This is a genomic window from Candidatus Allofournierella merdavium (assembly GCF_944382735.1).
GTDB classification, from domain to species: domain Bacteria; phylum Bacillota; class Clostridia; order Oscillospirales; family Ruminococcaceae; genus Allofournierella_A; species Allofournierella_A merdavium.
In genome coordinates this window covers 170,995-223,780 of record NZ_CALWND010000004.1, presented here as the reverse complement: position 1 = coordinate 223,780, position 52,786 = coordinate 170,995, and the positions used below count along the sequence as shown (strand labels likewise).

The window sequence follows — 52,786 nt, the reverse complement described above, 5'->3', positions numbered from 1 at the left end:
GGCGCTCGCAGTCCTCGTCCAGAATGAAGTCGTCCGGCACCACGTCGATCACCGTCAGGGCGCTGCCGTCCTTGCCCGCCTCGATGGGCTCGTTCATGCTCACCGTGGCGGGGGCCTTTTTCTGTTTGCGGAAACTCATGCGCACCTCGTTGTCGATGCAGCGGGACGCGTAGGTGGAAAAGCGGGCCTGCTTGGTGTTGTCGAAGCTGTTGACCGCCTTGATCAGCCCGATGGTGCCGATGCTGATGAGGTCGTCGGCGTCGCCGGGCAGGGCGTAGTATTTCTTCACCACATGGGCCACCAGCCGCAGGTTGTGGCGGATGATCCGGTCCCGGGCCGCCATGTCCCCTGCCTTGAAGGCGGCGAAGGCCTCCACCTCCTGCCGCGGCGTCAGCGGACGGGGAAAACTGCCCGTCTCCAGGTGCAGCGCCAGATACAGGATGTGCGACGCGATAAAGCTGAAAAATACCCCAAACATAAAACAACCCTCCCTGCCATAAAGGTATGGCGGGAGGGTTGTCTGCTATACCGGGACAGAACTCATTTCAGCTGCCCGCCGTCGTGAAAGGCGCGGCCCACGGTCTCGCCCAGGGCGCGGTAGACGTTGTGCACCGGGTCGAAGGTGATGGGCCGCAGCCGGGCCGGGTCGATGCGGCCGTCCGCGTCCAGCACCGCCTCGTCGGCGCTCACGTTCACGATCTCGCCCACCAGGCGGCAGCTCTCCGGGTCGTAACTCACCAGGCGGCACTCCACCGCCATGGGCAGTTCGTCGATGAGGGGCGCGTCCACAAAGGAGGAGGGGGTGACGTGCCAGCCCGCCTTTTCCAGCTTGTTTTTCACCTCGTTGCCCGAGACGATGCCCACATAGTCGCAGGCGGCCATCTGGCCGGCGGTGGCCATGCTCACGGTGAAGGCCTTGCGGGCCAGGATGTCGGCGGTGGTCTTGTGCCCCGGGCTGATGCACAGGGAAAGTTCCCTGTCGTCGCTGATGCCGCCCCAGGCGGCGTTCATGGCGTTGGGCACACCATCCTCGCCCCAGGCGGCCAGGATGAACACCGGCTGGGGATAGGTCCAGGGTTTTGCTCCGAAATTTTTGCGCATACTGCTTGCCCTCCTGTTCGTTTTTGGCGTTCAGTGTATCTTCTGTGAGGTGTGGTTCTCCAGGTGTTCGCCGCAGGAGCCCACGATGATCTTGTGCAAAGCGGGGTCGTAGCAGAAGTAGATCCGCAGGAACTTGGGGCTGCCCGGCCGCACCTCGGCGGTCTTGATGTGGGCCTGGATGTCGATGACGCGGCCCTCGTAGGTGTCGCTGTAATTGCGCATCAGGCCGGCGTTTTTGCGGGTCATGGTGCCCTCGCCCCGGGCCAGCCGCAGGTTGGAGCAGCTGTTGAACGCCCGGTCCACCATCACTTCCTCCTCGTCCTCGTACAGCTGGAAAAGGGTGGTGACCATCTGGTACAGGGCGTCCCACAGCACCGCCGGGGCGGTGGTGCACCGGTCCAGCGAGGCCAGGCCCCGGCGGGTGAAGGCCAGCCGGTCGCCGAAATGCAGCAGGAAATAGTCCACGATCTGCCGGGGGCTCTCGGGATACGCGGCGATGCGGCGCACATTGTCCAGCGCGGCCTCGCGCTCGTGGGAGAGCACCGCGGCCTCCCGGTAGCTGTCTGCCAGGGCCTCCGCCCGGTGCACGTCGCTCTCCAGTTCGCCGATGCGCTCCTGCAGTTCCTCCTTGCGCAGCGCCCAGGCGAACCGCTCCGCGTCCATCTGCTCCAGCTGCTGCTGCAGCTGCTGCTCCTTTTCCACCGCGCTCTCCAGCAGTTCGTTTTCCACCTGGGCCCGGTACTCCTGCTGGCGCTGACGCGCCCGCGCCCGCTCGTTCATCTCCCGGCAGTTTTCCATCCGGAACATCCGCTCGTAAAAGTGCACGTCCTGGGCCAGCGCCCGGCGGAGCATGGCGTATATGGCTTCCGGGTCCTCCTTCAGCGCCCGCATGCCGATCAGCCGGTGGCGGCAGGCGTCCTCCGGCTTTTCCATGTGGGGGTGCGCCGCGTACACCCGCACCTGGCCGGTGTAGCAGGCGCAGTCCGGCTGGGGGCACATCAGCTGCATCTCCTGGGAGAACTCCCGGTCGTCGGCGTAAAAGACCAGCGCGTTGGGGCCCAGCAGGTCGGTGAGCCGCTGGGGGTCCAGCAGGTTGACCGGCGCGGCGTCCGGTTGTTCCGGCACACCGGGGCTGATGTACACCACCGGCACCTCCCGCGCCGGGTCGGACACCAGCTTCCAGAAGGCGGGGAAATCCCCCGGCGCCAGGCGGACGGGCCGCAGTTCGAGGGGGTGGCCGTCCACCGTGCAGGCCAGGGCCTCGTCCCGGCAGAACAGGCGGATGAGCCGCGGCAGCGAGGGCTGGGGCGGCGCCTGGCAGGGGCCGATGAAGCCGGGTCGGTCGCTGTAATAGATCACGATGCTGATCTGGGCGCGGCCGTCCTCCCGCTGCTGGAACCCGATCTCGGTGGCCCAGTCCCGGGGAGCGCAGCCGTCCCCCGGCGCCTCGGTCTCGATGATCTGGCAGGCCCAGAATTCCAGGCCGTCCTCCCGGCGGTGGTACACCGATTTGAAGTGGACCAGTTCATTCTCCGAGGAGAAGTGCCGGCCCTGCTTCCAGGCGGACCACAGGGGCAGCCGGTCGGGGATCGTCTCTCCCCGCCGCCGCCACTTGGGCACCATCCAGGCGCGGACCTTCAGCACCAGCGCCCAGAGCAGGTCGCTGGCCTCCCGGCGGGCGCCCACCTCGAAGGAACCCTTGAAAAACAGTGTTGAGTTGAGATCGATCATCCCTCCGGGACCTCCCTTTTCCGCCCGCGCCGCCCGGTTCGACCGGTTCGGCGCTTTTTCTTCTATTATAGCAAAGGGGGCGGCCCCCTTCAAGAAACCCCGCAGACAAACGAAACGAGCGCCCAAAGGGGCGCTCGTTTCGTTCAAGGGCGCGGGGCGGTTCACACGCCCGCTTCCAGCTTTTTTAGGGCGGCGGCAAAGACGGGGTGCTCCCACAGTTCCGGCTCGCCCGTCTCCCGGCGCAAGTCCTCCCGCATCTCCCGGCGGATGCCGTCCAGCAGCAGGCGGCGCATCCCGGCGGGGAAGGCGTCGCCGGGCTTCTGTTCGCAGTCCAGCGCCGGGGCGAAGAGGTCCGCATCGGGCCGGGGCAGGGGGGAGAGAAGCTGGTCCACATAGAGGGAAAAGTGCCGCGCGGCCTCGTCCCACTCGCCGGCTTTGCGGGGCTGCTCCATCAGCAGCCCCTCGCTCATGTCCGGAAAACCGAAGGTGCCGGCCACCGCCCGGTAGGCTTCCAGCAGCTTTTGCCGGCGGCGGGGCTCCACATCGCTGCCCAGCAGCATGGCCAGGAGGGACATCGCCTTGCTGGCCGCGGTGTAAAGCTGGGTCTGGAGCAGCTTTTGGGCTTCTTCCTCCCGCCCCTGTTTGCGCAGCAGCAGCACCCGCACCGTGGTGGCGTCCCCCGGGTGCTGGGGAAGTTCGTCCAGCAGGGCCTGAGCCCGGTCGGTCTCCTCCTCCACCAGCGCCAGACTGGCCAGCTGGATGGTGGCCGCCTGCCAGTAGGACGCCGCACCCGAGGCGCGCACCCGCTCCAGCAGTTCCCGCTTGAAGGCGCGCCAGCCGGCCTTTTGCTCCGCCGGCGCGTCGGGAAAGAACATTTCAAAACCGTCGCACACCACCGCCGCGTTGAACTGCAGGGCGGTGCAGCCGGGCCAGCGCCGCACCAGCCGGCGCAGTGCCTCTTCGGCGGCATCCGCTCCCTTTTGGGGCACCTCCTCCATCAGGGCGTTGATTTGCCGTGTCGCCTCCGCGTCGGTCAGGGTGGCTTCAAACTGCAAAAGGGCGTCCACCGTGGTGTCCAGCGCCCGGGCCAGGGGGCACAGCAGGGCGATGTCCGGGCAGGAGGCGTCGGTCTCCCACTTGCTCACCGCCGGGCCGCTCACCCCCACCAGCGCCGCCAGCTGCTCCTGGGTCAGCCCCCGGGCTTTGCGCAGCGCGGCGATGGTGGCGCCCATTTTTAATGTGTTGGCCTGTTCCATATGCGTTTCTCCTTTCGCTTCAGCCCGCGCGCGCTGTTTCTGCCTTTATTGTACCCCACGCCCCGCCCCGCGCCAAGAGAGGCAAATTCAAGCGCCGGGCAGATTTTTCTGAACGGCGCTCAAGTTGTGAAAAAGCGCCCGGCGTTCATTTGCCGGGCGCGGCCTGTTCCAGCTTGTCCAGTTCCCGACCGATGAGTTCTCCGGCAAGGCAAAAGGCTTCGATGCGCCGCCGCGCCAGGGTGAGTTGGGATTTGTAGCGGGCCGGGTCGTCCTTGGCCTCCAGCGTGAGCACCGTCTGGCGCAGCTTGTGCACGGTGGAGTCGATCTGGCGGCGGGCTTCGGTCAGCTGTTCTTTGGAATAGTCCATTTGTTCTCCTTTCAAATGCGGCCCTGCTACACCCGGGCCAGAATGTCCTTGAGCACCAGCAAAGCATCGGTCTCGCTGTAGCCGTAGTCCGCCCGCAGGCGGGCCAGCAGCTGCCGCAGCGCCGGGGCATAGTCCTCGGTGCGCACCGTCTGCTGGTAGCTGGCCAGCACCGGGTACTTCTTGCTCCACACCTTGTTCCAGTCCACCCGGGACTGGGCCTTTTCACTCACGCTGTCGATCATCTCCTGGGCCTGCCGCTCGTCAAAGTCGCATTCCACCAGCTCGTCCAGCGTTACATGGTAAAGCATGGCCAGCCCTTTGGACTGGCGGATGTCCGGCAAGGTCTCGCCGGTCTCCCATTTGGAGATGGTCTGGCGGCTGACTCCCAGTTTCTCCGCCACGGCCTCCTGAGAAAGACCGCTTTTTCTGCGCGCCCCGTAAAGGCCGCTGGCAAAACTCATAACGTTCGCCCTCCTTTTGTTTCTCTGCTTGCCAGTATACCATCCCGCCGGGGCAAAGGCCACCATCCAAACCTGCCAGTTTCGCCCGCATTCTTAACAGGCTTTTGCCTTGACGCAGGGCCCTGCCCTGGCGTATAATATGTCTATTCGACTGATTGGAGGCCGCTTTGTGGAATATCTCATCCTGGGGCTGCTGCTCCTCGCGCCCATGACCGGCTACGAACTGCAGCGGTTCATCAAACAGAATCTGGCGCTGATCTGCTCCTCCAGCGCGGGCAGTGTGCAGACAGCCCTGGCCAAACTGGAAAAAGAGGGGCGCATCGCCGCCGCCGAGGCCATGGAGGGTCGCCGGCGCAAAAAGACCTACACCATCACCCCGGCGGGGCGCCAGGCCTTCGCCGGCTGGGTGGCGCAGCCCATGCAGGCGGGGCGGGTCAAGAACATGGAGCTGGCCCGGCTGTTCTTCCTGGGGCTGGCCGCGCCGCAGGAGCGCACCGCCGCCATCCGGGACTACATCCGCCAGATGGAAAAGACGCAGGCGGTGCTCCGCGCCATCCGGGAACAGTTCCGGAGCGCGCAGACCGGGGAGCTGCCCCCGGGGCAGAACTGGGCGGAGGTTTTTCGCTTTCAGGGGTACACCATCGAGTACGGCATCGCCGCTGCGGAATTCGAGCGGCAATGGTATGGCCGGCTGCTGGAGGAAATGGAGGGAGAGGCATGAACATCCTTGTGCTGAACGGCAGCCCCAAAGGCAATGCCTCGGCCACGCTGCACACGGCGCTCTATCTGGAGGCGCTGCACCCGGAACATCACTTTGAATACCTGCCGGTGGGGGTGCGCATCAAAGGCTATGAAAAGGATTTTTCCCCCGCCCGCGCGGCGCTGGAAAGGGCCGACCTGCTGCTCTTCTGCTACCCGGTGTACACCTTTCTGGCGCCGTACCAGCTGCACCGGTTTGTGGAACTGGTGAAGGCCAGCGGGGTGGACCTGACGGGCAAGTTCGCCAGCCAGATCACCACCTCCAAGCATTTTTACGACGTGACCGCCCACCGCTGGGTGGAGGAGAACTGCTTTGACCTGGGGATGAAGGTGGTGCGGGGCCTCTCGGCGGACATGGAGGACCTGCTCAGCGCGGAGGGGCGGCGGCAGGCCCGGGACTTCTTCGACCAGCTGATGTTCACCTGCGGGCACGGCCTGTTCGTCACGCCGCCCCCTGCCGCCCCCGGCACACCGCGGCCGGACTATCGCGCCTGCCTTGCGGATACGCCCAAGAGCGGGGAAAAGGACGTGGTGATCGTCACCGACAGCACGCCCGGCGACGAGGGCCTCGCCGCCATGATCGCCGACTTCCGGGCCGCCCTGCCGTACAAAAGCCGGGTGGTGGACCTGAGGGAGTTTCCCTTTGCCGGCGGGTGTTTGGGGTGCATGAACTGCGCTGTCACGGGCAAATGTGTCTATAAGGACGGCTTTGACGACTTTCTGCGGGGCACCATCCAGACCGCCGACGCTTTTGTCTACGCCTTTGCGGTGCGCGGCCACTCCGCCGGCGCCCGCTTCAAGTGCTTTGACGACCGGCAGTTCTGCAACGGCCACCGCACCGTCACCCGGGGCACGCCGGTGGCCTACCTCATCCGGGGCGACTACCGGTACGAACCCAACCTGCGGATGGTGGTGGAGGCCCGGGCCGAGGTGGGCGGCAACTACCTGGCCGGCGTGGCCACCGACGAGGGGGACACGGCGGCGGACGTGGCCGCCCTGGCGGAAAACCTGGCCTTCGCGCTGGACAAAAAGCTCACCCGCCCCGCCAACTTCTACGGGGTGGGGGGCATGAAGATCTTCCGGGACCTGATCTATGTGATGCAGGGCTTCATGAAGGCGGACCACAAGTTCTACAAGGCACACGGCATCTACGACTTCCCCCAAAAGCAGAAAAAGCGCATTTTGCAGATGAAGCTGGTGGGGGCGCTGCTGGCGGTGCCGGCGGTGCAGAAGAAGGCAAAGGGAAAGATGACCGAGGCGATGGTGGGCCCCTACCGCAAGGTGGTGGAGGCCGCCCGGACGGCACAGCAAAAGGAGGAGAAGGAGAAATGATCTTTTATTTTTCCGGCACCGGCAACTCCCGGTGGGCGGCGAGCCAGATCGCGGCCCTCACCGGCGACGAGGCCGTGGACATCGTGGGGATGGAGCGCGCCCCCGACCTTGCGGGGGAAAAGCAGGTGGGGCTGGTGTTCCCCATCTACGCCTGGGGCCCGGCGGAGCCGATGCTGAACTTCGCCAAAACCCTGCGCCCGGCCGCCGGCGCCTTCACCTTTGCCGTCTGCACCTGCGGCGAGGAGGCGGGCAAGGCCATGAAGGGGCTGGAAAGGGCCTTTCCGCTGGACAGCGCCTACAGCCTGGTAATGCCCAACAATTATATGGTGGGCAGCGCCGACGTGGACGACGAGGCCACCGCCCGCGCCAAGGTGGAGGCCGCCCGCGGCCAGATCGCCCGGCTGGCGGAGGAAGTGAAGGAGCGGAAAACGGTGTACCGGGTGAAGGAGGGCGGCATGGCGGCCCTCAAGTCCGGCATGGTGAACTGGGGCTTCAACCACTTCGCCCGCACCGCCAGGCCCTTCTTTGCCACCGACGCCTGCACCGGCTGCGGCCTCTGCGCGAAGGACTGCCCCGCCGGCGTCATCACCATGAAGGAGGGCCGCCCGGTTTGGGGCGAGGGCTGCTGGCAGTGCCTGCGGTGCATCAACGCCTGTCCCACCCGGGCCATCCAGTACGGCAAAGACACGGCCAACAAGGGCCGCTACACCCTGGACGCCCTTTTAAAGGAAGAAAAATAAAAAACGCCCCCGGCCCCGAAGGGCCGCGGACGATGGGTGCCCGGGGTCATTCCCGGTCCTGCCGGGGCAGCTGGGCAAAGAAGCGGATGAGGAAGGGCACGCTGGTGCAGAAGGTGAGCACGTCCGCCAAGGGCTGAGCCACCTGCACCCCGCGCAGGCCGATCACCAGCGGCAGCACCAGCATGGCCGGCAGGTAATACAGCCCCTGCCGCAGGCTGGACAAAAAGGTGGCGGCGGCGCTCTGGCCGGTGCTTTGGAACAGCATATTCGCGCAGGTGCCCACCGGTACCAGCAGCATGGCGCAGCACTGCAGCCGGCAGGCGAATACGCCGATCTCGATCACCTGGGGGTCGTTGCGGAAGGCCTGGATCAGCCAGGGCGCGGCGATGAAGGTGCCCAGGGCCACCACGCAGATGCAGCCCTCGCCCAGCAGCAGGGTGAAGCGGAAGGCCTGGCGCAGCCGGCCGAATTTTCCGGCGCCGTAGTTGTAGCCCGCCACCGGCTGAAAGCCCTGGCCGATGCCCAGCATCACCGCGAACACGAACATGAAGATGCGGCCCACCACGCTCATGGCGGCCACGGCGGCGTCGCCGCCGCACTGGCCCGCCTGCCAGTTGAGCAGGGCGGTGGCCACGCTGGCCAGCGCCTGCCGGGCAAAGCTGGGCAGCCCGCAGGCCAGGATGTTGCGCAGGCCGGGCAGATCCCGCCCGATCAGCCGCACCGACAGCCGCAGCTGGCTTTTGTGGGTGAGGAACATCGCCAGCAGCAGACAAAAACTCACGCACTGGGAGAGGGCGGTGGCCAGCGCCGCGCCGGCAATGCCCATGTCGAACACAAAGATGAACAGCGGGTCCAGCGCCATGTTCAGGATGCCGCCGGTGGTCAGGCCGATCATGGCGAAGGCGGCCTTGCCCTCGTAGCGCAGCATGTTGTTCATGGTGAAGCTGGAGCACATCAGCGGCGCGGCCAGCAGGATGTATCGCGCATAGTCGCAGGCGTAGGGCAGGATGGTCTCGGTGGCGCCCAGCAGCCGCATCAGCGGCTGGAGAAAAACAAGGCCGCTCACGCCCAGCACCGCGCCGCAGCTCAGCGAGGTGAAAAAGCCCATGGAGGCGATGTGGCTGGCGGCCTGGCCCTCCTGCCGGCCCAGCAGCCGGCTGATGATGCTGCCGGAGCCCATGCCCACCATGAAGCCGAAGGCCTGCAGAATGGCCATCAGGCTGAACACCACCCCCACCGCGCCGGTGGCGCTGTTGGTGTTCAGCTGGCCCACGAAGAAGGTGTCGGCCAGGTTGTAGATGGAACTCACCAGCATGCTGGCCACCGTGGGGGCGGCCAGGGTGGTGATGAGTTTTGGAATGGGCGTCTGGGTCATTCGGATGTACTGGGCGTTTGCCGCCCCGGCGGACTGCTGCATATCGGATACCCCCTTGGAAAAACCGGCGCCGGGGGCGGCGCGCAGCCACTCCCGGCATCGGCGGCGGACGGGCGCGCCCTTTGGGAGCGCGGCGCTCCGCGGTCATTCGATCGTATATTTTCCCTTTCATCATACCACGTTCGTCAACCGGCGGCAAACTTTGCCCGCGGGCGATTGCCTTTTGCGGACAAAGGGGATATACTGTAATTTGTGTGTCGGGGGCGCGGGTCGCGCCCCACAAAAGGAAGAGGGAGCCTTATGTCAAAATACTGCGTCAAAAAGCCGTACACCGTGGTGGTGGCGGTGGTGATGGTGATCGTGCTGGGCGTGATCAGCTTTCTGAACATGGTCACCGACCTGCTGCCCGCCATAGAACTGCCCTATGTGGTGGTGGTGACCACCATGCCCGGCGCCAGCCCCGAACAGGTGGAGAGCCAGGTCACCGCCCCGCTGGAGGCGGGTCTGGGCACTGTGAACGGGGTGACCAGCGTCACCAGTACCTCCGCGGAGAACGTGAGCACGGTGGTGCTGGAGTTTGACGACGGCTCCAATATGGACAGCGCCATGGTCAACCTGTCCACCGCGGTGGATCAGGTGCGCGGCGCCCTGCCCGATACCGCCGGCAACCCCATGCTGCTGCAGATCTCGCCGGATATGCTGCCGGTGATGATCGCCGCGGTGGACATGGAGGGCATGGACGTCTATGAACTCACCGATTTTGCCTCCGAGACCGTCATCCCCGCCTTTGAACGGCAGGCGGGGGTGGCCAGCGTCAGCGGCACCGGCCTGGTGGAAAAGAGCGTGGAGATCCGCCTCAATGAGGATAAGATCGAGGCCATCAACACCAAGGTGCTGGCCAGCGTGGACGAGGAACTGGCCGACGCCAAGGCGGAACTGGACGAGGCACAGCAAAAGGTGACCGACGGCCGCGCTGAACTGGAGAGCGGCAAGGCCGCCCTGGAGACCCAGCAGCAGGACACCGCCGCCGAACTGGCCGACGCCAGCGCCCAGCTGGACTCCGCCATTGCCCAGGCGCAGGCCCTTGCCAGCCAGCAGACCGCGCTGGAGGCCAGCAAGGCCGCGCTGGAGGCGGAAAAGAAGGGGATGGAGCAGGCGGCGGCCATGCAGCCCCAGCTGAACATGATGGCGGGCGCCCTTGCCTCGGCCGCCGTGACCCCCGGCGCGGACGGCACGATACTGGTGACGCGTCCGGCGGAGGTGAGCGAGGCGGATTGGGCGGCGGCCCTGGCCCAGCCCGCGACCTTCATCGAGACCTATATCTCCGACGAGGTGTGGACCGTGCTGTGGAGCGGCGTGGCGGGCAGTCTGCCCGCCGGCACCCTGCCGGAGGGCTTTGCCAACATGACCCGCGCCCAGTTCCTGAGCGCGCTGAACGCCCCCGCCCGGGTGGCCGAACTGGACGCCGCCCTGGCGGACATCGGCACCGAACTCATGGCGGCCAAGGTGATGGCCGAGCAGGCGAACGCCGGGGTGGAAAAGGCGCGGGAGGCCTACAAGCAGCTGGAACAGGGCAAGATCCTGGCCGCGGCGGGTTTTGGCAGCGCCTCGGCCCAGCTGGCCGCCGCCGAGAGCGCCCTCGAGGAGGGCGAGGCCCAGCTGGAGGACGCCCAGAAGCAGTTTGAGGACGCCCGCGCCGCCGCCATCGAGCAGGCGGATGTGAGCAAGCTGCTCACCAAGGACATGGTCTCCAGCCTGGTGATGGCCCAGAACTTCGCCATGCCCGCCGGCTACCTCTACCAGGGCGACGACCAGTACCTGCTCAAGGTGGGCGACGCCTTCTCCAGCGTGGAGGAGGTGGAGAACGCCCTGCTGCTGCACATGGACGCGGGGGATGTGGGCGATGTGCGCCTCTCGGACGTGGCGGACGTTACGGTGATCGACAACTCCGGCGAGAGTTACGCCAGGATGAACGGCAACCCGGCGGTGGCGGTGAGCATCCAGAAGGCCTCCACCGCCTCCACCAGCGAGGTGTCCAAGACGGTGAACGCGGCCATCGAAGAACTGGAGGCCAAGTACCCCGGCCTGCGCGTCACCCCGCTGATGGACCAGGGCGTCTACATCCAGATGACGGTGGACTCGGTGCTCTCCAATCTGGGCTGGGGCGCGGTGCTGGCCATCCTGGTGCTGGCGCTCTTCCTGAAAGACCTGCGCCCCACCCTCGTGGTGGCCTTCAGCATCCCCATCAGCCTGATGTTCGCGGTGGTGCTGATGTACTTCACCGGCGTCACGCTGAATATGATCAGCCTCTCGGGCCTTGCTTTGGGCGTGGGCATGCTGGTGGACAACTCCATCGTGGTGGTGGAAAACATCTACCGCCTGCGGGGGCAGGGAATGCCCGCGGCCAGGGCCGCCGTGCGGGGCGCGGTGCAGGTGAGCGGGGCCATCGCGGCCTCCACCCTCACCACCGTCTGCGTGTTCCTGCCCATCGTCTTCACCCAGGGCCTTACCCGCCAGCTCTTTCAGGACATGGGCCTCACCATCGCCTATTCGCTGATGGCCAGCCTCATCGTGGCCCTCACCCTGGTGCCCACCCTCAGCGCCACCCTGCTGAAAGCCAGCAAGGAAAAGCGCCATCCCTGGTTCGACCGGGTGCTGGAGGTCTACGGCCGCGCGCTGGACTTCTGCCTGCAGGTGAAGATCGCGCCCCTGGCCCTGGCCACGGCGCTGCTGGCGCTGTGCGTCTGGCACACCACCCGGATGGGCATGGAGTTCATCCCCAACATGAGCGCCAACCAGGTCAGCGCCACCCTGGTGATGCCCGAGGACACCAAGCGCGCCGACGCCTACGCCCTCACCGATGAGGCCATGGCCCTGATGCAGGGCGTGGACGGGGTGGAAACGGTGGGCGCCATGGACGGCGGCACCGGCATGAGCCTGATGGGCTTTGGCGGCGGCACGGCCTCCGACACGGTGGAGAGCATGAGTTTCTATCTGGTGCTGGACGAGACCGCCGACAGCAAGGCCGTCTCCGACCGGCTTACCGCCCTCTCGGCGCAGCTGCCCGGCTGCGAGGTGAACGTCACCACCTCCAGCATGGACCTTTCGGTGCTGGGGGGCAGCGGCGTGGAACTGATCGTGCGCGGCCCGGATGTGGACGAGCTCAACCGGATCACCCACGACCTGATGGATATGCTCCGGGGAGTGGAAGGGCTGGAGGAGCCCACCAACGGCCAGGAGGAGGGCACCCCCCAGCTGCGGCTGGTGGTGGACAAGGACGCCGCCATGGGCTGCGGGCTGACGGTGGCCCAGATCTACAGCGAACTGGCCGCGGCCCTCACCACCGAGACCACCTCCACCACCCTCACGGCGGGGGCGGACGATTATGAGGTGGTAGTGGTGGATGAGCGGGGACGCCTTGACCGGGACACCCTGATGAACTACGAGTTCGGGGTGGCCGGCACCGGCCCCGACGCCGAGACCGAGACCCACACCCTCTCGGAGTTCGCCACCCTAAAGGACGATCTGAGCCTGGCGGCGGTGAACCGGGAGAACCAGCAGCGGTACATGACGGTGACCGCGGCGGTGCAGGAGGGCTACAACGCCACCCTCATCAGCCGGGACATCCAGCCCATGCTGGACGGCTACGCCCTGCCCGACGGCTACACCCTGGAGGTGGGCGGCGAGACCCAGACGGTGGCCCAGGCCATGCAGGACCTGGTGCTGATGATCCTGTTGGCGGTGGTGTTCATCTACATGATCATGGTGGCCCAGTTCCAAAGCCTGCTGGGGCCCTTCATCGTGATGCTCACCATGCCGCTGGCCTTCACCGGGGGCCTGGGGGCGCTGTGGATCGCGGGGCTGCCCCTCTCGGTCATCTCCATGCTGGGCTTTTTGATCCTGGCGGGCGTGGTGGTGAACAACGGCATCGTCTTTGTGGACTACGCAAACCAGCTGCGGCTGGAGGGCATGGAGAAGCGGGCGGCGCTGATCGAGACCGGCAAGACCCGCATGCGCCCCATCCTGATGACCGCCCTCACCACCATTCTGGCCATGACCACCATGGCCTTCAGCACCGGCATGGGGGCGGAACTCTCCCGCCCCATGGCGCTGGTCACCATGGGGGGCCTGGGCTACGCCACCCTGCTCACCCTCTTCATCGTGCCGGTGTTCTATGACCTCATGTTCCGCAAACCCCTGAAAAAGATCGACGTGGGCGACGACGACTGACCGCCGCCCGCATAAGAAAGGATGTCTGAACAGGAATGCAGATGCTTATGAACTGCCTTGTGCTGGTGATCGGCTTTGCGCTGCTGGTAAAAGGCGCGGACTTTTTTGTGGACGGTTCCTCCGGCGTGGCCCGGCTGCTGCGGGTGCCCGGGGTGGTGATCGGCCTCACGGTGGTGGCCATGGGCACCAGCCTGCCCGAGGCGTCGGTGTCCATCACTGCCGGCCTCACCGGCAACAACGGCCTGAGCCTGGGCAACGTGATCGGCTCCAACATCTTCAACCTGATGGTGGTGGCCTGCCTGTGCGCCCTGATGATGAGTTTCGTGCCCGACAAGGAGCTGATGGTGCGGGACTTCCCGGTCTGCATCGGCGCCAGCGCCCTGCTGGTGTTCTTCATGTGGGACAATGTGCTCCAGCGCTGGGAGGGCGTTGTGATGCTGGGCCTGATGGCCGCCTACATCGCCCTCACCGTGGTGCAGGCGCTGGCCGCCCGCACGCCGGAAAACGAGGATGAGAAGATCAGCCTGCCCAAATGCATCCTGTTCATCCTGCTGGGCATGGTGGCTATCATCTGGGGCGGCGACCTGGTGGTGAACAGCGCCAGCGCCATTGCCGCGGCCCTGGGCCTCTCCCAGACCCTCATCGGCCTCACCATCGTGGCGGTGGGCACCAGCCTGCCGGAGCTGGCCACCAGCGTGGTGGCCGCCCGCAAGGGGGAGAGCGGCCTCGCTTTGGGCAACGCGGTGGGCTCCTGCATCTTCAACATCCTGTTCATCCTGGGCGCCTCCAGCGCCCTGTCCCCCATCGAGAGCGCCCGGGGCGTGCTGGTGGACGGCATCATCATGACGGTGCTCACCGCGGCGCTCTTCGTCTGGTGCCGCATCAAGGGCCGCATGACCAAGGCCATGGGCGCGGCGGGGCTGCTGGCCTACCTGGCCTACACCGCCTATCTCATCGTTAACGCGTAAAAAATAAGCGCGGACATGTTCAAAGCGTGTCCGCGCTTATTTTTTACAGCACAAGGGCGAGCAGCCAGCACACCGCCATGCACACCGGCTGGTGGACGAGGTACACTGCCAGGCTGTGCCGCCCCGCCCACTCCAGCGGCGGAAAGGCGAGGCGGGGGAGAAACCCTTCCAGCCGCGGCCGGGCGAGCCTGCAGATAAACCACCCCGCCAGAAAGAGGAAGGACCAGGGCGCCAGCGGGAAGTAGTCGCTGCTGGAAAAGGTGGGGCCCGGCAGCCCCAGAAAGGCCAGGGCGTTCCACCGGTAGAGCCCGGCGGGCAGCGGCTGCCGCCACAGCCCGAACAGGCCCAGATACCCCTCGGGCAGGTGGCGGGTGAGGGCAAAGAGGAAAAGGGTGCCCCCAAGGCCCGCCGCGGCGGGCAGCTTTTCCAGCGCCGGGCGCAGCGCCCAGACCAGCAGCGCCCCGCAGCCCAGCAGGTTCAAAACGCCGAAGCGCACCGCCTCGCCGGGCAGCGCCAGCAGGGTGACCGCGCTCACTCCAAAGCCGCACAGGTTCAGAATGAGGCCGTGGCGCAGCGCCCGCCGGCCAAGGCAGGTGGAAAAGCCGGAGGCGAGGATGAAGGTGCAGCAGATGGCCTGCTGCCACAGCCGGCTGGGCCAGAGAAAATACCAGCCCGGCAGCCGGGCGAACACCTCAAACCAGTCGTAGCAAAAGTGGAAGGCCACCATGTTCACCACCGCCGCGCCGCGCAGAAGGTCCAGCCAGCGGTAGCGGGTCTTTTGGGCAACGGCCATGGTTCACACTCCTTCCGGCGGGGTCAGGTCGATGGGCACCGGCGCGTCCAGTTCCATGCTGTCGGGCGTGACCCGGCAGTCCATGGCCAGCAGCCGCACCCCGGCGGCCTGCGCCTCGGCCAGCGCGTGGCCAAAGGCGGGCTGAGTGGCCCAGTTGGGACGGAACAGGCGCACCCCCTTCATCTGGATGACCACCAGCACACAGCACTGCCAGCCCTTTGCCGCAAGGGCGGCCAGTTCCCGCACATGCTTTAAGCCCCGCAGGGTGGGCGCGTCGGGGAAGGCGGCGATGCCATCGGTCTCCAGGGTGCAGCCCTTCACCTCCACCAGCAGCGGCGCGCCGCTGCGCCGGGCGTAAAAATCAAAGCGGGAATCTCCCAGGGTGTACTCCGCCCGCAGTTCTTCCAGCTGTCCCAGGCCCCCGGCGGCCAGCCACTCGCCGGCGGCCTTGTTGGGGGCGGCGGAATCCATGTTGATGAGAAGCCCGCCCTTTACCACGGCTATCAGGTCCCAGGCGGTCTTGCGGGCGGGGTTTTCCGCCGCCGCCAGATACACCGTCGCGCCCTGCACCAGCAACTCGGCGCAGCGGCCGGTGTTCTTCACATGCACCCGCACCGGCGCGCCATCCAGCAGGACGGTGGCGGAAAAGCGGTTCTCCCGGGAGAGGAAAACGGCCGTTCGAATGCGATCGTATCTCATAAAAAGACCCTTTCATGGTGCGATTTACGTCGCAAATCCGCATTTTGAGCCGATTTGCTTGACGGATTTCGCGGTGGTGCTATAATAAATTCCAGGGTTTCCAATGGTGGAATGTGTGAAAAGAATGGAGGACATTCGCTATGAAAAAGACTGCTCAAACCGTGATCAGTGCTGATAAATATTATACCATCGCGGCCGCCAATGGCAAGGTGGTGGAGGTCGCCGACTTCAATACCGAAAACGGCGCCGCCATCCAGCTGTGGGACTATGCCGGCGAGGAGTGGCAGCAGTGGAGTTTTGTGCGCGCGGGCGACGGTGTCTACCGCATCTGCAACCGCTTCACCGGCAAGATGCTGGACCTGATCGCCGGCGGCGTGGTGGACGGCACCTGGGTGCACCAGTGGGAGGGCGCCAGCGGCTCCACCCAGCTGTGGGTGCTGGAGTCCACCGGCGACGGCCGGGTGAAGATTAAGTCCAACCTGTCCGGCAAGTGCCTGGACGTGGTGGGCATGAACCAGGAGAACGGCGCCCGCCTGCAGATCTGGCAGGACGTGGGCGGCGAAAACCAGACTTGGACTGTGGCCGAGGCAAAGCCCGTCAGGAAGGCTGCCAAGACCGCGGCGGTGAAGGAGGAGGCCCCCAAGGCGGAGAAGAAACCCGCCGCCAAAAAGCCGGCCGCCAAAAAAACGGCGGTGAAGAAAGCCGCCACCGCCAAGAAAGCCGCTGCCAAGGCCGAGCCCGCCAAGAAGGCGGAGGCCGCGAAGCCCGCCGTCAAGACTGAGCCCGCCAAGAAGGCGGAGGCTGCGAAGCCCGCCGCCAAGGCTGAGCCCGCCAAGAAGGCGGAGACCGCGAAGCCCGCCGCCAAGGCCGAGCCCGCCAAGAAGGCCAAGGCCGAGCCCGCCAAGAAGGCCGAGGCCGCGAAGCCCGCCGCCAAGGCTGAGCCCGCCAAGAAGGCCGAGACTGCGAAACCCGCCGCTAAAAAAGCCGACAAGTAAACAAGCACATTCCCCGGCGCCCCCGGCAGCTTGCCTGCCGGGGGCGCTTTTGCCTGCACAGCCCTGTCTTTGCCCGCGCAAAAGGTACGGCGGGCGGATCTCCTGTGCCGCGGGCAGCCGGGCCGGCTTTCGGCCGGTGGGGGCTCTCCCGCCGTTTGCGACCGCCGCGGGCCGGCCGTCACCGCCCGGGGGCCCCGCTTCCGACGGGCGGCCTTCTTCGCTCCGCCGTCCGCCCCTTGTGTGACTTTGCTACGGTAGCCGGGCCCCGGTTGTGGTATCATCTGTTCAATACTATACTGCCCGGCCGGGCAGAGCAGAGGAAGGAGTGCTTTTATGGGATTCACCGTGGAGACCGGCGTTTCGGCGCTGGCGGTATTCGCCCAGGGCCTGCTGAGCTTTTTTTCGCCCTGCGTGCTGCCGCTTATCCCGCTGTATCTGGGCTATCTTGCGGGGGGCGCCTCCGCGGAAGAACTCAACGACCGCCAGCGCCGCCTCTTGACGCTGCGCAACACCCTGTTCTTCATTCTGGGCATCAGCTTCGCTTTCTTTGTGCTGGGGCTGGGCTTCACCCAGCTGGGCCGCTTTTTCACCGGCAACCGGGCGCTGGCCGCCCGGATCGGCGGCATCCTGATCGTGCTGCTGGGCCTGGCGCAGCTGGGCTTTCTGGAGAGCCGCTTCATGCAGCGGGAGTGGCGGCTGCCCTTTGACCCGAAAAAATGGGGCACCAGCCCCCTCACCGCCCTGGTGCTGGGCTTTACCTTCAGCTTTGCCTGGACGCCCTGCGTCGGCCCCGCCCTCACCAGTGTGCTGCTGATGGCCGCCAGCGCGGCCACCCGGGGAATGGGCTTTTTGCTCATCGGGGTCTACACCCTGGGCTTTGTGCTGCCCTTTTTGGCGGTGGGCCTGTTTACCAGTCAGGTGCTGGCCTTCTTCAAGCGCCACACCGGCTGGCTCAGGTGGACCGCCCGGGCGGGCGGCGTGCTGCTCATTCTGATGGGCGTGATGATGTTCACCGGCTGGATGAACGGCTTCACCGCCTACCTCAGCGGTCTGGGCAGCGGCGGCAACCAGACCACCGCCAGCCAGAGCGCCCCGGCGCAGGAGGACGGCTCCTCCTCCACGGCCGCTTCGGGCGGCGCGGGCGGGTCCGCCTCCGCGCCCGCAAGCGAGGGGGAGAGCAGCTCCTCCGCCGACGAACTGCCCCCCGCGCCGGACTTCACCCTCGTGGATCAGAACGGCGAGGAACACACCCTGTCGGACTACAAGGGCCAGGTGGTGTTCCTGAATTTCTGGGCCACCTGGTGCGGCCCCTGCCAGCGGGAGATGCCGGAGATCCAGCAGCTCTATGAGGACTGGGGCGAGAACACCGGCGAGGTGGTGGTGCTGGGGGTGGCCAACCCCTCCAACCCCGAGCGGCCCGGCAACGCCGACAGCATGAGCGCCGCCGAGATCGGCGACTGGCTGGCGGAAAAGGGCTACACCTACCCCACCGTGATGGACGAGACGGGGGAGATCTTCTCCCAGTACGGCATCAGCGCCTTCCCCACCACCTTCATGATCGACACCGAGGGCAACGTCTTCGGCTATGTCACCGGCAGCCTCACCCGGGAGATCATGGACAGCATCGTGGAGCAGACCCGCACCGGTGTGCGCACCGGTTAAAAAAGGCAAAGGCCCCGGCGACCGATGGTCGCCGGGGCCTTTGCGCTGCAAGGAAGAAAAAGGATGTATATAGTTTAGAAGATCAGCTCATGTATTGGCCGCCGTTCACATCGATGCCGCAGCCGGTGATGTAGCGGGAGTCCTCGCTGGCCAGAAACGCGATGACGCCGGCAATGTCGTCCGTCTCGCCCAGCCGGCCCATGGGGATGCCGTCGCAGGTGTAGGCGGTGTTGGCGGTCATGGCGGTGCGCACCACGCCGGGGCAGACGGCGTTCACGTTGATGCCGTCCTTCGCCAGCACCTTGGCGTAACTCTTGGTGGCCGCCAGCAGCCCGCCCTTGGAGGCCGCGTAACTCACCGACGACGCGATGCCGCCGATGCGGGCCGCCAACGAGGCGATGTTGATGATGCGGCCCCAATGCTGGGCCTTCATGGGCTTGATGGCCTCCCGCACGCACAGGTGCGCCCCCCGCAGGTTGATGTTCATGCACCAGTCCCACTTGGCGGCGTCCAGTTCCTCCACCGGGGTCACCGGGCAGACGCCGGCGCAGTTCACCAGGATGTGCAGCCCGGGCATGGTGGCGGCGGCAAAGGCGAACAACTCCTCGATGCTCTCGGGGGAAGAGACATCCACATACCTGCCCCAGCACTTGCAGCCGGTGGCCGCCTCCAGTTCCGCCGCGCTCTTCTCCGCGGCCTCGGCGTTCATGTCCGCCAGAATCACACCGGACAGGCCCCGCCGGGCCAGTTCCCGGGCAGCGGCAAAACCGATGCCGCCCGCCCCGCCGGTGACCAGGGCGTACTTGCCTTCAAATTCCTTTTCCATCGCATATGCCTCCCTGTCGTTTATCTGTTCGCCGGACGGGCGCGTCGCCCCTCCGGCAAGTTCAACTTGCCCGGGTGCGGCGCCGGAACAGGCGCGGCGTCGTGAAGGTGAAGTGCCGGTCCAGCCACTGCCCCACCAGGCCGATCACCTTGCCCATGGTCAGCGCCGCCAGCACCGTGCCCATGCCGATGCCCATCACCCGCCCCATAAAGAACAGGGTCATGCCCACCGTCACCACCAGGCAGCCCGCGTCAAAACCGATCTTCACCCGGGGATAGGGCCAGCCGGTGATGGCCGCCAGGTCCCGGGGGAACAGGTCGGTGGGGATGATGGGCAGCCCGCACCGGTTGGACAGGGCGATGCCCACGCAGATCAAAAGATAACTCACCACAAAGTACACCACCCGCAGCGCCAGCGCCGTGGGCAGCAGGCCGATGAACAACTCGAACACATCCAGCAGTTCACCGAAGACAAAACCCACCACAAAGCTGAACAGGTAGGCGGGCACGAACCGCCGGCGCAGCACCATCAGGGTGATGACCAGCGCCGCCTGGAACAGATAGGTCCAGGTGCCCAGGGTGAAAAAGGGCAGCGACACCGAAAAGGCGTAGGGAACGCTGGAGATGGCGGAGATGCCGGAGATGCCGCTGCCGGAATAGAGCATCAGCACCACGCTGAAGGAATCGATGACCACCGTGATGGCCAGTGCCAGCTCGCCCCGGAAAGGCCGCAGCCGGCGGGCAGAAGGTTTTTCTTCCACAACAAAAATCTCCTTTGGCATCAAACACTGTCTTTATTGTAGGCTTGGAAAAACCTGTTGTAAAATGTATAGTTTTGATAAAATAATAGAAATTATCTATCAAATATGCTATGCTGAAAGAGACGAGGAGGGGAGCGCAATGAATCTGGAATATTTGCGCTATTTCGTCAAGCTGGCGGAGGTGAAGCACTATACCCGGGCGGCACAGCAGCTTTGCATCGCCCAGCCAAGCCTGAGCCATGCCATCCGCCTTCTGGAAGAGGAACTGGGGGTGCCGCTGTTTGAAAAGACCGGCCGCAACACCACCCTCACCCGCTTTGGGGAAGAGTTTCTGGAGTGCAGCCGCCGCACCCTCGCCACACTGAACGAGGGGGTGGAATCGCTGCGGCGCAGCGCCCGGGGCGAGGGGCTCATCCGGCTGGGATTTCTGCGCGCGCTGGGCACCGGTTACATCCCCGCGCTGGCGGCAAAGTTCCTGCGGGCAAACGAGGGGAAGAACATCCGCTTTGAATTTCACACCGACCGCACCGGCGCGCTGCTGGAAGGGCTGCTGGCCCGCCGGTACGACATGGCCTTCTGCTCGGCCCCCGCGGCGGGCCAGCCACTCACGGCGGTGCCGGTGACCCGGCAGGAGTTGGTGGTCATCGTGCCCAAGGGGCATCCGCTGGCGGCGCAAACCAGCGTGGACCTGGCCTGGACGCTGCCCTGGCCCCAGGTCTGCTTTTCCTCCGGATCCGCCATGCGCAGGGTGGTGGACGGGCTGTTCGAAGCTGTCGGCGGCAGGCCGGTGGTGGCCTGTGAGAACGAGGAGGATCAGGTGATCGCCGGGCTGGTGGCCCAGGGATTCGGCATTGCCGTGGTGCCGAGGATGGAACTTTTGCAAAAGCTGGAGGTGGCGGTGCTGCCCATCAGCGCCCCGCCCTACAAGCGGGAGTTCTTCCTCGTGACCCCCAGCGACGCGGCCATCTCGCCGGCGGCCGCCGCCTTTCGGGATTTCGCGCTGGAAAAGGCCCGGCAAAAAAGCAACTGAAAAACAAGGGCAGGCGCCCTGCTCCCGCCGGGAACAGGGCGCCTGCCCGTTTGTTTTTGAAATGGTGAGATCACATCGCTTTGCGGAACAGTTCGATGATGTCCTGTTTGGTGCCCTTGCGGGGGTTGGAGAAGGCGTTGCCGTCCTTCAGGGCGTTGGTGGCCATCAGGTCGAAGTCCTCCTCCTTCACGCCCATCTGGGCCAGGCCGCTGGGGATGCCCACATCCTTGGCCAGTTCGCGCATGGCGTCCACCGCCAGGTGCGCGGCCTCGGTCACCGACAGGCCGTCCACGTTCTTGCCCATGAAGATGGCGATGTCGCGGAACTTCTCGGGGTTGGAGATCAGGTTATACTCCTCCACCGTGGGCAGCAGCATGGCGTTGGCCACGCCGTGCGCCATGTCGTACTGGCCGCCCAGCTGGTGGGCCATGGCGTGCACATAGCCCAGATTGCCGTTGTTGAAGGCCAGGCCCGCCAGGTAGGAGGCGTAGGCCATGTTCTCCCGGGCCTCCACGTTGGCGCCGTTGGCCACCGCCTGCCGCAGGTTGTTGGCGATCAGCTTGATGGACTGGATGGCGCAGGCGTCGGTGACGGGGTTGGCGTCCACCGACACATAGGCCTCGATGGCGTGGGTCAGGGCGTCCATGCCGGTGGCGGCGGTCAGGCCGCGGGGCACGGTGAGCATCATCATGGGGTCGTTGAAGGACACCATGGGCACATTGCGCCAGCTCACGATGACGAATTTCAGCTTGGTGGCCCGGTCGGTGAGCACGCAGTGACGGGTCACCTCGCTGGCGGTGCCGGCGGTGGTGTTCACCGCGATGATGGGGGGCAGGGGATGCTCCAGCGTCTCGATGCCGGCGTACTCCCGCAGGTTCTTCTCGTGGGTGGCGGCGATGCCGATGCCTTTGCCGCAGTCGTGAGAGGAACCGCAGCCCACCGTGATGATGGAGTCACAGCCGTTGTCTTTGTACACTTTCAGGCCGTCGTAGCAGTTTTCGATCTTCGGGTTGGGCTCCACGCCGGTGAACATCACGCTCTCGATGCCCGCTTCCTGCAGGGCGGCCAGGGTCTGGGCCACGGGGCCGTTCTCCACCCCGGCCAGGAAATCATCGGTTACGATCAGCGGCTTCTTCATGTTCAGAAGCTCACAGCGATGGCCCAGCTCCTTTACACAGCCGGGGCCCATGAAGTTGACGGACGGATTCAGAAAATCATAGTACCGCATACTTGCTACCTCCATCATTGCAACAATACAATCGATCAAAATGCTCAAAAATGAGCATCCTCACACCCTTGTTTTACCGGCGTTTCTGGGGATTGTCAAGAATTTGTTGATCATTTGTGCTCATTTGCGGCGGAAGCTGGAATTTTACGCCCGCCTGTGCTACAATGAGAATCATCATCGGGCGGGGGAGAGAAGGCAAATGTTCGAGGAAGAACGGCAGATCCGGATCATGAACGAGATGAGCGAGCATCGCTCCATGACGGTAGGGGAGCTGGCGGCGATCCTGCGGGTGTCCGGTTCCACCGTCCGCCGTGACCTGACCCGGATGGAGGGCAAGGGGCTGATCCGGCGCACCCACGGGGGCGCCATGGTGGTGGAGGAGGTGGCCAACAGCCTGAGCCGCAACGCCCGCCGCGCGAAGGACGGTGAGATCAAGGGCCGCATTGCCCGCTGCGCGGCGGAGCTGGTGGCCGACGGGGAGACCATCCTGCTGAATTCCAGTTCCATCACCGAGCGGATGCCCGCGTTCCTCACCGCCAAAAATATCACGGTGATCACCAACTCCCTCTACATCGCCCGGGAGTTGAGCGAGCGGGAGGCCTGCGTGCTGATCCTGCTGGGTGGCGTGTATCTGAAAAAAGCGGGCACCATCGAGGGCCCCACCACCGTGGGCCAGATCACCGGCATGAAATACGACAAGGCGTTCATCGGGGTGAACGGCATCGACCGGCAGTTTGGCCTGAGCACGGCCAGCGAGCTGGAGGCGACCACCAAGATCGCCGCCCTGGCGCAGGCGCGGCAGAGTTATTGCCTTTGTGAGCATACCAAATTTGAAAAGACGGCGCTTTACAAACTCTGCCCGCTGGAAAATATCCACTGTGTGATCACCGACGCCGGCCTGGACCCGGAACTGCTGCGGGCCTATCGTGAGCACACACAGATAAAGATCGCCCGCTGACCGCCGGCGACACAAAACAACGCCCCGCCCCCGAAACACGGGGCGGGGCGTTGTTCTTGCAAAAGCGGCAAAGGGTTCAGGCCAGCACCTTTCCCTCGGGGAAGGCGGCGCGGAACACCCGGCGCACCAGCGGCCCGGCGATCAGGAACTGGAAGGGCAGGGCCATGATGAAGTTGCGGGGGATGTTCACCAGCCAGGCGGCGGGCACCCCGGCCCAGTTCCCGGTGTGGAATGCGCCTTCGCAGGCGCCGTAAAAGGACATGAGCACCACCATCACCACCACCATGCCGCCGGAGATGCACAGGATCTTTTTCAGGGGGCGGTCCTGGGGCTTGACCAGAAAGCGGAAGGCCACGCCCTTGGAAATTTTGGAGGCCACGAACCAATCGCAGCACATGCCGAAGAGATAGGCGATGGGAAACCCCAGCCAGCCGGCGGCCAGGGTCTCGGGGCCAAAGCGGCCCTGCTGCAGCGCCACATTGTAAAAACTCATCCACAGTACCATCACAAAGCACATCATGATGGTAAAAATCAGGCTTTCCCGTTTGTTCTGAGGCATATTTTTAAATTCCTTTCCTGTTTGATGTTACGGGGATCATCATACCATACAAAAACATGGGTTCGTAATTGTGAATAATGCCAAAGTTTTCGCCGGCACGCCGGGCAAAAATAGGGGCTTGGCGCAGGAAAGTGCTCAGACAAAGGGGCAAGGGTTTCTGGATTTGATGATTTTGCGCCGGCGGCACAAGAAACGCCCGGCCGAAGGGACGGGCGCTTTGAATGGAGCACAGGGCGGCGGGGCCCCGCGAAAGTTTGTGCAGCAAAGTTTTGTGGGGAGAAGGAGGAATGACGGAGCGGTATGAGAAAAGCCCAGTCAAACGGCTGGGCTTTTTGAATGGAGCGCAGTGCGTTGCCGCCCGGCAGGGCGGCGGGGTCCCCGGGAAAACCCGCGCAGCGGGATTTTCTGGCGAAGCGACTGCGCCCGCGGGCGCGTTTCGAGGCCAACCGCCGCATATGCGGCGGCTCTTGGGCCGAGATGGAGCAGCAGAATGAGCGCGCGACGATTTTGCAAAAAAAAGCCGCCGCAAGCGATACACAGCTTGCGTTTGCCACCCGGCAGGGCGGCGGGGTCCCCGCAAAAATTTGCGCAGCAAAGTTTTGTGGGGAGAAGGAGGAATGACGGAGCGGTATGAGAAAAGCCCAGCCAAACGGCTGGGCTTTTTGAATGGAGCACAGTCCATTCCGACGTGGTGCCGGCGGTGGGACTTGAACCCACACGGTGTTGCCACCAACGGATTTTGAGTCCGCATCGTCTGCCATTCCGACACGCCGGCACATACGGACAACGGAAGTATTATACTATGGCGCGGAGGAAAAATCAAGAGCATGGGGGCATGTTCGCGGGCAAGACGCAATGTGTGGGAATCACACAAAGAAAATCGCACTTTTTTGCGAGATACTGGGCAAAACGCTATTGACAAACCGTGTGCCATGGGATAAACTAAAGGAAATAAAAAATAACCCCGACTGGCCTCTGCGAAAGTCGCCTTTCGCGGAGGTTTTGTCTATGGTCTCTCTCACGCCACAAACCTTAGCCAGGGCCCGTGCGGGGCAGGAGGCCGCGGTGGCCGCGGTGCTCACCCACATGATGCCGCTGCTGCGGCGCCTCGCCGCCCGGGCGGTCTGCCCGGGGCTGGAATTTGAGGATGCGCTGCAGGAGGGGATCATCGGCCTGTTCGGCGCCATCAAAACCTATCATTCGGCCGGCGGCGCCTCTTTTGAGACCTACGCCGCCGTGTGCATCCGCAATGCGGTGACGGCGGCCCGGCGGGCGGCGGGACGCAAAAAAAACGCGCCCCTCAACCAGAGCCTGCCGCTGGAGGATGCGGTCCCCGCGCCGGGGCCGGAAGAACTGGCCATCCGCCGCGAGCAGCTGCAGACCACCGTGGCGGACATCCGCGCCCGGCTTTCGCCCTTCGAGCGGGCGGTGCTGGCGGCGTATCTGGGCGGCGGCAGCTATCGCCAGATCGCCCGGCAGTTGGGCTGCACACCCAAGGCGGTGGAGAACGCCCTCGTCCGCCTGCGCCGCAAACTGCGCGGCCATTCCCTGTACTGAGCCTTCGGGCTTAGCATATATGCCCCTGTAGCTTAACACTTAGAGCATTGGTCCAACCAAAGGTGACGGTTAAAATCCTTCCGCGGGCAAAAATCAAATCAGAGGAGAAATTCACCATGTACGAAGACAAGACCCTGGTATGCAAAGACTGCGGTAAGGAGTTTGTTTTCTCTGCCGGCGAGCAGGAGTTCTATGCCAGCCGCGGCTTTGAGAACGAGCCTCAGCGCTGCAAGGCCTGCCGTGACGCCCGCAAGAACGCCACCCGCGGTACCCGCGAGATGTTCGAGGCCACCTGCGCCGCCTGCGGCAAGGTTGCCCGCGTGCCCTTCCAGCCCCGCGAAGATCGCCCTGTGTATTGCAGCGAGTGCTTCGCCAAGATGAAAGAGCAGCAGTAATTGCACAAAAAAGGGCGCGGCCGCCGGGCCGCGCCCTTTTTTTGTGCCGTGGCGGCGCGTGTTGTTTTTCCGTCCGCTTTGCGGTACAATAAAATCTGTCAGAATTCCGCCGCGCCGCGGCGATGGAAAGGGGCCGGAGCCGTCATGGAACGACTGGGCGCTTTTGTAAAACAACACCGGCTGTGGCTGGGCGGGCTGTGCGTCGCGCTGGTCACGCTGTTCGCCCTTGCCTGGGCGGGATACACCCTCCACTATGCGGGCATGGACCAGTGTGAATACCAGATCGTCCACGACGGGTATGTGGAAAAACAGGGCCTGTATCCCACCGACCCCGCCGCGGGGCTGGTGCAGCAGCTGCCCGCCGGCACGGGGGAAACCCTCTACGGTGTGCGGCTGATGTTCGTCACCGACGGGATGGTGGCCCAGGGGGCCTTCCGGGTGGCGCTGGAAATCGTCGACGGCCAGACCCTCACCGCCTGTGACGGCGACATGACCACGCTGCTGGACGGCGCCTTTGTGGATGTCATTTTTGCTTCGCCCGTCACGCTGGAAGAGGGGGGCAGCTATCAGCTGCGGATCACCTTCGCCCCCGCCGCGCCGGAGTACAGGGCGGGCCTGGTCTACGGCGGCGGCGAGCAGGCCGACCCGGCCCTGCCCCTCACCGATCCGCTGGAGAGCCCCGCGCAGCCGCGCACCGCGGCGCTGCAATACATCACCAACTACACCGGCACGGGCTACGCCCTCAAGGCCTTCGCGCCGCTGGCGGCGCTGGTGTTCGCCGCCGTGATGGGCGGCTGGTGGCTCATCTTTGTGCGGCGGGCAAAACCCCACGTCGCCTTCGCCTTTTTTGCCGCGGCGCTGGGGCTGGTGTTCGCCCTGGTCACGCCGCCCATGGCCGGGCCGGATGAATACGGCCATCTGGCCAGCGCCTACGCCCTGGCCAACCGCATCACCGGCCAGCCGGGCATCGTCGCGGGGGAGCAGGGGGAGACCCTGCTGGCCATGCGCGCCTGCGACGCGGAATATATGCGGGATTCCTCCGGCCCCATCGGCATCCTGGCCTACAAGACCATGACCGACGAGCTGTTCTCCGCCGGCAACAGCGGCGCCCTCACCGCCACCGCCCGGGTGAGCCCGCCCTACAACGTGCTGGTGCTGCAATACCTGCCTCAAACACTGGGCATCCTGCTGGCCCGGGCGCTGGGCCTCGGGTTCCATGCCATGCTGCTGCTGGGGCGGCTGGCCAGCGTGGCGGTGTACGCGGCACTGGGGGCGCTGGCGGTGCGCCTGGCCCCGGCGGCCAAAAACATCTTCTTCGCGGCGGGGCTGGTGCCCATGGCCCTGAGCCTGGCGGGCAGCTTTTCCGCCGACACGCTGGTGAACGGTCTGGCGCTGGTGTTTACCGCCCTGTGCCTGCGGGGGCTTGTGCGCCCGGGTATGCTGAGCCGCGCCGAGCAGGCGGGGCTGCTGGTGCTGGGCGCGCTGCTGGGCCCCATGAAAGCGGTGTATCTGGTGCTGGTGCTCCTCTGCGTGCCCATCCCCGCCGCCGCTCTGGGCGGCAGCACCCGCAGCCGGCTGTTCAAAGCGCTGGTGTGGGTGGTGGCCGCGGCCAGCTGGCTGTGGTTCAACGGCTCCACCGTGAGCTATATGCTCCGCAGCGTGGATGTGGAGCGCATCCAGCTCGTGCTGCTGCGCCTGGCGCCGGGGGCCGCGCTGGCCATTGCCGCCTGGCTCCGCTGGGGCAAGCGGGCCTGGTTCAAAAAGGCGGCGCTGGCCGTGGGCGCGCTGGCGGTGGTGGCGCTGGCAGCGGGCGGCGCCTGGGTGCTGGCGAACAGCGGCGAGACCCTCACCCCGGAGGAGTACGCCGCGTCCATCCAGCCCAACGGTGAATCCACCTATGTGTACAGCTTCGGCTACATCCTCAGCCACATCCCCCAGACGGTGAAGCTGCTGGTGAATACCCTGGGCAGCCAGCTGCCCCGTTACCTGCAGGGGCTGGTGGGTGCGCTGCCCGGCGAGCCCATCGTCTACGGGCTGGAGATCAGCTGGCTGCTCACCATCGCCCTGCTGGCACTGCTGGTGTGGGCCTGCCTGCGGCCGGTGGAGGAAGGGCCCCTGCTGGGTCGGGGCGCCCGGTGGAGCATGGGCCTCGCGGTGCTGGGCGTGGCGGGGCTGAGCATGCTGGCCGCTTTGTGCTGGACGCCCATCAATCTCACCACCATCTTTGGCATGCAGGGCCGCTACCTGCTGCCGGTGCTGCCCGCCGCGCTGCTGCTTTTGGGGGAGAACCGCGTCCTCTGCCTGCGCCGGGAGACCGACGGCGCGCTGCGCTTCGGCGCGGGGGCGCTGGCGGCGGCGGTGGCGCTGCAGAGCCTGGTGCTCTTCGCCTCGGCTGCCTACAAGCCCTGAGGGGCGTTGCAAACCGCGGAAAAATCCGCTATAGTTAAGAAGCGGGGCCGCGAGCCCCGCCACAACGATCTTTACAAAGGGAGGACCTTTTTATGACCATCACCAAACAGACCGTCATCGGCGATATCCTGGACACGGACAATTCCGTAGCCCCAATGTTTTTGGCCATTGGGATGCACTGCCTGGGCTGCCCCGCCAGCCGGGGCGAGACCATCGAGCAGGCCTGCGCCGTCCACGGCACCGACCCGGACGCGCTGGTGGCCAAACTCAACGCCCACTTTGGCAACGCCTGAGGCGCCCCGGCTGGACGAGCGCCTGGCGGCGGCGGCACAGCTGGTGCGGCCCGGCGCGGCTGTGGCGGACATCGGCTGCGACCACGGCAAGCTGGCCATCTTTCTGGCGGTGAGCGGCCGGGCAAGGCGGGTCATTGCCGCCGATCTGCGCCCCGGCCCGCTGGCCACGGCGGCGGCCAACTGCCGCCGCTACGGCTGCGAGGAGCGGGTGGAGCTGCGCCTGGGCGACGGGCTTTCGGTGCTCTCGCCCGGCGAGGCGGACACCCTGGTGCTGGCGGGCGTCAGCGCCGGGACCACCATTGACATCCTTTCGGCCGCGCCTTGGGTGAAGACCCCGGGGATGCGCCTGGTCTGCCTGCCCGCCACCAAGGCGCCGGTGCTGCGCCGATGGCTGTGGGAGCAGGGCTTTGACATCGAGCAGGAGCGGCTGGCCCTGGCGGCGGGCCGCTGGTACACCGTCATCGGGGCGGCGTACACCGGGCAAAGACGGCAGCCCACCTGGGAGGAATGCCTCCTGGGCCGCTGGCAGGGCCTGCCGGGGGCGGCGGGCTACGCGGCCCAGCTGGCCAAAAAGCTGGAAAAGGTGCTGCGGGGCCTGGAGCCCGGCGGCGAGGAATGGAAGGAGGCGGCGGCGCTGGCAGAGCGGCTGCGCCGCCCACAAGGAGCGGAACATGGCGAAAATTGAGGATGTACACCAGTTTATTCAGCAGCTGGCCCCGCCGGACAAGGCGGCCTCGTGGGACAACGTGGGCGTTCTGGTGGACTGCGGCGCCGACGTCACCAGCATCCTGGTGGCACTGGACATCACCGAGGAGGTGGTGGCTGAGGCGGAGATCCAGGGCTGCCAGCTGATCGTGGCCCACCACCCGGTGATCTTCCACCCCCTGCGGCGCATCGGCCGGGGGGACGTGCCCTTCCGGATGATCAAAAAGAACATCTCGGGCCTGTGCGCCCACACCAACCTGGACGCCGCCGAGGGCGGCGTGAACGACATCCTCTGCAAGCTGTTCGGCGTCACCGGGGCCAGAGGCTTCGCCGAGGGCGGCATGGGCCGCATCGGCCAGATCCGCACCGTCAGCGCCGCCCAGCTGGCGGCCCAGTGCCAGTCCACCCTGAACGCGAAGGTGAAGTATGTGGACGCGGGCCGGCCCATCAACACCCTGGCGGTGCTGGGGGGCAGCGGCGACCATCTGATCGAGGAGGCACTGGCCGCCGGGGCGGACGCGCTGCTCACCGGCGAGGCCGGGCACCACGACGCCCTGGACGCGAAGCGCCTGGGCCTGAGCCTGGTGGCCGCCGGGCATTTTGCCACCGAGTTCCCGGTGGTGCCGGTGCTGGCGGACAAACTGGCCCGCCGCTTTGCCGGGGTGCGGGTGCTGTGCAGCCGCCGCAACCGGGACCCCTTTACCTATATATAAAGGAGGAGCCGTCATGTGGGAGGAGAAGGACAGCGGCCCGGTGGGATACAACGAGGAGATGTTTGAGGGGGAGGCCCCCTCAAACGAACTTCCCGCGGCCCCGCAGGCAGGCCGGCCCGCCGTGAACGACGCCGGTGCGCTGCTGCAGCGTCAGCTGGCTCCCGGTGAGCGGCTGCTCTGGCAGGGCAGACCGCTGAAACTTCACGGCCCCCGGGGCGGATTTCAAAAGATGTTCGCGGTGGTGTTCCTGGGCTTTGCCTGCTTTTGGGAAGTGGGGGCGCTGCAGGCGCTGTCCGCCGGGCCGTTGGGCCTCGTCTTTCCGCTTTTCGGCATCCCCTTCATTCTGGTGGGGCTGAAAATGCTCTTTCCCGGTCTGGGGGCTGCCCGCCGCCTGCGGGAAACGGCCTACGGCATCACCGACCGGCGGGCCATCGCGGTGAGCCTGGGCCGGGTGACCGCCTGGGACCTGGACGCGGTGACCGGCGTGGAAAAACTCTACTACCCGGACGGCACCGGCGATCTGGTGCTCTCCAACGGGCAGGTGGAACACTACTGGCACAACGGCCACAGCCACACCCGCGGCGTGACCCTGACCTTTGCCGGCCTGCCCGATGTGGACGCTGCCGAGGCGGCGCTGCGTAGCCGGTGAAAACAACGAGAAAACCAGGAGCCGTGCCCCTCCGGCACGGCCTTTTTTGTGAGAGGTGAGACCCATGGCATTGGATGCCGCCCTGCTGGCCCTGGTGGCCGGCGAACTGAAAAACACACTGCTGGACGCGAAGATCGACAAGATCTTCGAGCCCACCCGGGACGAGGTGCTGCTCACCCTGCGCACCCGCACCGACACCTTCAAGCTGCTGCTCAGCGCCCGCAGCGGTTCCGCCCGCATCTGCCTGACGAAGGAGACCTTCGAGAACCCCCAGACGCCCCCCAGCTTTTGCATGCTGCTGCGCAAGCACCTCACCGGCGGGCGGCTCATCGGCCTGGAGGTGGAGCCGGGGGACCGGCTGGTCTTCCTGCGCTTTTTGTGCACCAACGAGATGGGCGACCTGGTGGAGAACGTGCTGGCGGTGGAACTGATGGGCCGCTATTCCAACCTGGTGCTCACCCAGAACGGCCGCATCATCGACGCCCTCAAACGAGTGGACTTTGAGGATTCCGACATCCGCCAGCTGCTGCCGGGCCTGGCCTACACCCTGCCGGCCAAGCCCGCGAAACCCGACTTCTGCGCTCTGGCCCCGGCGGAACTGGTGGAGGCGGCCTGCAAGCTGGACCTGCCGGTGCCCCAGGCGCTCATCAAGTGCTGCGCCGGGGTGGGGCCGGTGGTGCTGCGGGAGGCGGCCTTCCGGGCCTTCGGGGGCGAGATCGCCCTGCTGGCCAGCGAACTGAACAGCGAACAGCGCGCCGCGCTGACGGCGGCCTTCGAGGCCATCCACGCCGACCGGCTGGCGGGAGGCAGGCCCTGCCTTGCCGCCGACGACGAGGGCAAACCCATGGAGTTCAGCTTCACTCCCCTCACCCAGTACGGGGAGGGGCGGCTGCAGTTCTACGACAGCTTCAGCGAGATGCTGGAAGCCTACTACTGCCGCAAGGACCGGGCGGAGCGGCTGCGCCAGAAGAGCCGGGACCTGCACAAGACGGTGAAGAACCTCCACGAGCGGGCGGTACGCAAGCAGGCGGCCCGCAAGGAGGAACTGGCCCAGAGCGGCAAGGCCGACCAGCTGCGCCTCTTCGGCGAGCTGCTCCAGGCGAACCTCTGGGCGGTGGAGAAGGGGGCGAAGAGCGTCACCGTCACCAACTACTACGACGGCCGGCCGGTGACCATCCCGCTGGATGTGCGCCTGTCGCCCAGCGCCAACGCCCAGAAGTACTTCAAGGAATACAAGAAAAAGCAGACCGCCGCCAAAATGCTGGTCAAGCTGCTGGAGCAGGGCGAGCGGGAGATCGAGTATCTGGCCACCGTGCTCTACGAGGTGGAGACCGCCCCCGGCGAGCAGGCCCTGGGGGAGATCCGCCAGGAACTGAAGGGACAGGGGTATCTGAAATATTATAAGGTGCGGGACAAAAAGCAGAAACCTGCCGATTTTTACCGCTACCGCTCCTCCGACGGCTTCCTCATCCTGGTGGGCCGCAACAACCTGCAGAACGAAAAACTCACCCTCCACACCGCCCGGGGCAAGGACCTGTGGTTCCATGTGAAGAACGCCCCCGGCAGTCACACCGTGGTGATGAGCGAGGGACGGGACATCCCCCTCGCCACCCAGAACGAGGCGGCACAGCTGGCGGTGATCCACTCCAGCCTGGCCGGTGGCGCCAAAGTGCCGGTGGACTACACCTTTGTGAAGAACATCCGCAAGACCGGCGACCTGCGCCCGGGCATGGTGCTCTATGAAAGCTACGAGACCGCCTATGTCACCCCCGAGCCGGGGCTGGCCGAGCGGCTGGCCCTGCCCCAAAACAGGTGACAAGCGGGCCCCGGTCTGCTATACTGTTAAAAAATGACACGTTCCGCCCCGCGCGGAGCGATCCATCCCCGGAAGGAGTGATCTTCGATGTATTGCAAACAATGCGGCGCCTTTTTGCCCGATGACGCCACCGCCTGCTCCGCCTGCGGCTGCCTGGTGACGCCCGTGTCCGCCCCGGAAGCTTCCGCCCCCGGGCAGCCCGCTCCGATCCCCGAGGCATCCGCGGCTCCCGCGCCCGCCCCGGCCTCCGAAGCGGGCCCCGCCCCTGAGGCAGCTGACGCGGCCCCTGAAGCGGCCGCTGACGCCGGCCCCGCGCCTGCGGCTCCCGGCCCTCAGCCCGGCCCCGCCCAGGAGCCGCCTGTGTCCGGCCCGGCGCCCGGCAGCGTGCCGCCGCCCCGCTATCAGGTCCCGGCCTACGCCCGCCCGGCGGCCGGCGGCACCAATGCCGGCCCCGCGTATGGCACGCCCGGCCCCAATCCCGGCCCGGCCTACGGCACGCCTGCCAACCCCGGTTCCGCCTGCGGCGGCCCCGCCCGGCCCGGCCCGGCGCCCCGGCCCGGCTACCCGCCGATGCCGCCCGTTCCCACCAGCCCCACCGTGGGCATGGGGGAGTGGCTGTGGAGCAGCATCGTGGCCGCCATCCCTCTGGTGGGCTTTATCGTGCTGCTGGTGTGGGCCTTTGGCGGCGACACCAAGCCCTCCAAGCAGAACTGGGCCCGGGCCAACCTCATCCTCTACGCCATCATGGCGGTGGTGTGGGTGGTGCTCTTCGTGCTCATCGCCGCCGCCGTCGGCGCGATGATGCGTGACCCCTACTTCTATTATTACTATTGACCGGCGTCCACGCCCGCGGAAAGGCGGCTTTTCGGCCGCTTTTCCGCGGGCGTTTTCCGCCCCGAAGGGCCTTTGAACAAAACGGAGAAATTTTTTTGGAAAATTCGATTTTTTTTACAAAAAGCCCTTGCAACGCCCGGCGGTGTGTGTTACAATAACACTCGGCTGCAAATGGCTTGGGTAGCAAGCTGCGCAAGCCATGATATGCGTTGATGCGGGAGGTTGCCGTGGCAACACGGGTTTTTCCGCGGAGTATGTCCGATCTAGAACCGGGCGAAAGAATTACTGAGAGCAAAGGGATATGTACACGGTGCCGTCTGCGCGGTGTACCAATGTCTGCACACTTTGCCACAGGTCTGTCCGGGGGAACTGCTGAGCGGTTCACCGGCTTTTCTCGTGCCAAAATGTGAAACACCCGGAGCAGTGTTCAGTGATTTATCGGCTCGCCTAGGCACCAAAATAACACAGGAGGCGAACAAAATGGCAGTCAAGGAGAAAATCAGAATTCGGTTGCAGAGCTACGATCACCAGCTGATCGATGCCGCGGCGGAGAAGATCGTGGAGACCGCGAAGCGCACCGGCGCCCGCGTGTCCGGCCCGATCCCCCTCCCCACCGACAAGGAAGTGGTCACCATCCTGCGCGCGGTCCACAAGTACAAGGACAGCCGCGAGCAGTTTGAGAACCGCACCCACAAGCGTCTGATCGACATTCTGAAGCCGTCCAACAAGACGGTGGAGGCTCTCACGAGCCTGCAGCTCCCCGCCGGCGTCGAGATCGAGATCAAGCTGTGAGCCCATTCCAATCAGTAAGGGCGGCCGCTGAGCCGCCAACTGCTGAACGGCAACCAGTGAGACTTCGTTCGAAAGCGCAAGCGGAGAGGTCATGTTGGCGCTGACAGTTACTCACGGCGTCAACCAATAACCTTACAGGAGGAAAGAAAAATGCAAAAAGGTATCATCGGCAAGAAACTGGGCATGACCCAGCTGTTCGACGAGAGCGGCAAGGTCGTTCCCGTGACCGTGATCGAGGCCGGCCCCTGCACCGTGGTGCAGAAGAAGACCGTCGAGAGCGACGGCTACCAGGCCGTGCAGCTGGGCTTCGGCGACATCGCCGCCCGCAAGGTCACCAAACCCGCCAAGGGCCACTTCGACAAGGCGGACGTCGCCCCCAAGAAGACCCTGCGGGAGTTCCGTCTGGCCGACATCAGCGGCCTGAACGTGGGCGACATCCTGAAGGCGGACGTGTTCGCCGCCGGCGACCACATCGACGTGGTGGGCGTCAGCAAGGGCAAGGGCTACGCCGGCACCATCAAGCGCTGGAACGGCCATCGTCTGCGCGAGAGCCACGGCACCGGCCCCGTTTCCCGTCACGCCGGTTCCATGGGCCCCTGCTCCACCCCCAGCCGGGTGTTCAAGGGCAAGAAGCTGCCCGGCCATCTGGGCGCCGAGCGGGTCACCATCCAGAACCTCACGGTCGTCAAGGTGGACGCCGAGAATAATCTGATCGCCATCAAAGGCGCGGTCCCCGGCCCCAAGGGCGCTGTGGTCTGCATCAGCGATAGCGTGAAGGCGTAAGGAGGGAAAGCACAATGGCAAAATTTGACGTTTTGGATATGAACGGCAAGAAAGTTTCCACCGTAGAGCTTTCCGACGCCGTGTTTGGGATCACCCCCAACGAGAAGGCTGTGCACGCCGCCGTGGTCAACTTCCTGGCCAACCAGCGGCAGGGCACCCAGAGCACCAAGACCCGCAGCGAGGTTTCCGGCGGCGGCCGCAAGCCCTGGCGTCAGAAGGGCACCGGTCACGCCCGGCAGGGTTCCACCCGCAGCCCCCAGTGGACCCACGGCGGCGTTGCCCTGGGCCCCAAGCCCCGTGACTACAGCTACCGGATCAACCGCAAGGTCAAGCGCCTGGCCATCCTGAGCGCCATCAGCGCCAAGGCCGCCGCGGGCGACATGATCCTGCTGGACAGCCTCACCGTGAACGAGTACAAGACCAAGGCCGTTGTCGGCATGCTGAGCGCCGTGGGCGCCGGCAAGAAGAACCTGATCGTCACCCCCGTCGTGGAGGAGAAGCTGGTCAGGAGCGCCGCCAACATCCCCGGCGTCAAGACCACCGTCGCCACCAGCGTGAACACCTACGACGTTGTGAACGCCGACAAGTTCATCCTGAGCGTGGACGCGGCCAAGAAACTTGAGGAGGTTCTGGGCTGATGAAAACTGCACATGACATCATTCTGGCTCCCGTCATTACCGAGAACTCGATGATGGGCGTTGCCAACAAGAAGTACACCTTCAAGGTGGCCACCGATGCCAACAAGATCGAGATCGCCGACGCGGTGGAGAAGCTGTTCGGCGTGAAGGTCGAGAAGGTCAACACCATCAACGTGCGGGGCCGCTGGCGCCGCCAGGGCATGCACGGCGGCTACACCGCCGCTTCCAAGAAGGCCATTGTCACCCTGAAAGAGGGCAGCAAGGGCATCGACTTCTTCGAGAGCATGGTCTAAGCTGCTCTTCGAAGGCAGCTCCTTTGAGCCTGAGCAAGGCTCGCGTATGGGGATATGACCCCGATAACAATTCATAAGTCAAAAAGGAGAATACCGCAATGGCTATCAAAAAGTATAAGCCGACTACCCCGGGCCGCCGCGGCATGACTGTCACCGACTACAGCGTGCTGAGCAAGGTCGAGCCCGAGCGCAGCCTGCTGGAGCCCATGAAGAAGGCTTCCGGCCGCAACAACACCGGCCGCATCACCGTCCGCCACCACGGCGGCGGCAACCGCACCAAGTACCGCGTGATCGACTTCAAGCGTTCCAAGTTCGACGTGCCCGCCACGGTCAAGACCCTGGAGTATGATCCCAACCGCTCCGCTCATATCGCTCTCATCGAGTACACCGACGGCGTCAAGAGCTACATCCTGGCTCCCGAGGGCCTGAAGGTGGGCGACACCGTGATGGCCGGCCCCAACGCCGACATCAAGCCCGGCAACGCCCTGCCCTTCGCCAACATCCCCGTTGGTACCATCATCCACAACATCGAGCTGTACCCCGGCAAGGGCGGCCAGCTGGTGCGCAGCGCCGGCAACATGGCCCAGCTGATGGCCAAGGAAAACGGCTACGCCCTGATCCGTCTGCCCAGCGGCGAGATGCGCAACGTGCCCCTGAACTGCATCGCCACCATCGGCCAGGTCGGCAACGTGGATCATGAGAACGTGAACCTCGGCAAGGCCGGCCGCAAGCGCCACATGGGCTGGCGGCCCACCGTGCGCGGCTCCGTCATGAACCCCTGCGACCACCCCCACGGCGGCGGCGAAGGCAAGAGCCCTGTGGGCCGTCCCGGCCCTGTCACCCCCTGGGGCAAGCCTGCGATGGGTTACAAGACCCGCAAGCATCATAACCGCTCTGACAAGTTCATTGTCAAGCGCGCCAACGGTTAAGAGAGGAGAACGAACATGGGTAGAAGTGTTAAGAAAGGACCTTACGTCCTGCCTGTTCTGCTGAAGCGCGTTCAGGAGATGAACGCCGCCGGCGAGAAGCGGGTCCTGAAGACCTGGAGCCGGTCCTCCACCATTTTCCCGGATTTCGTCGGCCACACCTTCGCGGTGCACGACGGCCGCAAGCATGTGCCCGTCTATGTGACGGAAGATATGGTTGGTCACAAGCTGGGCGAGTTCGCCCCCACCCGTACCTTCAAGGGCCATGCCGGTTCCAAGACCGGTAAGTAAGCAAAAGGAGGAGTAGAGCAATGGAAGCTAGGGCACATCTTAGATACGCCCGCATCAGCCCCCGGAAGGTTTCGGTCGTGCTGGATCTGATCCGCAACCAGCCTCTGGACAAGGCGCTGGCGATTCTGCAGTACACCCCGAAGGCCGCCTGCGAGCCCCTTCTGAAGCTGGTGAAATCTGCCGCCGCGAATGCGGAGAACAATCACAACATGGACAAGAACAGCCTGTATGTGGCCGAGTGCTTTGTCACCCCCGGCCCCACCCTGAAGCGCATCCGTCCCCGCGCCCAGGGCCGCGCGTTCCATGTGCTGAAGCGCACCAGCCATGTCACTGTGGTTCTGAAAGAGAAAGAGTAAGAAGGAGGTAAACACAATGGGCCAGAAAGTGAATCCCCACGGTCTTCGCGTGGGCGTCATCAAAGATTGGGACAGCCGCTGGTTTACTTCCAAAAAGGAATTCGGCGACACCCTGGTCGAGGATTACAAGATCCGCAAGACCCTGAAAAAGCAGCTCTTCGGCGCGGGCGTGCCCAAGATCGAGATCGAGCGCGTGCTGGACGCCCAGTCCAACAACTACAAGCTGAAGGTGAGCATCTGGTGCGCCAAGCCCGGCATGGTCATCGGCAAGGGCGGCAGCGAGATCGTCAAGCTGCAGGACCAGCTCTCCAAGATGGTGGGCAAGCCCGTCAACGTGAACATCGTTGAGGTCAAGAACATGGACACCAACGCGCAGCTGGTGGCCGAGAACATCGCCGGCCAGCTGGAGCGCCGCATCGGCTTCCGCCGTGCCATGAAGCAGTGCATGGGCCGCGCCATGCAGCGGGGCGCCAAGGGCATCAAGACCCAGGTGGCCGGCCGTCTGGGCGGTGCCGACATCGCCCGCACCGAGACCTACCACGAGGGCACCATCCCCCTGCAGACCCTGCGCGCCGACATCGACTACGGCTTTGCGGAGGCTGCCACCACCTACGGCCGCATCGGCGTGAAGGTGTGGATCTACAAGGGTGAGGTCCTCAAGGGCGCCAAGCCCGCCGCCCGCAAGGAAGGAGGCAATAAGTAATGTTACTGCCTAAGCGCGTTAAATACCGCCGCGTGCACCGCGGCCGCATGACCGGCAAGGCCATGCGCGGCAACACCGTGAACCAGGGCCAGTACGGCCTGGTCGCCCTGGAGCCCGGCTGGATCGACAGCCGTCAGATCGAGGCCGCCCGTATCGCCATGACCCGTTACATCAAGCGTGGCGGTAAGGTGTGGATCAAGATCTTCCCCGACAAGCCTGTCACCGAAAAGCCCGCCGAGACCCGCATGGGTTCCGGTAAAGGCAGCCCCGAGTACTGGGTCGCCGTTGTCAAGCCCGGCCGCGTTCTGTTCGAGCTGGCCGACGTTTCCGAGGAGACCGCCCGCGAGGCCCTGCGCCTTGCCATGCACAAGCTGCCGGTCAAGTGCAAGTTTGCCAAGCGCGAAGACGAAGTGAAGGAGGTTGAGGGCTGATGAAAGCAGCAGAACTGCGCAACATGTCCGCCGCGGATCTGAATAAGAAGCTGGGCGAGCTGAAGGAAGAGCTGTTCAACCTGCGCTTTCAGCACGCCATCAACCAGCTGGAGAATCCCGGCCGCATCGAGATCGTCAAGAAGGACATCGCCCGTGTGCTGACTGTCCTGGCAGAGAAAGCGTAAGGGAGGTTAAACGATGGAACGGAATTTGAGAAAGACCCGTGTGGGCACCGTCGTGTCCGACAAGATGGATAAGACCATCGTGGTCGCCGTGCGCGACAGCGTTCAGCACCCCCTTTACAAGAAGATCCTGAAGCGCACCGTGAAGTTCAAGGCGCACGACGAGAACAACGAGTGCGGCGTTGGCGACCGCGTGATGATCATGGAGACCCGGCCCCTGTCCAAGGACAAGCGCTGGCGCATGGTCAAGATCATTGAGAAGGCGAAATAAGCCTGGTACTTTGAAAGGAGGATCTGGCAATGGTTCAGATGCAAACGTATCTCAAAGTGGCCGATAACACCGGTGCCAAAGAGTTAATGTGCATTCGTGTGCTGGGCGGCTCCCGCAAGAGATATGCGAACATCGGCGACGTCGTGGTGGCTTCCGTCAAGAAGGCGGCCCCCGGCGGCACCGTGAAGAAGGGCGACGTGGTCAAGGCTGTGATCGTTCGCAGCAAGCATGGCCTGCGCCGCGAGGACGGCAGCTACATCCGCTTCGACGAGAATGCGGCCGTCATCATCCGTGAAGACAAAAACCCGAGAGGCACCCGTATCTTTGGACCGGTGGCCCGCGAACTGCGCGAGCACGGCTACCTGAAGATCTTGAGCCTGGCTCCGGAATCGCTGTAAGGAGGTTTTAAGAATGAACAATCTTCATGTTAAAACCGGCGACAACGTTATGATCATCAGCGGTAAAGACAAAGGCAAGACCGGCAAGGTACTGGCTGTCAGCCCCAAGGAGGGCAAGGTCATCATCGAAGGCCGCAACATGGTCACCAAGCACGTCAAGCCTCGCCGTCAGGGCGAGCAGGGCGGCATCGTGAAGGCCGAGGGCGCCATCTACGCCTGCAAGGTCATGCCGGTTTGCCCCAAGTGCGGCAAGGCCACCCGCGTGGCCCACACCGCCAAGGACGGCAAGAGTGTGCGCGTGTGCCGCAAGTGCGGCGCCGAGCTGTAAAGGAGGGAGAACATCAATGGCACGTTTGAAAGATAAGTATGTCAGCGAGATCGCTCCCGCCCTGATGAGCAAGTTCGGCTACAAGAGCGTGATGCAGATCCCCAAACTCGACAAGGTGGTCGTGAACGTGGGCTGCGGCGACGCTAAGGACAACCCCAAGATGATGGACGCCATCCTGGGCGACATCGCCACCGTCACCGGCCAGCGGCCCGTGATCTGCCGCGCCAAGAAGAGCGTTGCGAACTTCAAGCTGCGCGAGGGCATGCCCATCGGCGTGAAGGTCACCCTGCGGGGCGAGCGGATGTACGAGTTCGTGGATCGTCTATTCAGCGTGGCTCTGCCCCGCGTGCGTGACTTCCGCGGCATCAACGGCAACTCCTTCGACGGCCGCGGCAACTACGCCGTGGGCATCAAGGAGCAGCTGATCTTCCCTGAGATCGACTACGACAAGATCGACGCCGTGCGTGGCATGGACATCTGCTTTGTCACCACCGCGAACACCGACGAAGAGGCCAAGGAGCTCCTCAAGGCTCTGGGCGCTCCGTTCGCTAACTGAGGGAGGGTAAGACTGTGGCAAAAACTTCTATGAAGATCAAGCAGCAGCGCGAGCCCAAGTTCTCCACCCGCGCCTACAACCGCTGCAAAATCTGCGGCCGTCCCCATGCCTACCTGCGTAAGTACGGCGTGTGCCGCATCTGCTTCCGGGAACTGGCCTACAAGGGCGAGATCCCCGGTGTGAAGAAGGCCAGCTGGTAAATCCCGCTGCCTGCCGGCCCAAAGCCGGCGGAGCGGGCGGGCGGCCGGCGCCTGCGGGCGCGCCGCCCCGCCGCTTTTGAAACAAGAACCCAAACGAAGAACCTTAAGGAGGTTAGTGGCATGCATATCACCGATCCCATCGCGGACCTGCTCACCCGCATCCGCAACGCCAGCTGTGCCAAACACCCTTCTGTAGACGTTCCCGCTTCCAACCTGAAGAAGGCGATCTGCCAGATCCTGGTTGACGAGGGCTACATCAAGAGTGTGCAGCTGATCGAAGACAACAAACAGGGCACCCTGCGCCTGACCCTGAAGTATCAGGACAACGGCCAGCCCGTCATCGCCGGCCTGCGGCGCGTTTCCAAGCCCGGCCTGCGCATCTACACCAACTGCGAGGATATGCCCCGGGTCATGAAGGGCCTGGGCACCGCGATCATTTCCACTTCTAAGGGCGTTATGACCGACAAGGCTGCCAGAGCCGCCAATGTGGGCGGCGAAGTACTCGCCTTTGTGTGGTAAGAAAGGGGCATAAAGACAATGTCGAGAATTGGAAGAAAACCCATCGTCATTCCTGCGGGCGTCGAGGTCTCCATCGACGGGCACGACGTTACCGTGAAGGGCCCCAAGGGCACCCTGCATTCCAAGATCCATCCGATGATGACCGTCAAGGTCGAGAATGGTGAAATCCTGGTGACCCGCCCCAATGACGAGAAAGAGGCCCGCAGCCTGCACGGCCTCACCCGCAGCAACATCTCCAACATGGTGGAGGGCGTGATGCACGGCTTCGAGAAGAAGCTGGAGGTGCAGGGCGTCGGCTACCGTGTGGCCAAGCAGGGCAAGAGCCTGGTGATGAACCTGGGCTTTTCCCATCAGGTGATCGTGGACGAGACCGACGACATCAAGATCGAAGCGCCGGACGCCAACACCATCATCATCAAGGGCATCGACAAACAGAAGGTCGGCCAGTTTGCCGCGGAAGTGCGCGAGAAGCGCCCGCCGGAGCCTTACAAGGGCAAGGGCATCCGCTATGCCGGTGAGCACATCATCCGCAAAGAGGGCAAAGCCGGCAAAGGCAAATAAGGTAAGGAGTGAAAGACAATGGTTAATAAGCCTGACAAGAACGAAGCCCGGCTTCGTCGTCACCGCCGTGTGCGCGGTAAGATCAGCGGCACCGCTGAGCGCCCCCGTCTGGATGTATTCCGCTCCTCCAAGCACATCTATGCCCAGATCATCGATGACGTGGCCGGCGTGACCCTGGTCAGCGCCTCCACTGTGGAGAAGGGTTTTGAGGGCTTCGGCGGCAACGTCGAGGCGGCCAACAAGGTCGGCAAGGCGATTGCCGAGAAGGCCCTGGCGAAGGGCATCAAGACGGTCGTGTTCGACCGCGGTGGCTTTGTGTATCACGGCCGCGTGAAAGCTTTGGCCGAGGGCGCCCGCGAGGGCGGCCTGGAGCTGTAAGGAGGAGGATACAATGGAAAGAAGAAATCGTGAAGTTGACGACGGCATGCTGGAAAAAGTCGTTGCCATCAACCGCGTATCCAAAACCGTTAAAGGCGGCCGCGTGATGAAGTTCAGCGCTCTGGTTGTCGTTGGCGACGGCAAGGGCACCATCGGTTTTGGCATGGGCAAGGCCGGCGAGGTCCCCGAGGCCATCCGCAAGGGTCTGGAAGCCGCCAAGAAGAACATGCACAAGATCAACATGAAGGGCACCACCATCCCCCACGAGATCGTGGGCGAGTTCGGCGCCGGCCGCATCCTGATGCGTCCCGCCGCCCCCGGTACCGGCGTGATCGCCGGCGGCCCCGTTCGTGCGGTCCTGGAAGTTGCCGGCATCAAGGACATCCGTACCAAGTGCCTGCGCTCCAACAACCCCTGCAACGTGGTCACCGCCACCTTCGACGGCCTGTGCCGTCTGGTCAGCGCCGAGGAAGTTGCTGCCAAGCGCGGCAAGACCGTGAAAGAGATTCTGGGTTAAGGAGGTAGCTCACAATGGCAGAAACCGAAAAGAAGGTAGCGGCCACCGAGGCTGCCGCCGAGAAGAAGCCCGCCGCCAAGAAGGCCACCGCGGCCAAGAAGCCCGCGGCCAAGAAGGCGGCTGACGGCGAGGCCAAGCCCGCCGCCAAGAAGCCCGCGGCCAAGAAGCCCGCCGCCAAAAAAGCGGCTGCCGGCACCGTGACCGTGAAGCTGGTCAAGAGCCTCTCCGGCCGCGGCGAAAAGCAGATCGCCACCGCCAAGAGCCTGGGCCTGAAGAAGATCGGCGACGTGACCGTGCAGCCCGACAATGCCCAGACCGCCGGCAAGATCGCCAAGATCGGCCACCTGGTCGTGGCCACCAAAGCGTAACAGCAAGGAGGTGCAAGCAGATGAAGCTTCATGAACTTAAGCCCGCCGAGGGCTCCAATGTGGCAGCCAAGCGCAAGGGCCGCGGCCACGGCAGCGGCAACGGCAAGACCGCCGGCTACGGCCACAAGGGTCAGAAAGCCCGGTCCGGCGTCAAGAAGGCCGGATTCGAAGGCGGCCAGATGCCGCTGCAGCGCCGCCTGCCCAAGCGCGGTTTCAACAACATTTTCGCCACCCGGTATGCTACCGTTAAGGTGAGCGACCTGGAGGCCAAATTCGCCGCCGGCGCCGTGGTGGACACCAAGGCTCTGGTGGAAGCCGGTCTGATCAAGAAGAGCCTGGACGGCGTGAAGGTGCTGGGCAACGGTGAGATCACCAAAGCCCTCACCGTTCAGCTGGCGGCCTACACCGCCACTGCCAAAGAAAAGATCGAGAAGGCAGGCGGAAAGGCCGAGGTGATCTAAGGTGTTCGATACGTTCCGCAATGCATGGAAGATCCCCGAACTGCGCAAAAAGATCCTGTTCACCCTGATGGTCCTCGTGATCTTCCGGCTGGGCTGCGCCATCAGCGTGCCCTATGTCAACGTGGATGCGCTGGAGTTGTTCCGTCAGCTGGGCGGCAGCGGCAACATGCTGGATTACCTGAACATGATGAGTGGCGGCGCGCTGAGCCAGTGCGCGATCTTCGCTTTGAGCGTATCGCCCTATATCAATGCCTCCATCATCATTCAGCTGCTCACCGTGGCGATCCCCGCTCTGGAGCGGCTGAGCAAAGAGGGTGAGGAGGGCCGGCGCAAGCTGACCCGCATCACCCGCTACACCGGCGCCGGCATCGGCGTGGCCATGAGCATCGGCTACTACATGGTGCTGCGCAGCTGGGGCGTGCTGACCTACAACACCGGTTGGCAGGCCTGGTTCAGCGCGGTGGTCATCGTGCTGAGCTTCGCCGCCGGCAGCCAGCTGCTCACCTGGATGGGCGAGCAGATCGACGACAAGGGCATCGGCAACGGCGTCTCCCTGCTGATCTTCGTGGGCATCATCTCCCGCTGGAGCAATGTCATCGGCAGTGTGCGGACCCTGCTGACCGAGGCCGCCGCCGGCAAGGTGCAGTACTACGTCTACATCCCCGTCATTGCCATCCTGGCGATCGTGGCGGTGGTGTTCGTGGTCATCCTCACCAACGGCGAGCGCCGCATCCCGGTGCAGTACGCCAAGCGCGTGGTGGGCCGCAAGATGTACGGCGGTCAGGCCAGCCACATTCCCATCAAGGTGAACATGAGCGGCGTTATGCCGGTCATCTTCGCCAGCACCCTGTGCAGCATCCCCAACATGATCGGCAGCCTTCTGCAGGTCAAGAGCGCGTTCTGGGTGGCCTTCTTCCAGGTGTTCAACTACAACAGCGTGCTGTACGCTGTGGTGTATCTGCTGCTGATCCTGGCCTTCAACTACTTCTATGTGGCCATTCAGTACAACCCCGTGGAGATCGCCAACAACCTGCGCAAGAACAACGGCGCCATCCCCGGCATCCGCCCGGGCAAGCCCACCAGCGATTTCATCACCAAGAGCCTGTCCAAGATCACCCTGATCGGCGCAGTCTTCCTGGGCATCGTGGCGGTGCTGCCCATCATCCTGGGCAATGTCACCGGTGTGAGCATCCAGCTGGGCGGTACCAGCCTGCTGATCGTCGTGGGCGTGGCGCTGGACACCGGCCGCACCATGGAAAGCTATATGCTGATGCGGCACCACAAGGGCTTCCTCGAGTGAGCCTTTGGGCAAACAGAATACAGAAAGGGGACAAACGAGCATGAATCTGATTCTTTTGGGCGCCCCGGGCGCCGGCAAAGGCACCCAGGCCGAGGTCATCTGCGACAAGCTGGGGATCCCGGCCATCAGCACCGGCAACATCCTGCGGGAAGCCGTGAAGAACGGCACCGAGATGGGGCTGAAGGCCAAATCGTATATGGACAGCGGCGCGCTTGTCCCCGACGACGTCATCATCGGGATCATCAAAGAGCGCCTGGCGCAGCCCGATTGCTCCAAGGGCTTCATCCTGGACGGCGTGCCCCGCACGGTGGCCCAGGCTGAGGCGCTGGAGCAGATGGGCGTGGCCATCGACAAGGTGGTGGACCTGGAGGTGGCGGACGAGGTGATCATGCGGCGGCTGTCCGGCCGTCGGGTGTGCTCCGCCTGCGGCGCTTCCTACCATGTGGAGTTCAAGCCCAGCCGCGAGCCCGACCGGTGCGACCGGTGCGGCGGCCCGCTGATCGTCCGCAAGGACGACGAGCCCGCCACCGTGCGCGACCGGCTGGCCGCCTACCACGAGCAGACCGAGCCCCTGGTGGACTTCTACCGCCAGCGGGGCAAGCTGGTGGTGGTGGAAGGCCAGGACTCCATCGCCGACACCACCGCGCTGCTGCTGAAGGCATTGGAGGCGTAAAAGCGTGATCCAGCTGAAAAACGCCAAGGAACTGGCGGCCATGCGCAAGGCCTGTGAGATCAGCGCCCAGGCGCTGCGCCGCGGAGGCGAAGCCATCGAGGCGGGCATTACCACCGCCGAGATCGACAAGATCATTTACGAGTATATCAAACGGCAGGGCGCCAGGCCCAACTTCAAGGGACTGTACGGCTTTCCGGGTACCGCGTGCATCAGCGTCAACGACGAGGTGATCCACGGCATCCCCAGCCACGCCAAGGTGATCCGGCCGGGCGATATCGTCAGCATCGACACAGGGGCTGCCTGGGGCGGCTTCAACGGGGACAACGCCTGCACCTTCGGGTGCGGCAAACTGGACCTGGAGGCCCAGCGGCTTTTGGACGTCACGCGCGAGTCGCTGCACCGCGGCATTGCCGCCGCGGTGTTCGGCGCGCGGGTGGGGGACATCAGCAACGCGGTGCAGACCTATGTGGAGGAGAACGGGTTTTCCGTTGTCCGCAGCTTCGTGGGTCACGGCGTGGGCAAGGAGCTCCACGAGGACCCGGAGGTGCCCAACTTCGGGCACGCCGGGCGGGGCCCGCGGCTGGTGGCCGGCATGACCCTGGCCATTGAACCCATGGTCAATCAGAAACACTATTCCGTGGTGACCCAGGCCGACGGATGGACGGTGAAAACGGCGGACGGCGGCCTCTCGGCTCACTTCGAGCACACGGTCGCCATCACCGCCGCCGGTCCGGAAGTTCTGACCAAAGCGTGGGAGGGGCCGGAATGGACTTTGTAAAAGGCCAGCTGGTCCGCTCCAAAGCCGGGCGGGACAAGGGCCGGACCTTTGCGGTGATCGGAATCGAAGGCCAGATGCTTTTTCTCGCGGACGGAAGTCTGCGCAAACTGGATCGGCCGAAGGCCAAAAAGATAAGGCATGTGGCCCCCACCGCAACCGTTCTGCGGGGCGAGAGCCTTGCAACCGACAAACAGCTCGCAGCGGCGGTGAAGGCGTTCGACGCCCTCCACCCCGCAAAGCCATGAGGAGGGAAGAGTTTGTCTAAAGAAGACGTCATCGAAGTTGAGGGCACCGTCGTGGAGGCGCTGCCCAACGCCACCTTCCGGGTGGAGCTGGCAAACGGCCATCGGTTGCTGGCGCACATCTCCGGCAAACTGCGGACCAATTTCATCCGCATCCTGCCCGGGGACAAGGTTACACTGGAAATGTCGCCCTACGATCTCACCAAGGGGCGCATCACCTGGCGCTCGAAATAAGCGCCAAAGCACAAAGGAGGTTCATCAGTATGAAGGTCAAACCTTCCGTGAAACCCATCTGCGAAAAATGCAAGGTCATCAAGCGCAAAGGTCGCGTGATGGTCATCTGCGAAAACCCCAAGCACAAGCAGCGCCAGGGCTAAGGCCCCAAGCGCCAGGGGGGCAAGTGCGTAGATTCCCGGCGCAGCCCCCGACACGGACATGGGATGTTATTTTAGGAGGTTTTTGAAACTATGGCACGTATTGCCGGCGTTGACCTGCCCCGCGAAAAGCGGGTGGAAGTAGGCCTGACTTACATCTATGGCATTGGCCCCAGCACCGCCAAGAAGATCCTGGCGGCCACCAACATCAACCCCGACACCCGCGTGAAGGACCTGACTGCCGAGCAGGAAGGCCTGATCCGTGAGTATCTGGACAAGAACAACGTCATCGTGGAAGGCGACCTGCGCCGCAACGTGGCGCTGGACATCAAGCGCCTGGTGGAGGTCCAGTGCTACCGCGGTGTTCGCCATCGCAAGGGGCTGCCCGTTCGCGGCCAGCGCACCAAGACCAACGCTCGCACCCGCAAGGGCCCGAAGCGCACCGTCGCGAACAAGAAGAAGTAAGGAGGAGCAAGAGAAATGGCAACTAAAGCTGCTGCTAAAAAGGGCGCTGTGCGTACCAAGCGGCGCGAGCGCAAGAACATCGAGCGTGGCGCTGCGCATATCCAGAGCACCTTCAACAATACCATTGTTACCATTACCGATACGCAGGGCAACACCGTTTCCTGGGCCAGCTCCGGCGGTCTGAACTTCCGCGGTTCCCGCAAGAGCACTCCCTTCGCCGCCCAGTCCGCGGCGGAGGCCGCCGCCAAGGTGGCCATGGAGCATGGCATGAAGACCGTTGAGGTCTACGTCAAGGGCCCCGGCGCCGGCCGTGAAGCCGCCATCCGCGCGCTGCAGGCCACGGGCCTCGAGGTCAACATGATCAAGGACGTGACCCCCATCCCCCACAATGGCTGCCGCCCGCCCAAGCGCCGCCGCATCTGATTTTTAAGGAGGAACAAGAATGGCAAGATATACAGGCGCAGTGTGCCGTCAGTGCCGCCGCGAAGGTCAGAAACTGTTTTTGAAAGGCGAGCGCTGCTATTCCGACAAGTGCGCGTTCGCGCGCCGCAGCTTTGTGCCCGGCCAGCATGGCGCCGGCCAGATGCGCAAGAAGGTCAGTGAGTATGGCCTGCAGCTGCGCGCCAAGCAGAAGGCGAAGCGCTACTACGGTGTACTGGAGAGCCAGTTCGCCCACTACTTTGACATGGCCGAGCGCAAGAGCGGCATGACCGGTGAGAACCTGCTGCGCATCCTGGAGAGCCGTCTGGACAACGTGGTCTACCGCGCCGGCTTTGCCATGAGCCGCAAGGAAGCCCGTCAGCTGGTGCTGCATCGCCACTTCACCGTGAACGGCAAGACCGTGAACATCCCCTCTTACCTCCTCTCCGCCGGCGACAAGGTGGAAGTGAAGACCACCGACAGCGCCAAGCTGAAGGAGTGCGCCGAGAAGAATGCCTCCCGCCCTGTGCCCGGCTGGATGACCAAGGACCTCGAGAAGATGAGCGTTGTGGTCGACAAGCTGCCGGACCGCGCCGACATCGACTTCGATGTGGCCGAGCACCTGATCGTTGAGTTGTACTCCAAGTAACAAACTCACCCAAGGGAAAGCGAACACTACAGGCCGGCCTTTCGGGGCCGGCCGCCAAGGGAGGATTTAATTATGATGGAGATCGAACGCCCCCGGATCGATACCGCGAGCCTGTCGCCCGACGGCCGTTACGGCAAGTTTGTCGTGGAGCCGTTGGAGCGAGGCTTTGGTACCACCCTGGGCAACAGCTTACGGCGCGTCCTGCTCTCGTCGCTTCCCGGTGTAGCCGTCACCAGCGTTAAGATCGACGGCGTCGTTCACGAGTTCAGCACGGTCCCCGGCGTCAAGGAAGACGTGACCGAGATCGTTCTGAACCTCAAGGGCATCGCCGCCAAACTCTACGCCGACGGCCCTGTCACCGTGCGCATCGAGGCGTCCGGTGAGTGTGAGGTTACTGCTGGCAGCATCAAACCCAGCGATGAGATCGAGGTGCTCAACCCCGAATGGCACATCGCCACCCTGGACGAAGGCGGCAAGCTCGTGATGGAGCTCACCTTCGACAAGGGCCGGGGCTATGTGCCCGCTGAGCGCAACAAGCAGCTGCTGATGGAGAAGAACGATCTGAACGTTCTGCCCGTCGACAGCATCTACACCCCTGTTCTGAAGGTCAACTACACCGTGGATAACACCCGCGTTGGCCAGATCACCGACTACGACAAACTCACCATCGAGGTGTGGACCGACGGCACCATCAACGCCAAAGAGGCGGTGAGCCTGGCGGCCCGGGTGCTCACCGAGCATCTGAACCTGTTCGTGAACCTGTCGGAGGAGGCCATCGGCGCCGAGATCATGGTGGAGAAGGACGACAAGGGCAAGGAAAAGGCCTTGGAGATGACCATCGAGGAGCTGGATCTGTCGGTGCGTTCCTTCAACTGCCTCAAGCGCGCGGGCATCAACACCGTGGAAGATTTGATCAACAAGTCCGAGGACGAGATGATGAAGGTCCGCAACCTCGGCCGCAAGAGCCTGGAAGAGGTCATGGCCAAGCTTGATTCTCTGGGCTTTACCCTTACCAAAGACGACGAGTAATTACTGCAAAGGAGTGAAACGGGATGCCCGGTACCAGAAAACTCGGCAGGACCAGCGAGCACCGCAGCGCCATGCTGCGCGCCATGGTCACCTACCTGTTTGAAAATGGCAAGATCGAGACCACCGTCACCCGTGCCAAGGAAGTTCGTTCCATGGCCGAGAAGATGGTGACCCTGGGGAAGAAGGAGGAGCTGCACGCCAAGCGTCAGGTCTACTCCTACATCACCAAGGAGACCGTGGCCAAGAAGGTCATCGACGAGTACGGCCCCAAGTATGCCGACCGCAACGGCGGCTACACCCGCATCGTCAAGATCGGCCCCCGCCGCGGCGACGCCGCCGAGATGGCCATCATCGAGCTGGTCTGAGCCCAGCGCGAACGAGCGTTTTCAGCCGCCCCTGTTCCCTCGGGAACGGGGGCGGCTGTTGCTTGTGAAAGGGGGGGCACAGAGCGTTTTTGGGCATATTCCCCAATTTTTGGGCCATTGCGGTCGTACCGCGTTGCGCTGGACGAAGAAAATGCCGAAAAATGCGCAGAGTGCTGTTCCTTTCGCAAAAAGTATGTTAATATGATGTTGTGAAAATCGTTGCCTGGCGCAGCCGGGCCGGAATTGAAAAAAGAACAGGAGTTGTTTGTTGGAATGGAGCAGCAGCAGCACAGCGGAAGCGAGTTTTTCATCGACGGCAACGGCGTTGCTGATCTGGGTCTCATCGCTACCCCCGGCGCCCATGAGCTGACCGCGCTGATCGACAGCCATCTGGTCCGCTGGGCCAACCGGAAGGGCATGAACAAGGAGACCTTCATCATCCCCAGCGAGTGCCCCCGCTTTTCCTCCGGCGACGGCAAGGGCGTGATCAAGAGCACCGTCCGGGGCGACGACCTCTATTTCGTGGTGGACGTGGGCAACTACAGCTGCAAGTACCGGCTGTTCGGCACCGAGAACAGCATGAGCCCCGACGACCACTACCAGGATCTGAAGCGCCTGATCCAGGCCGCCAGCGGCAAGGCCCACCGCATCACCGTCATCATGCCGCTGCTCTACGGCAGCCGCCAGCACCGCCGCACCTACCGGGAAAGTCTGGACTGCGCCTACGCCCTGCAGGAGCTGCAGAGCATGGGAGTGTCCAACATCATCACCTTCGACGCCCACGATCCCCGGGTGTCCAATGCGGTGCCCCTGATGGGCATGGACAACGTGATGCCCACCTACCAGGTGATGAAGTCGATGTTCAAGAACATCCCGGACTTCCGCCCCACCCCGGACAGCTTCATGGTCATCAGCCCCGACGAGGGTGCCATCAACCGGAACATGTACTACGCCAGCGTGCTGGGCGTGAACCTGGGCATGTTCTACAAGCGCCGGGATTACAGCCGGGTGGTGAACGGCCGCAACCCCATCGTTGCCCATGAGTATCTGGGCGAGAGCGTGGAGGGCAAGGACGTGTTCATCGCCGACGACATCATCTCCTCCGGCGAGAGCATGCTGGACATCGGCTACGAACTGAAGAAGCGGGGCGCCAAGCGCATCTACTGCAACGCCACCTACGCCATCTTCACCGCCGGCCTGGCCGAGTTCGACAAAGCCTATGAGGACGGCATCATCAGCGGCGTGTTCGGCACCAACCTGACCTACCGCACCCCCGACCTGTTGAGCCGCGAGTGGTTCCATGAGGTAGACGTGTCCAAGTACATCGCCTACTTCGTGGCGGCCATCAACCACGACATGAGCGTGAGCAGCATCATCGACCCCCACGCCAAGATCGAGGCCCTGCTGCAGCGCTACACTGTGAAATGATCGGCACTTTATACAATCCGTAATAACCATGGCCAAAAGAGGCTCCCGCCGCATCGCGGCGGGAGCCTCTTTTTGCGCTGTAAAGGGAATGGTCGGTCCGGGCTGTGCCGGTTTTCCGCCGTGCCGGGGCACGGGGATGCCGGCGGACAAAAGTGAGCGCCTCAACCGCCGCAGTGGCCGCCGCAGGTGTGGCCCTCGCCGTGACCTTCGTGATGGGCGCAGGCGGCGTTCGGGTCAAAGGACAGGGTGCCCGCCGCCAAAGCGGCCGCCGCGGCGTCGGCGCTGCCGGTCACGCCGGGATATACCGTGATGCCCGCCGCGGCCAGAGCGGTGCGGGCCCCGCCGCCGATGCCGCCGCAGATCAGCGCGTCCACGCCGTTTGCCGCCAGCAGCCCCGCCAGCGCCCCGTGGCCGCTGCCGTTCGCGGGCAGCAGGGCGCTGCCCGTCACCTTGCCCGCTTCTGCCTCGTAGATCATGAAGGCGGCGCTGTGGCCGAAATGCTGAAAGACCTGGCCCGCCTCGTAGGGAATCGCGATTTTCATAGATCCAATGCTCCTTTGGAAGGGCGGCCCGTCCGGCCGCCCTGTTTTGCTCCCATTATGGCCCCCGGGGCGGAAAAAGTCAAGGGAAGGGCACGGGCCCTTGCCCCGGACAGCGGGGAAGGCCGTCCCCGCAGGTGCGGAAGACGACATGCCCCGCAAGGCTCACAGCGTTTTGTACAGCACCCGGGCGGAACTGGTCTTGCCACCCCAGGTGAGGTTCACCCGCTGGCTGCCGGCGTAGCCCAGCCGCTGCCAGAAGGGCAGGGGACTGCCGGGATGGCCGTCCACCACGTCGATGCGCACCCGACGGCTGCCGCCGGAGCGCAGATGTTCCTCCAGCAGGGCGGCGCACCGCTGCCCCAGCCCCCGGCCCTGGGCGGCGCGGGCCAGAATGAGCAGCGAGAGATAGGCGGTCTCGCCGCCCCGCACATCTGCCGCGGCCACCACGGGGCCGCCCGTTCCCTCGGTGATCAGGAAGGAGGCAAAGCCCGCCCGGGCCATCTCCTCCAGTTCGGCGCGGAGAAAGGCTTCGTCCACCCGGCTGCGCCCGAGGTGGTGGGCGAGAAAGTCGGGATTCGAATCGTAAATGGCGGCGATGACCGCCGCGTCCCGCCCGCCGGCGGGGCGAAGACACAATGCCATGGCGCCTCCTCCTCTCTGGCGGAAGTATACCACGTCGGCGGACGAAAGGCAAACGAAGGCCGGTAAGCACCCGTCCCCGGCCCGGACGGGTGCGGCAAAGAGCGGGGCGGGAAGCGGCGGGCGAGAGGGCAAAAACGGGGAATGTGCGGGCGGCCGAAAAACGGGGGAAAGGGGAAGTTTTGCCGCATTTTGCGCTTGCGACGGGCTGCGGCAAAAAGCGGAGGGAGCGGGGGCTATACTGGGGACGAATGCCGGCGGCAGACGCCCGCCGGTGGTACCACAGCAGTCGCGGCGGCCCGCCGTACATAGGGACACGGGCCGCCGCCGCGCTGACAACCAAAAAGGACGAAAAACGAGGTGGAAGAAGATGAACGAACACTTGCGCGCCCTGCGCCTGCGCCGGCGGCTGGAGCAGGCGGGCCCGGTCCTGTGGCAGCTGGCGGCGGGAGGCAGCGGCTTCGCCCTGGCGGCGGGGGGCGTTTTCGGCGGGCTGCACCCCTTCGGCCTGGCCCTGGTGCTGGGGGCGGGGCAAAGCTGGCTGCAAAGCGCCGCAGCGGGGGCGGCACTGGGGTATCTGGCCCTGCTGGACCCGGTGGACAGTCTGCGCTGGCTGGCGGCGCTGGCCTCCGCGCTGGCCGGGCGCTGGCTCTTCCGCACCGTATTCTGGCCGGCGGCCGCCGCCGGCTGCGGCACCCTGTTGCTGGTGCAGCTGATGCTGTCCATGGC

67 protein-coding genes and 1 tRNA gene (2 of these 68 running past the window's edge) are annotated in these 52,786 nt (G+C 64.5%); 52 read left to right on the top strand and 16 right to left on the bottom strand.

Going from position 1 to position 52,786, the window contains the following annotated elements; all coding sequences use genetic code 11:
* The 6 genes from ACH2A7_RS04625 to ACH2A7_RS04600 form a co-directional block, all read right to left on the bottom strand.
* Positions 1-478: the 5' portion of a sigma-70 family RNA polymerase sigma factor gene (locus ACH2A7_RS04625; RefSeq protein ID WP_394960500.1), read on the bottom strand. It extends 212 nt beyond the left edge of the window; 478 of the gene's 690 nt are visible here — the first part of the coding sequence; it begins with the start codon at positions 476-478; its stop codon lies off the left edge, out of view.
* 62 nt (positions 479-540) lie between these two features.
* The gene (locus ACH2A7_RS04620; protein ID WP_394960499.1) at positions 541-1,101 is read right to left on the bottom strand and encodes a flavin reductase family protein; all 561 of its coding nucleotides are present in this window, start codon (positions 1,099-1,101) and stop codon (positions 541-543) included.
* Between the two features lie 30 nt (positions 1,102-1,131).
* Complete coding sequence (locus ACH2A7_RS04615; protein ID WP_394960498.1) at positions 1,132-2,832, bottom strand: hypothetical protein; 1,701 nt, start codon at positions 2,830-2,832, stop codon at positions 1,132-1,134.
* 161 nt (positions 2,833-2,993) lie between these two features.
* Positions 2,994-4,088, bottom strand: coding sequence for a helix-turn-helix domain-containing protein (locus ACH2A7_RS04610; RefSeq protein ID WP_394960497.1), 1,095 nt, complete (start codon positions 4,086-4,088; stop codon positions 2,994-2,996).
* Positions 4,089-4,233: 145 nt separating this feature from the next.
* Positions 4,234-4,455, bottom strand: a complete 222-nt coding sequence (locus tag ACH2A7_RS04605) for a hypothetical protein (RefSeq protein ID WP_394960496.1) — start codon at positions 4,453-4,455, stop codon at positions 4,234-4,236.
* A gap of 26 nt (positions 4,456-4,481) precedes the next feature.
* Positions 4,482-4,916, bottom strand: coding sequence for a helix-turn-helix transcriptional regulator (locus ACH2A7_RS04600; protein WP_394960495.1), 435 nt, complete (start codon positions 4,914-4,916; stop codon positions 4,482-4,484).
* A gap of 169 nt (positions 4,917-5,085) precedes the next feature.
* Here ACH2A7_RS04600 and ACH2A7_RS04595 point away from each other — a divergent pair, with 169 nt between their 5' ends.
* Genes ACH2A7_RS04595 through ACH2A7_RS04585 form a run of 3 tightly spaced genes read left to right on the top strand, consistent with a single transcriptional unit; the run spans position 5,086 to position 7,747 of the window.
* The gene (locus tag ACH2A7_RS04595; RefSeq protein WP_394960494.1) at positions 5,086-5,637 is read left to right on the top strand and encodes a PadR family transcriptional regulator; all 552 of its coding nucleotides are present in this window, start codon (positions 5,086-5,088) and stop codon (positions 5,635-5,637) included.
* Positions 5,634-7,007, top strand: a complete 1,374-nt coding sequence (locus tag ACH2A7_RS04590; protein ID WP_394960493.1) for an NAD(P)H-dependent oxidoreductase — start codon at positions 5,634-5,636, stop codon at positions 7,005-7,007. Before ACH2A7_RS04595 ends, ACH2A7_RS04590 begins: the two co-directional genes overlap by 4 nt.
* Positions 7,004-7,747 (top strand): EFR1 family ferrodoxin, encoded by a 744-nt coding sequence (locus ACH2A7_RS04585; protein WP_394960492.1) that lies wholly within the window; start codon positions 7,004-7,006, stop codon positions 7,745-7,747. Before ACH2A7_RS04590 ends, ACH2A7_RS04585 begins: the two co-directional genes overlap by 4 nt.
* A 46-nt stretch (positions 7,748-7,793) precedes the next feature.
* Here the strand turns inward: ACH2A7_RS04585 and ACH2A7_RS04580 are convergent, their stop codons facing one another.
* Positions 7,794-9,164 carry an MATE family efflux transporter gene (locus ACH2A7_RS04580; protein ID WP_394960491.1) on the bottom strand — a complete coding sequence of 457 codons (1,371 nt, stop codon included), beginning with the start codon at positions 9,162-9,164 and terminating at the stop codon, positions 7,794-7,796.
* 258 nt (positions 9,165-9,422) lie between these two features.
* On the opposite strand from ACH2A7_RS04580, the gene ACH2A7_RS04575 reads away from it, so the two are divergent.
* Both ACH2A7_RS04575 and ACH2A7_RS04570 read left to right on the top strand, forming a co-directional pair.
* Positions 9,423-13,352, top strand: coding sequence for an efflux RND transporter permease subunit (locus tag ACH2A7_RS04575; RefSeq protein WP_394960490.1), 3,930 nt, complete (start codon positions 9,423-9,425; stop codon positions 13,350-13,352).
* A gap of 35 nt (positions 13,353-13,387) precedes the next feature.
* Complete coding sequence (locus ACH2A7_RS04570) at positions 13,388-14,320, top strand: calcium/sodium antiporter (protein ID WP_394960489.1); 933 nt, start codon at positions 13,388-13,390, stop codon at positions 14,318-14,320.
* A gap of 43 nt (positions 14,321-14,363) precedes the next feature.
* On the opposite strand, the gene ACH2A7_RS04565 is transcribed toward ACH2A7_RS04570, so the two are convergent.
* Both ACH2A7_RS04565 and sfsA read right to left on the bottom strand, forming a co-directional pair.
* On the bottom strand, positions 14,364-15,113 hold the full coding sequence (locus ACH2A7_RS04565; RefSeq protein WP_394960488.1) for a heparan-alpha-glucosaminide N-acetyltransferase domain-containing protein: 750 nt from the start codon (positions 15,111-15,113) through the stop codon (positions 14,364-14,366).
* Positions 15,114-15,116: 3 nt separating this feature from the next.
* A complete protein-coding gene (gene sfsA, locus ACH2A7_RS04560; protein WP_394960487.1) occupies positions 15,117-15,812 on the bottom strand; it encodes a DNA/RNA nuclease SfsA in 696 nt (231 codons plus the stop codon).
* 140 nt (positions 15,813-15,952) lie between these two features.
* Between sfsA and ACH2A7_RS04555 the strand changes: the two genes are divergently transcribed.
* A complete protein-coding gene (locus tag ACH2A7_RS04555) occupies positions 15,953-16,807 on the top strand; it encodes an RICIN domain-containing protein (RefSeq protein WP_394960486.1) in 855 nt (284 codons plus the stop codon).
* Between the two features lie 333 nt (positions 16,808-17,140).
* A complete protein-coding gene (locus ACH2A7_RS04550) occupies positions 17,141-18,469 on the top strand; it encodes a cytochrome c biogenesis protein CcdA (RefSeq protein WP_394960485.1) in 1,329 nt (442 codons plus the stop codon).
* 82 nt (positions 18,470-18,551) lie between these two features.
* On the opposite strand, the gene ACH2A7_RS04545 is transcribed toward ACH2A7_RS04550, so the two are convergent.
* Together ACH2A7_RS04545 and ACH2A7_RS04540 are read right to left on the bottom strand one after the other, a co-directional pair.
* Positions 18,552-19,295 (bottom strand): SDR family NAD(P)-dependent oxidoreductase, encoded by a 744-nt coding sequence (locus ACH2A7_RS04545; RefSeq protein WP_394960484.1) that lies wholly within the window; start codon positions 19,293-19,295, stop codon positions 18,552-18,554.
* 61 nt (positions 19,296-19,356) lie between these two features.
* Complete coding sequence (locus ACH2A7_RS04540) at positions 19,357-20,055, bottom strand: DUF6198 family protein (protein ID WP_394960483.1); 699 nt, start codon at positions 20,053-20,055, stop codon at positions 19,357-19,359.
* Between the two features lie 139 nt (positions 20,056-20,194).
* Between ACH2A7_RS04540 and ACH2A7_RS04535 the strand changes: the two genes are divergently transcribed.
* Positions 20,195-21,085 carry a LysR substrate-binding domain-containing protein gene (locus tag ACH2A7_RS04535; RefSeq protein WP_394960482.1) on the top strand — a complete coding sequence of 297 codons (891 nt, stop codon included), beginning with the start codon at positions 20,195-20,197 and terminating at the stop codon, positions 21,083-21,085.
* 70 nt (positions 21,086-21,155) lie between these two features.
* Here ACH2A7_RS04535 and ACH2A7_RS04530 read toward each other — a convergent pair whose 3' ends face one another.
* Positions 21,156-22,313, bottom strand: coding sequence for an iron-containing alcohol dehydrogenase (locus tag ACH2A7_RS04530; RefSeq protein WP_394960481.1), 1,158 nt, complete (start codon positions 22,311-22,313; stop codon positions 21,156-21,158).
* A 199-nt stretch (positions 22,314-22,512) separates the two neighbouring features.
* On the opposite strand from ACH2A7_RS04530, the gene ACH2A7_RS04525 reads away from it, so the two are divergent.
* On the top strand, positions 22,513-23,271 hold the full coding sequence (locus ACH2A7_RS04525; RefSeq protein ID WP_394960480.1) for a DeoR/GlpR family DNA-binding transcription regulator: 759 nt from the start codon (positions 22,513-22,515) through the stop codon (positions 23,269-23,271).
* A 76-nt stretch (positions 23,272-23,347) separates the two neighbouring features.
* On the opposite strand, the gene ACH2A7_RS04520 is transcribed toward ACH2A7_RS04525, so the two are convergent.
* Both ACH2A7_RS04520 and ACH2A7_RS04515 read right to left on the bottom strand, forming a co-directional pair.
* Positions 23,348-23,830 (bottom strand): DUF2798 domain-containing protein, encoded by a 483-nt coding sequence (locus tag ACH2A7_RS04520; RefSeq protein ID WP_394960479.1) that lies wholly within the window; start codon positions 23,828-23,830, stop codon positions 23,348-23,350.
* A 689-nt stretch (positions 23,831-24,519) separates the two neighbouring features.
* Positions 24,520-24,605: transfer RNA gene (locus ACH2A7_RS04515), tRNA-Leu, on the bottom strand.
* Between the two features lie 233 nt (positions 24,606-24,838).
* On the opposite strand from ACH2A7_RS04515, the gene ACH2A7_RS04510 reads away from it, so the two are divergent.
* The 42 genes from ACH2A7_RS04510 (at position 24,839) to ACH2A7_RS04305 (ending at position 50,876) form a co-directional block, all read left to right on the top strand.
* The gene (locus ACH2A7_RS04510) at positions 24,839-25,387 is read left to right on the top strand and encodes a sigma-70 family RNA polymerase sigma factor (RefSeq protein WP_394960478.1); all 549 of its coding nucleotides are present in this window, start codon (positions 24,839-24,841) and stop codon (positions 25,385-25,387) included.
* Between the two features lie 116 nt (positions 25,388-25,503).
* Positions 25,504-25,782 carry a zinc-ribbon domain containing protein gene (locus tag ACH2A7_RS04505; RefSeq protein ID WP_330056356.1) on the top strand — a complete coding sequence of 93 codons (279 nt, stop codon included), beginning with the start codon at positions 25,504-25,506 and terminating at the stop codon, positions 25,780-25,782.
* 144 nt (positions 25,783-25,926) lie between these two features.
* Entirely contained in the window at positions 25,927-28,191 is a 2,265-nt protein-coding gene (locus ACH2A7_RS04500) for a DUF2142 domain-containing protein (protein ID WP_394960477.1), read from the top strand.
* Positions 28,192-28,283: 92 nt separating this feature from the next.
* Positions 28,284-28,484: a DUF1858 domain-containing protein gene (locus tag ACH2A7_RS04495; RefSeq protein ID WP_394960476.1), complete on the top strand. Its 201-nt coding sequence runs from the start codon at positions 28,284-28,286 to the stop codon at positions 28,482-28,484.
* Positions 28,471-29,169 carry a class I SAM-dependent methyltransferase gene (locus tag ACH2A7_RS04490; RefSeq protein WP_394960475.1) on the top strand — a complete coding sequence of 233 codons (699 nt, stop codon included), beginning with the start codon at positions 28,471-28,473 and terminating at the stop codon, positions 29,167-29,169. Before ACH2A7_RS04495 ends, ACH2A7_RS04490 begins: the two co-directional genes overlap by 14 nt.
* On the top strand, positions 29,156-29,902 hold the full coding sequence (locus tag ACH2A7_RS04485) for a Nif3-like dinuclear metal center hexameric protein (RefSeq protein WP_394960474.1): 747 nt from the start codon (positions 29,156-29,158) through the stop codon (positions 29,900-29,902). The genes ACH2A7_RS04490 and ACH2A7_RS04485 overlap by 14 nt, the downstream gene beginning before the upstream one ends.
* A 13-nt stretch (positions 29,903-29,915) precedes the next feature.
* Complete coding sequence (locus ACH2A7_RS04480) at positions 29,916-30,551, top strand: hypothetical protein (RefSeq protein ID WP_394960473.1); 636 nt, start codon at positions 29,916-29,918, stop codon at positions 30,549-30,551.
* Between the two features lie 64 nt (positions 30,552-30,615).
* Positions 30,616-32,367 carry an NFACT family protein gene (locus ACH2A7_RS04475; protein ID WP_394960472.1) on the top strand — a complete coding sequence of 584 codons (1,752 nt, stop codon included), beginning with the start codon at positions 30,616-30,618 and terminating at the stop codon, positions 32,365-32,367.
* Between the two features lie 87 nt (positions 32,368-32,454).
* Complete coding sequence (locus ACH2A7_RS04470) at positions 32,455-33,201, top strand: hypothetical protein (protein ID WP_394960471.1); 747 nt, start codon at positions 32,455-32,457, stop codon at positions 33,199-33,201.
* A 480-nt stretch (positions 33,202-33,681) separates the two neighbouring features.
* On the top strand, positions 33,682-33,993 hold the full coding sequence (rpsJ, locus tag ACH2A7_RS04465; protein ID WP_394960470.1) for a 30S ribosomal protein S10: 312 nt from the start codon (positions 33,682-33,684) through the stop codon (positions 33,991-33,993).
* 150 nt (positions 33,994-34,143) lie between these two features.
* Positions 34,144-34,776 carry a 50S ribosomal protein L3 gene (gene rplC, locus ACH2A7_RS04460; protein WP_394960469.1) on the top strand — a complete coding sequence of 211 codons (633 nt, stop codon included), beginning with the start codon at positions 34,144-34,146 and terminating at the stop codon, positions 34,774-34,776.
* A 14-nt stretch (positions 34,777-34,790) separates the two neighbouring features.
* Positions 34,791-35,414, top strand: a complete 624-nt coding sequence (gene rplD / locus ACH2A7_RS04455) for a 50S ribosomal protein L4 (protein WP_394960468.1) — start codon at positions 34,791-34,793, stop codon at positions 35,412-35,414.
* Positions 35,414-35,707, top strand: a complete 294-nt coding sequence (gene rplW / locus ACH2A7_RS04450) for a 50S ribosomal protein L23 (RefSeq protein ID WP_394960467.1) — start codon at positions 35,414-35,416, stop codon at positions 35,705-35,707. The genes rplD and rplW overlap by 1 nt, the downstream gene beginning before the upstream one ends.
* Positions 35,708-35,805: 98 nt before the next feature.
* The gene (gene rplB / locus ACH2A7_RS04445) at positions 35,806-36,636 is read left to right on the top strand and encodes a 50S ribosomal protein L2 (protein ID WP_394960466.1); all 831 of its coding nucleotides are present in this window, start codon (positions 35,806-35,808) and stop codon (positions 36,634-36,636) included.
* Positions 36,637-36,651: 15 nt separating this feature from the next.
* Positions 36,652-36,924, top strand: coding sequence for a 30S ribosomal protein S19 (gene rpsS, locus ACH2A7_RS04440; RefSeq protein ID WP_058965300.1), 273 nt, complete (start codon positions 36,652-36,654; stop codon positions 36,922-36,924).
* Between the two features lie 20 nt (positions 36,925-36,944).
* Positions 36,945-37,280: a 50S ribosomal protein L22 gene (gene rplV / locus ACH2A7_RS04435; protein ID WP_394960465.1), complete on the top strand. Its 336-nt coding sequence runs from the start codon at positions 36,945-36,947 to the stop codon at positions 37,278-37,280.
* Positions 37,281-37,296: 16 nt separating this feature from the next.
* The gene (gene rpsC / locus ACH2A7_RS04430; RefSeq protein ID WP_394960464.1) at positions 37,297-37,983 is read left to right on the top strand and encodes a 30S ribosomal protein S3; all 687 of its coding nucleotides are present in this window, start codon (positions 37,297-37,299) and stop codon (positions 37,981-37,983) included.
* Positions 37,983-38,414: a 50S ribosomal protein L16 gene (rplP, locus tag ACH2A7_RS04425; RefSeq protein WP_394960463.1), complete on the top strand. Its 432-nt coding sequence runs from the start codon at positions 37,983-37,985 to the stop codon at positions 38,412-38,414. Before rpsC ends, rplP begins: the two co-directional genes overlap by 1 nt.
* Complete coding sequence (rpmC, locus tag ACH2A7_RS04420; RefSeq protein WP_394960462.1) at positions 38,414-38,599, top strand: 50S ribosomal protein L29; 186 nt, start codon at positions 38,414-38,416, stop codon at positions 38,597-38,599. Before rplP ends, rpmC begins: the two co-directional genes overlap by 1 nt.
* 13 nt (positions 38,600-38,612) lie before the next feature.
* Positions 38,613-38,867: a 30S ribosomal protein S17 gene (gene rpsQ, locus ACH2A7_RS04415; RefSeq protein WP_394960461.1), complete on the top strand. Its 255-nt coding sequence runs from the start codon at positions 38,613-38,615 to the stop codon at positions 38,865-38,867.
* Between the two features lie 29 nt (positions 38,868-38,896).
* Positions 38,897-39,265, top strand: coding sequence for a 50S ribosomal protein L14 (gene rplN / locus ACH2A7_RS04410; protein WP_394960460.1), 369 nt, complete (start codon positions 38,897-38,899; stop codon positions 39,263-39,265).
* Positions 39,266-39,278: 13 nt separating this feature from the next.
* Positions 39,279-39,593, top strand: coding sequence for a 50S ribosomal protein L24 (rplX, locus tag ACH2A7_RS04405; protein ID WP_394960459.1), 315 nt, complete (start codon positions 39,279-39,281; stop codon positions 39,591-39,593).
* 16 nt (positions 39,594-39,609) lie between these two features.
* Positions 39,610-40,149 (top strand): 50S ribosomal protein L5, encoded by a 540-nt coding sequence (gene rplE / locus ACH2A7_RS04400; protein ID WP_394960458.1) that lies wholly within the window; start codon positions 39,610-39,612, stop codon positions 40,147-40,149.
* 14 nt (positions 40,150-40,163) lie between these two features.
* The gene (locus ACH2A7_RS04395; protein WP_394960457.1) at positions 40,164-40,349 is read left to right on the top strand and encodes a type Z 30S ribosomal protein S14; all 186 of its coding nucleotides are present in this window, start codon (positions 40,164-40,166) and stop codon (positions 40,347-40,349) included.
* Between the two features lie 120 nt (positions 40,350-40,469).
* On the top strand, positions 40,470-40,868 hold the full coding sequence (gene rpsH, locus ACH2A7_RS04390; protein ID WP_394960455.1) for a 30S ribosomal protein S8: 399 nt from the start codon (positions 40,470-40,472) through the stop codon (positions 40,866-40,868).
* 18 nt (positions 40,869-40,886) lie between these two features.
* Complete coding sequence (gene rplF / locus ACH2A7_RS04385; protein ID WP_394960454.1) at positions 40,887-41,429, top strand: 50S ribosomal protein L6; 543 nt, start codon at positions 40,887-40,889, stop codon at positions 41,427-41,429.
* Between the two features lie 18 nt (positions 41,430-41,447).
* Entirely contained in the window at positions 41,448-41,807 is a 360-nt protein-coding gene (rplR, locus tag ACH2A7_RS04380) for a 50S ribosomal protein L18 (protein WP_394960452.1), read from the top strand.
* 13 nt (positions 41,808-41,820) lie between these two features.
* Entirely contained in the window at positions 41,821-42,324 is a 504-nt protein-coding gene (gene rpsE / locus ACH2A7_RS04375; RefSeq protein WP_394960450.1) for a 30S ribosomal protein S5, read from the top strand.
* A gap of 197 nt (positions 42,325-42,521) precedes the next feature.
* Positions 42,522-42,692: a 50S ribosomal protein L30 gene (rpmD, locus tag ACH2A7_RS04370; RefSeq protein ID WP_394960508.1), complete on the top strand. Its 171-nt coding sequence runs from the start codon at positions 42,522-42,524 to the stop codon at positions 42,690-42,692.
* 20 nt (positions 42,693-42,712) lie between these two features.
* Positions 42,713-43,153 (top strand): 50S ribosomal protein L15, encoded by a 441-nt coding sequence (rplO, locus tag ACH2A7_RS04365; RefSeq protein WP_394960448.1) that lies wholly within the window; start codon positions 42,713-42,715, stop codon positions 43,151-43,153.
* A 1-nt stretch (position 43,154) separates the two neighbouring features.
* A complete protein-coding gene (gene secY, locus ACH2A7_RS04360) occupies positions 43,155-44,453 on the top strand; it encodes a preprotein translocase subunit SecY (protein ID WP_394960446.1) in 1,299 nt (432 codons plus the stop codon).
* A 40-nt stretch (positions 44,454-44,493) separates the two neighbouring features.
* Positions 44,494-45,126 carry an adenylate kinase gene (locus ACH2A7_RS04355; RefSeq protein WP_394960444.1) on the top strand — a complete coding sequence of 211 codons (633 nt, stop codon included), beginning with the start codon at positions 44,494-44,496 and terminating at the stop codon, positions 45,124-45,126.
* 4 nt (positions 45,127-45,130) lie between these two features.
* Complete coding sequence (map, locus tag ACH2A7_RS04350; protein WP_394960442.1) at positions 45,131-45,904, top strand: type I methionyl aminopeptidase; 774 nt, start codon at positions 45,131-45,133, stop codon at positions 45,902-45,904.
* Positions 45,892-46,149 (top strand): KOW domain-containing RNA-binding protein, encoded by a 258-nt coding sequence (locus tag ACH2A7_RS04345; protein WP_394960440.1) that lies wholly within the window; start codon positions 45,892-45,894, stop codon positions 46,147-46,149. The genes map and ACH2A7_RS04345 overlap by 13 nt, the downstream gene beginning before the upstream one ends.
* Before the next feature lie 12 nt (positions 46,150-46,161).
* Positions 46,162-46,380: a translation initiation factor IF-1 gene (gene infA, locus ACH2A7_RS04340; RefSeq protein ID WP_058965282.1), complete on the top strand. Its 219-nt coding sequence runs from the start codon at positions 46,162-46,164 to the stop codon at positions 46,378-46,380.
* A 29-nt stretch (positions 46,381-46,409) separates the two neighbouring features.
* On the top strand, positions 46,410-46,523 hold the full coding sequence (gene rpmJ / locus ACH2A7_RS04335) for a 50S ribosomal protein L36 (protein ID WP_058965281.1): 114 nt from the start codon (positions 46,410-46,412) through the stop codon (positions 46,521-46,523).
* 90 nt (positions 46,524-46,613) lie between these two features.
* Entirely contained in the window at positions 46,614-46,985 is a 372-nt protein-coding gene (rpsM, locus tag ACH2A7_RS04330; RefSeq protein ID WP_394960437.1) for a 30S ribosomal protein S13, read from the top strand.
* Between the two features lie 15 nt (positions 46,986-47,000).
* Entirely contained in the window at positions 47,001-47,408 is a 408-nt protein-coding gene (gene rpsK / locus ACH2A7_RS04325; RefSeq protein ID WP_177522288.1) for a 30S ribosomal protein S11, read from the top strand.
* Positions 47,409-47,427: 19 nt separating this feature from the next.
* Positions 47,428-48,054 carry a 30S ribosomal protein S4 gene (rpsD, locus tag ACH2A7_RS04320; RefSeq protein WP_394960435.1) on the top strand — a complete coding sequence of 209 codons (627 nt, stop codon included), beginning with the start codon at positions 47,428-47,430 and terminating at the stop codon, positions 48,052-48,054.
* Positions 48,055-48,126: 72 nt separating this feature from the next.
* Positions 48,127-49,083 (top strand): DNA-directed RNA polymerase subunit alpha, encoded by a 957-nt coding sequence (locus ACH2A7_RS04315; protein WP_394960433.1) that lies wholly within the window; start codon positions 48,127-48,129, stop codon positions 49,081-49,083.
* Between the two features lie 23 nt (positions 49,084-49,106).
* Positions 49,107-49,448: a 50S ribosomal protein L17 gene (rplQ, locus tag ACH2A7_RS04310; RefSeq protein ID WP_394960431.1), complete on the top strand. Its 342-nt coding sequence runs from the start codon at positions 49,107-49,109 to the stop codon at positions 49,446-49,448.
* 273 nt (positions 49,449-49,721) lie between these two features.
* Positions 49,722-50,876: a ribose-phosphate pyrophosphokinase gene (locus ACH2A7_RS04305; RefSeq protein WP_394960429.1), complete on the top strand. Its 1,155-nt coding sequence runs from the start codon at positions 49,722-49,724 to the stop codon at positions 50,874-50,876.
* 161 nt (positions 50,877-51,037) lie between these two features.
* Here the strand turns inward: ACH2A7_RS04305 and ACH2A7_RS04300 are convergent, their stop codons facing one another.
* Both ACH2A7_RS04300 and ACH2A7_RS04295 read right to left on the bottom strand, forming a co-directional pair.
* A complete protein-coding gene (locus ACH2A7_RS04300) occupies positions 51,038-51,418 on the bottom strand; it encodes a NifB/NifX family molybdenum-iron cluster-binding protein (RefSeq protein ID WP_394960427.1) in 381 nt (126 codons plus the stop codon).
* 162 nt (positions 51,419-51,580) lie between these two features.
* The gene (locus tag ACH2A7_RS04295; protein ID WP_394960425.1) at positions 51,581-52,060 is read right to left on the bottom strand and encodes a GNAT family N-acetyltransferase; all 480 of its coding nucleotides are present in this window, start codon (positions 52,058-52,060) and stop codon (positions 51,581-51,583) included.
* A gap of 367 nt (positions 52,061-52,427) precedes the next feature.
* On the opposite strand from ACH2A7_RS04295, the gene ACH2A7_RS04290 reads away from it, so the two are divergent.
* Positions 52,428-52,786: the 5' portion of a SpoIIE family protein phosphatase gene (locus tag ACH2A7_RS04290; RefSeq protein WP_394960423.1), read on the top strand. It continues 1,921 nt past the right edge of the window; 359 of the gene's 2,280 nt are visible here — the first part of the coding sequence; the start codon lies at positions 52,428-52,430; its stop codon lies off the right edge, out of view.

Coding starts and splice junctions, on each gene's coding strand:
- ACH2A7_RS04620 (WP_394960499.1), bottom strand. CDS start 1,101: ATGCGCAAAAATTTCGGAGCAAAACCCTGGACCTATCCCCAGCCGGTG.
- ACH2A7_RS04615 (WP_394960498.1), bottom strand. CDS start 2,832: ATGATCGATCTCAACTCAACACTGTTTTTCAAGGGTTCCTTCGAGGTG.
- ACH2A7_RS04610 (WP_394960497.1), bottom strand. CDS start 4,088: ATGGAACAGGCCAACACATTAAAAATGGGCGCCACCATCGCCGCGCTG.
- ACH2A7_RS04605 (WP_394960496.1), bottom strand. CDS start 4,455: ATGGACTATTCCAAAGAACAGCTGACCGAAGCCCGCCGCCAGATCGAC.
- ACH2A7_RS04600 (WP_394960495.1), bottom strand. CDS start 4,916: ATGAGTTTTGCCAGCGGCCTTTACGGGGCGCGCAGAAAAAGCGGTCTT.
- ACH2A7_RS04590 (WP_394960493.1), top strand. CDS start 5,634: ATGAACATCCTTGTGCTGAACGGCAGCCCCAAAGGCAATGCCTCGGCC.
- ACH2A7_RS04585 (WP_394960492.1), top strand. CDS start 7,004: ATGATCTTTTATTTTTCCGGCACCGGCAACTCCCGGTGGGCGGCGAGC.
- ACH2A7_RS04580 (WP_394960491.1), bottom strand. CDS start 9,164: ATGCAGCAGTCCGCCGGGGCGGCAAACGCCCAGTACATCCGAATGACC.
- ACH2A7_RS04575 (WP_394960490.1), top strand. CDS start 9,423: ATGTCAAAATACTGCGTCAAAAAGCCGTACACCGTGGTGGTGGCGGTG.
- ACH2A7_RS04570 (WP_394960489.1), top strand. CDS start 13,388: ATGCAGATGCTTATGAACTGCCTTGTGCTGGTGATCGGCTTTGCGCTG.
- ACH2A7_RS04565 (WP_394960488.1), bottom strand. CDS start 15,113: ATGGCCGTTGCCCAAAAGACCCGCTACCGCTGGCTGGACCTTCTGCGC.
- sfsA (WP_394960487.1), bottom strand. CDS start 15,812: ATGAGATACGATCGCATTCGAACGGCCGTTTTCCTCTCCCGGGAGAAC.
- ACH2A7_RS04555 (WP_394960486.1), top strand. CDS start 15,953: ATGAAAAAGACTGCTCAAACCGTGATCAGTGCTGATAAATATTATACC.
- ACH2A7_RS04550 (WP_394960485.1), top strand. CDS start 17,141: ATGGGATTCACCGTGGAGACCGGCGTTTCGGCGCTGGCGGTATTCGCC.
- ACH2A7_RS04545 (WP_394960484.1), bottom strand. CDS start 19,295: ATGGAAAAGGAATTTGAAGGCAAGTACGCCCTGGTCACCGGCGGGGCG.
- ACH2A7_RS04535 (WP_394960482.1), top strand. CDS start 20,195: ATGAATCTGGAATATTTGCGCTATTTCGTCAAGCTGGCGGAGGTGAAG.
- ACH2A7_RS04530 (WP_394960481.1), bottom strand. CDS start 22,313: ATGCGGTACTATGATTTTCTGAATCCGTCCGTCAACTTCATGGGCCCC.
- ACH2A7_RS04525 (WP_394960480.1), top strand. CDS start 22,513: ATGTTCGAGGAAGAACGGCAGATCCGGATCATGAACGAGATGAGCGAG.
- ACH2A7_RS04520 (WP_394960479.1), bottom strand. CDS start 23,830: ATGCCTCAGAACAAACGGGAAAGCCTGATTTTTACCATCATGATGTGC.
- ACH2A7_RS04510 (WP_394960478.1), top strand. CDS start 24,839: ATGGTCTCTCTCACGCCACAAACCTTAGCCAGGGCCCGTGCGGGGCAG.
- ACH2A7_RS04505 (WP_330056356.1), top strand. CDS start 25,504: ATGTACGAAGACAAGACCCTGGTATGCAAAGACTGCGGTAAGGAGTTT.
- ACH2A7_RS04500 (WP_394960477.1), top strand. CDS start 25,927: ATGGAACGACTGGGCGCTTTTGTAAAACAACACCGGCTGTGGCTGGGC.
- ACH2A7_RS04495 (WP_394960476.1), top strand. CDS start 28,284: ATGACCATCACCAAACAGACCGTCATCGGCGATATCCTGGACACGGAC.
- ACH2A7_RS04485 (WP_394960474.1), top strand. CDS start 29,156: ATGGCGAAAATTGAGGATGTACACCAGTTTATTCAGCAGCTGGCCCCG.
- ACH2A7_RS04480 (WP_394960473.1), top strand. CDS start 29,916: ATGTGGGAGGAGAAGGACAGCGGCCCGGTGGGATACAACGAGGAGATG.
- ACH2A7_RS04475 (WP_394960472.1), top strand. CDS start 30,616: ATGGCATTGGATGCCGCCCTGCTGGCCCTGGTGGCCGGCGAACTGAAA.
- ACH2A7_RS04470 (WP_394960471.1), top strand. CDS start 32,455: ATGTATTGCAAACAATGCGGCGCCTTTTTGCCCGATGACGCCACCGCC.
- rpsJ (WP_394960470.1), top strand. CDS start 33,682: ATGGCAGTCAAGGAGAAAATCAGAATTCGGTTGCAGAGCTACGATCAC.
- rplC (WP_394960469.1), top strand. CDS start 34,144: ATGCAAAAAGGTATCATCGGCAAGAAACTGGGCATGACCCAGCTGTTC.
- rplD (WP_394960468.1), top strand. CDS start 34,791: ATGGCAAAATTTGACGTTTTGGATATGAACGGCAAGAAAGTTTCCACC.
- rplW (WP_394960467.1), top strand. CDS start 35,414: ATGAAAACTGCACATGACATCATTCTGGCTCCCGTCATTACCGAGAAC.
- rplB (WP_394960466.1), top strand. CDS start 35,806: ATGGCTATCAAAAAGTATAAGCCGACTACCCCGGGCCGCCGCGGCATG.
- rpsS (WP_058965300.1), top strand. CDS start 36,652: ATGGGTAGAAGTGTTAAGAAAGGACCTTACGTCCTGCCTGTTCTGCTG.
- rplV (WP_394960465.1), top strand. CDS start 36,945: ATGGAAGCTAGGGCACATCTTAGATACGCCCGCATCAGCCCCCGGAAG.
- rpsC (WP_394960464.1), top strand. CDS start 37,297: ATGGGCCAGAAAGTGAATCCCCACGGTCTTCGCGTGGGCGTCATCAAA.
- rplP (WP_394960463.1), top strand. CDS start 37,983: ATGTTACTGCCTAAGCGCGTTAAATACCGCCGCGTGCACCGCGGCCGC.
- rpmC (WP_394960462.1), top strand. CDS start 38,414: ATGAAAGCAGCAGAACTGCGCAACATGTCCGCCGCGGATCTGAATAAG.
- rpsQ (WP_394960461.1), top strand. CDS start 38,613: ATGGAACGGAATTTGAGAAAGACCCGTGTGGGCACCGTCGTGTCCGAC.
- rplN (WP_394960460.1), top strand. CDS start 38,897: ATGGTTCAGATGCAAACGTATCTCAAAGTGGCCGATAACACCGGTGCC.
- rplX (WP_394960459.1), top strand. CDS start 39,279: ATGAACAATCTTCATGTTAAAACCGGCGACAACGTTATGATCATCAGC.
- rplE (WP_394960458.1), top strand. CDS start 39,610: ATGGCACGTTTGAAAGATAAGTATGTCAGCGAGATCGCTCCCGCCCTG.
- rpsH (WP_394960455.1), top strand. CDS start 40,470: ATGCATATCACCGATCCCATCGCGGACCTGCTCACCCGCATCCGCAAC.
- rplF (WP_394960454.1), top strand. CDS start 40,887: ATGTCGAGAATTGGAAGAAAACCCATCGTCATTCCTGCGGGCGTCGAG.
- rplR (WP_394960452.1), top strand. CDS start 41,448: ATGGTTAATAAGCCTGACAAGAACGAAGCCCGGCTTCGTCGTCACCGC.
- rpsE (WP_394960450.1), top strand. CDS start 41,821: ATGGAAAGAAGAAATCGTGAAGTTGACGACGGCATGCTGGAAAAAGTC.
- rplO (WP_394960448.1), top strand. CDS start 42,713: ATGAAGCTTCATGAACTTAAGCCCGCCGAGGGCTCCAATGTGGCAGCC.
- ACH2A7_RS04355 (WP_394960444.1), top strand. CDS start 44,494: ATGAATCTGATTCTTTTGGGCGCCCCGGGCGCCGGCAAAGGCACCCAG.
- ACH2A7_RS04345 (WP_394960440.1), top strand. CDS start 45,892: ATGGACTTTGTAAAAGGCCAGCTGGTCCGCTCCAAAGCCGGGCGGGAC.
- rpmJ (WP_058965281.1), top strand. CDS start 46,410: ATGAAGGTCAAACCTTCCGTGAAACCCATCTGCGAAAAATGCAAGGTC.
- rpsM (WP_394960437.1), top strand. CDS start 46,614: ATGGCACGTATTGCCGGCGTTGACCTGCCCCGCGAAAAGCGGGTGGAA.
- rpsK (WP_177522288.1), top strand. CDS start 47,001: ATGGCAACTAAAGCTGCTGCTAAAAAGGGCGCTGTGCGTACCAAGCGG.
- rpsD (WP_394960435.1), top strand. CDS start 47,428: ATGGCAAGATATACAGGCGCAGTGTGCCGTCAGTGCCGCCGCGAAGGT.
- ACH2A7_RS04315 (WP_394960433.1), top strand. CDS start 48,127: ATGATGGAGATCGAACGCCCCCGGATCGATACCGCGAGCCTGTCGCCC.
- rplQ (WP_394960431.1), top strand. CDS start 49,107: ATGCCCGGTACCAGAAAACTCGGCAGGACCAGCGAGCACCGCAGCGCC.
- ACH2A7_RS04305 (WP_394960429.1), top strand. CDS start 49,722: ATGGAGCAGCAGCAGCACAGCGGAAGCGAGTTTTTCATCGACGGCAAC.
- ACH2A7_RS04300 (WP_394960427.1), bottom strand. CDS start 51,418: ATGAAAATCGCGATTCCCTACGAGGCGGGCCAGGTCTTTCAGCATTTC.
- ACH2A7_RS04295 (WP_394960425.1), bottom strand. CDS start 52,060: ATGGCATTGTGTCTTCGCCCCGCCGGCGGGCGGGACGCGGCGGTCATC.